This window comes from Idiomarina sp. UBA4520, assembly GCF_002388365.1.
In the GTDB taxonomy this organism is placed as follows: domain Bacteria; phylum Pseudomonadota; class Gammaproteobacteria; order Enterobacterales; family Alteromonadaceae; genus Idiomarina; species Idiomarina zobellii.
In genome coordinates, this window is record NZ_DGMK01000020.1 from 287887 (window position 1) to 341640 (window position 53754).

The window sequence follows — 53754 nt, forward strand, 5'->3', positions numbered from 1 at the left end:
ATTTTGAAGTATATGCCGGAAGTGAAGGAAGAACAGCTGAAGCATATGGACAGTGCGGTGGAAATTGCTGAGCAAGTCGGTGTGAATGTTCAATCTTCATGGGGCTTAGGTAAGGTTCAAATCGAAATTTTCGAAACTGTTGCCGAACACCGTTTGATTCAGCCTACTTTTATTACTGCATATCCGGCGGAAGTATCGCCGCTGGCGCGTCGTAACGATGATGACCCGTTTGTGACTGATCGCTTTGAATTTTTTGCTGGCGGTCGCGAACTGGCGAATGGGTTCTCCGAGCTTAACGACGCAGAAGATCAGGCTCAGCGTTTTCGTGAGCAGGTCGAGCAGAAGGAAGCAGGTGACGACGAAGCCATGTTCTATGACGAAGACTATGTTACCGCACTAGAGCACGGCATGCCGCCAACGGCGGGTGAGGGCATTGGTATTGACCGCTTAGTTATGTTGTTAACCGACTCTGCATCGATTCGAGACGTCTTACTGTTCCCGCATATGCGTCCAAAAGCAGATTAAGCAATAGCTTAAAAATTGCTCGAAAAGCGCATTGGCTGCTATAGTCATTTTCTATAGTCAGTTAATGCGTTTTTTTATGGGCGGCTTGTATGTACTACTCTGAGTTTTCAACCCCGTTGGGCACTATGTACGCAGTGGCCGACAGCCAGCATATTCTTGGTCTTTACTATCAAGGGCAAAAACACTGCCCAGACATGCAACAGTACCAGTATGCGCCGGAGCAATGGTTATTAGAAGCTGCTACGCGGCAAATTCATCATTACTTTTCGCAGCCGGATTACGAGTTTGATCTTCCACTTAACCCCAAAGTCACATCATTTCAAAAGAGTGTCCTGGATGTACTTCAACAAATTCCTTCAGGGGAGACGCTGAGCTATCAGCAGGTGGCCTCGAAGCTTGGCAAACCAACCGCAACCAGAGCGGTAGCCAGCGCTATTGCAAAGAACCCGGTTATTATCGCTATTCCTTGTCATCGGGTTATTGGGCAGGATGGTTCATTAAGAGGTTTTGCGGCAGGGTTAGAGCGTAAGCAAGCATTACTGGATAGAGAAAAGGCGAGTCGGAAAATAGCGGCCTAAAACGAAAAAACCCGGCAAAAGCCGGGTTTTTTACAATGCTGTCAGCGACTTAGTGATCTTCGCCGTCAGTGTGCACGTGACCGTGCTCAAGCTCTTGTTCAGTCGCTTCACGAACTTCAACAACTTCTACGTCAAAGTTAAGGTTAACACCCGCTAATGGGTGGTTACCGTCTACAGTGACTTCGTCGTCTTTTACGTCAACGATAACAACAGACTGTTCGCCTTGGTCAGTGCTTGCGCGGAACTGCATACCAGGCTGTACTTCGTTTTCGCCGAATAAGTTACGTGGAACGGTCTGGATTAAACCGTCGTGACGTTCGCCGTACGCTTCTTCTGGCTTAACTTCAGCAGTGAAGCTATCGCCAGTTGCTTTGCCTTCCAGTGCATTTTCAAGACCAGGAATTAGCATTCCGCGGCCGTGAATAAAGCTAAGCGGATTGCCTTCTTTAGACTGGTCCAGGGTCTGGCCATCTTCTGTTTTCACAGTGTAATGGATAGCCACGACTTTGTTCTGTGCAATGGTTTCGCTCATAAAATTTAACCTAATTGATAAGGCAGTGAGTGTATTTCCAGTAGACTTGCGTCGTCACCCTGAACTCGAATAGCGGTGTCAGCGTCAATGTCGCTGGGTAAAACCGCTAATAAGTCCGTTTGTGTGTCGGTGCGGTTCACTGCCATAATGACCGTACCTGCACGACGCCAGTTTTCACCAATGGCTTTCTCTAGTTGCTGCCCCGGCTCCACAGCTTGCGCTACGTTACCTGACAATCGAAAGAGTGCCCGTTTCTGTTTGCCCAAATACTTCATCCGGGCAATAGTCTCCTGGCCGATATAACATCCTTTGTCGAAACTGACTCCGTCCCACGCTTGTATATTCAGCATTTGTGGTACAAACGCTTGACTGTTTTCTACCGTCAATTGTGGACGAACTCGTTCAATTTCCAGCGCATCCCAAAAGGGCTGCGGATAGTCCGTAGAAACTGCTTGCCGACTCAGCACAATAAATTGATCAGGTTGTTGACCAACGTGCAATGTCATACTGTCAGTAGGCAACGCCTGTTTTGCTTTGTTGCCAATAAAACCAGCGATATGCCAGTCTTCGCTAACATCCTGAATGTCGACTTTACTAAAAACACCGTACTTTTTCAGTTGTGTTAAAGAGCCTTCAAGGGCACTTTTATGCATAACAAATAATGCTGCATTGTCATGACGAAACAACCAAAAATTACTGAATGCCTTCCCCGTAGGGTCACAATGTGCGCCATATAACCAATCTTCTTGGTCGAGTTTGCGCACATCGCATGTCAGCTGTCCTTGTAAAAAGCTGTCAGTGTCTTCGCCAGAAACCGACAGGATACCATAGTCCGCTAGTTGAACGGAAAGGCAATCCTCATTCGAATCCATTAAAGCTTGTTTTAACTCGACCACAATGACTCCTTATTGGATAGCTTACATGCTAATATTAGGGCACTGATTGAAATTACAAGGGCAATTGCTGCGGAGATCTTATGTTCCCGAAACAGTCTGAAGAAGTTTTAAAGGACAAACGTCGTTTAATATGGGCCTGCCGCCGGGGCATGCTGGAGCTTGACGTACTTTTTGAACCTTTTGTGAAAGAGGCTTACGACGAGCTTAGCGACGAACAAAAAGCGGTGTTTCGTCGCTTGGTCACATGTGATGACCCAGATTTATTCGCTTGGTTTATGGGACACAAAGAATGTCCAGATGAAGAACTTCAGGGCATGGTTGATTTTATGCTGTCACGCGTAAAGGTATAAGTGCTGGAATTTTATTTACTCAAGTGGCCTCAACAGCCCTTGTCCGGTTCGCCTTGCGGATATAACTGGTGGTGGCAGGAAGAAGCATGCAAACTGTTTAGCAAACCACTGGTTATTGGCAATATACTAACGTTATTACCGCTGGAGTCATTACCTGACTCCGACGTCCAAATGAAGACCTGGGTTTGGGTTTGGTGGTTTCGGCTGCCACCTGAGCAGCAAGCACAGCTCAGGCGGCAACTTTCGCAAGTCAGTTAGCAACCTTTAATGAGAAGGCGTCAACACGGTTGGTTCGGCTTTTTCCATGGTTTTCGGGTAGTCCAACGTATAATGAAGCCCACGACTTTCCTTGCGCTCCAGAGCGCTTCTGACAATAAGCTCGGCCACTTGCACTAAGTTACGCAATTCCAGAAGATTATTACTGACCCGGAAGTTTGCATAATAGTCATGAATTTCCCGTTGTAGTAGTTCAATTCGATGCAGGGCGCGCTCTAAACGCTTTGTGGTGCGCACGATGCCAACATAGTCCCACATAAACAAACGCAGTTCGTGCCAGTTATGCTGAATGACGACTTCTTCGTCTGAGTTACTTACCTGGCTTTCATCCCAACTTGGTAAGTGTGTTTGTGGTGCTTTCGAAGACTGCTTAGCTAAAATATCCTTCGCCGCAGCCCGGGCAAAAACCAGACATTCCAACAGCGAATTGCTGGCCATTCGGTTAGCGCCGTGTAAACCAGTACATGCGACTTCACCAACAGCGTATAAATTGGGTACGTCTGTCTGGGCATGTAAGTCAGTGCGCACGCCACCACAGGTATAGTGTGCAGCCGGTACGACCGGAATAGTTTCGCTACTCATATCGATACCGAGCGATAAACACTTATCCATAATGGTAGGGAAGTGCTGTTCGATAAACTCTTTCGGCTTGTGAGAAATGTCCAGGAACATGCAATCGGCGCCCAAGCGCTTCATTTCATAGTCAATGGCGCGGGCAACAACGTCACGGGGGGCTAATTCAGCGAGCTCATGGAAGTCTGGCATAAAACGGGAGCCGTCCGGACGTTTTAGAACAGCCCCCTCACCACGCAACGCTTCTGTCAGCAAAAAGCTTTGCGCATTTGGGTGAAATAAACACGTTGGGTGGAACTGATTAAACTCCATATTGGCAATACTACAACCGGCGCGCCATGCCATGGCAATGCCGTCACCACTAGCGATATCCGGGTTACTGGTGTATTGATACACTTTACTGGCGCCACCGGTTGCCAAAACCACGAAGTTTGCGGCAATGGTCTCTACCTGTTCTTCCATGCGGTTCCATATATAGGCACCGTAACAGCCAGGATCTGCGCCAATATGTTGCCCGGTAATTAAGTCGACGGCGTTGTAGCGCTCTAATACGGTAATATTTGGGTGCTTCAGAACTTGTTCTTGTAATGTGGTCTGTACCGCACGACCTGTCGCATCGGCGGCATGCAGAATACGCCGATGGCTATGCCCACCTTCACGGTTTAAGTGATACGTAGGGGACTGTCCGTCGCTCTCAACTTTGTCGAAGCCGACTCCTGCGTCAATCAGCCATTGTAGGCTGTCGCGCGCATTTTCTGTGGTAAACTTAACAGCTGCTGGGTCACAAAGGCCTGCACCAGCGACTAGGGTGTCCTCAATATGGCTTTCAATGCTGTCGTTTTTATCAAACACAGCGGCAATGCCGCCTTGAGCATAAAATGTCGAGCCTTCAGTTAAGGCGCTTTTACTTAATACCGTGACTTTTAATGTGTCGGCAAGTTGCAGGGCGGTGGTTAAGCCAGCAGCTCCTGAGCCAACAACCAGCACATCGCATTGATAATTTGCTGCAGGTTCCATAAAGTACTCATTAAGAATTTTGGATGATTTTACGCATTTGCTGAAATATTTGCGAACTTTTTACAAGCGGCTTGGTCACAGTCTGTACAAACAGGACGGGCCGCCAGTTCCAGCAGTTCCTGGGTAAAGGGAGAACAGGCTCGGATGAGCGAACAGGTGAACGACCAGCAACTGGTCAAAAAAGTACAACAAGGTGACAACCGGGCTTTTGATCTGCTGGTAAAGAAGTATCAGCACAAAGTCATGAGCTTGATATCTAGGTATGTAAAGCAACCGGGAGATGTTGCAGATGTCGCACAAGAGGCGTTTATCAAAGCGTATCGTGCATTACCCAACTTCCGCGGAGATAGCGCTTTTTATACTTGGTTGTACCGAATAGCGGTTAATACGGCGAAAAACCATTTGGTTTCTCAGGGCAGAAAACCACCCGCGTCAGATATCGACGCTGAAGAAGCTGAATATTACGAAGGTGCCGCTGCTTTAAAAGATGGTGCATCACCGGAAAGCCATATGCTGACGGACGAAATCAGAAATGTGGTGATAAAAACAATTGAGGGGCTGCCGGATGACTTAAGGCAGGCTATCACGTTAAGAGAAATTGAGGGGCTTGGCTACGAGGAAATAGCGCTCGAAATGGACTGTCCAATAGGTACTGTTCGTTCACGTATTTTTCGCGCCCGAGAAGCCATAGATAACCAACTGAGACCGTTGCTGGAACGGTAAATCGAAGAGGGGCTTATGTCTCGAAAATTATCAGAAGTTACATCAGCTTTGTTTGACAGTCAGGATGTCGACGCAAAAGAGCTTGATGAAGTATTAAATGATGAGCAGTCAGCTCAAACCTGGCATCGCTACAGTGTGGCGCGGGCTGCTTTGAAAAATGAATTAGGCGCAAGTGTCGACCTGGATATTAGCCAGCGCGTTAGTGCTGCTATTGAAAGTGAAGGCTCTAACGTTATTAAACCTGGGTTCGGACAGTCGAAAAGCCAGAATAAAGCAGCGTCGAAATGGTTCCAGCCTTTGGCGAAGGTAGCAGTAGCAGCGAGTGTTGCTGTAGTGGCTGTTATGACGGTTCAGGTTTACCAACAGCCAGCCGGAGCGGACGGAGCCAGTGCCGAGCCCGCATTATTAACGAATCCAATTGGTGGGCGTGAGCCAGTAAGCCTGAATCATGTCGAGCCAATGTCTCAAGTGAGCGACCAGCAGCGTCGTCGCCAGGTGCAGTCGTATTTAATCGACCATCAGCAGCAGTTAATGCTGCAGCAAAAAGAAAGCGATGATAAAGAAGAGCAGGAGCTCAACAAAGGTAATTAATTCGATGATAACTCGGTTGTACCAGTCACTGATAGCCGCTGCCGCTGTGTTATTTCTGTCGGCAGCAAGTGCTCAGGAAACGCAAAAGGAAATTGACGGTGAGGGCTGGTTTGACCGTATGTCAAAGGCACTGACATCCCTCAATTTTGAAGCCTCTCTAGTTCATGTTCATGGTGACCAAATAGAACCCTATCAGTGGTTCCAGGCGGTCGGTGAACCACAAAGTCAGGAACTGCTCATTCGCATGAATGGTCCTGACTTTCGTATTTTGAGAGTAGGCAACCGTGTTGCTCACTTTCATACCTCAGCCAGTAACTTTTCATTAATTGCAGATTCAGTGTCGACCATTTTGCCTGTCGCTTTTACTGAGCCTTTCGCAAATATAAAGGATACTTATCAAGTCACTATTGGTGGCGGCGCGCGTGTACTTGGCCGTAATGCTCAACACTTGCGTATTATCAGCCGTGATAACCAGCGTTACAGCTATTCGCTTTGGGTCGACAGATCGTCCGGTATGTTGCTCAAAATGATGATGCATGATCAACGCGGTGACATTGTTGAACAAATGCAGTTGACCAGTCTCTCTATTCGTGAGGACTCTCCCGGCGTTTTAAAAGAAGTGTCAGATTTGGAAATGCCACCATTACTAAGTGACCTTCGCATATTGAACAAACCGGGGTTTCCCGTAAAACCCGGCTGGCAGCCTCAGGGCTTTGAACTTATTACCAAACAAAGCCATAACCTGGTTGCTGAATCGACACTGGTTGACCATTATTTATTTTCAGATGGTTTGACGGAGTATTCGATTTACATTGCAAGGCTTACCGATGATATGGAAACCGATGTGGCGCTGTCTTCCTCACAAACCTTATTCACAATGCGTTATAATGACTACTTAATTACTGTTGTCGGGCAGGTGCCACTCAGCATCGCCCAGCGAATAGCGCAAGAAGTGAGATAATGAAAGAATTGGCAGAAGTGGTTGCCGTTGACGGTAACCGAGTCACAGTAACCACGCAATTAAAAACCGCTTGCTCAGGCTGTGCCCAGGTTTCTACTTGCGGTGCGGGTATTCTTAGTAAAGTGTTTGCCGACAGAAACGCCCAGTTTCATGTGGTGACAGACGAGTCTGTTACCGTTGGTGACCGAGTAGAACTCGATGTGCCAGAGCAAGCCGTTACTCAATTCGCTCTCATGCTTTATGGCTTGCCAATTTTAGCCTTGTTGATTATTGCTATTGCGCTACAAAGTTCCGAGGCTGTTCATGAAGGTATTACCATTTTATTGTCTTTTGCAGGCTTTGCGCTGACGTTTTTAGGCTTGCGGGCGTGGTTTCGGCGCCGAGACATTAAAATAAACCAATTGGTACGAATAAAAACCGTATAACGTGGCTTTTTCAATTCTCGCCAAATAAACCATAAAAACCTTTGTTCTTGCGCCTAACATGAGTATGATCGGGGCTAATTTTTGAAAGTCAGAATTTAAGTTTTACAGAGGTATCATCAATGCCGGATAAGGCGTTCAAGCAAAGTAATATTCGCAACTTTTCTATTATCGCTCATATCGACCACGGGAAGTCCACGCTGTCTGACCGGCTCATACAGCATTGCGGGGGGTTAACCGACCGCGAAATGGCCGAGCAAGTCCTTGATTCCATGGATCTTGAGCGCGAGCGCGGTATTACCATTAAGGCGCAAAGCGTCACGCTTTATTATACGGCACAGGACGGTGAGACCTATCAGCTTAACTTCATCGATACCCCGGGACACGTCGACTTCTCATACGAAGTCTCGCGTTCTCTGGCAGGTTGTGAAGGTGCGCTACTGGTTGTCGACGCGGCGCAAGGCGTTGAAGCACAGACACTGGCGAACTGTTATACCGCTATTGAGATGGACTTGGAAGTGGTGCCGGTTCTGAACAAAATTGACTTGCCTCAGGCTGATCCAATGGCTGTAGCGCAGGAAATTGAAGAAATTGTAGGTATTGAAGCTGTTGACGCTGTTCAGTGTTCCGCAAAAACAGGAATTGGCATTGACGACGTTCTAGAGCGCATTGTTCGTCAAATACCGCCACCAAAAGGTAGCGAAGAAGAGCCTTTGCAAGCCCTTATTATTGACTCATGGTTTGATAACTATCAGGGCGTTGTGTCTTTGGTTCGTGTGCGTAATGGCACATTGCGAGCGGGCGAAAAAATGACGGTGATGTCGACCGGTCAGTCGTTCCAAATCGATAAAGTGGGTTACTTTGATCCCAAACCGCATGAAACCGGCATATTGCACACTGGCGAAGTGGGCTATGTTATTGCGGGAATTAAAGATATTTTGGGTGCGCCAGTGGGCGATACGCTAACAAATACCCGAGCTCCGGCCAAAGAGCCCGTCCCCGGTTTCCAAAAAGTGAAACCACAGGTTTATGCGGGTATGTTCCCAATTAGTTCAGACGATTACGAAGCTTTTCGTGACGCTCTGGGTAAATTGGCATTGAATGACGCTTCGTTATTCTATGAGCCTGAAAACTCAGCAGCACTGGGTTTTGGTTTCCGTTGTGGTTTCCTTGGCATGCTGCACATGGAAATCATTCAGGAGCGACTCGAACGCGAGTACAACATTGACCTTATTACTACCGCACCAACAGTAGTCTATGAAGTTGAAAAAACAGACGGCGAAATCGTCAAAGTCGACAATCCGGTAAATCTACCGCCAGTCAACGATATTGAAACAATTTACGAGCCTATCGTGGAAGCCAGCATCCTGGTTCCACAGGAGTTTTTAGGTAATGTCATCACGCTCTGCGTTGATAAACGTGGTGTGCAGACAGGCATGACCTACCATGGCAAGCAAGTCTCCGTAACTTATGAAATCCCGATGGCTGAAGTGGTGATGGACTTCTTTGACCGCCTGAAATCGTGCAGTCGTGGTTATGCGTCGCTCGACTATCAGTTCAAAAAGTTTGAACCTGCGGACATGGTTAGGGTCGATATACTGATTAATGGTGACCGAGTGGATGCGTTGGCAATGATCACGCACCGCGATCATGCGGAAGGGCGTGGTCGCATGTTGGTGGATAAAATGAGAGAACTGATTCCACGACAAATGTTTGATATTGCTATTCAGGCCACTATCGGAAACCACGTTATTGCGCGTTCTACGGTAAAACAGCTACGTAAAAACGTAACCGCTAAGTGTTACGGTGGCGACATAAGCCGTAAGAAGAAACTCTTACAAAAACAAAAAGAAGGTAAAAAACGCATGAAGAACCTGGGTAACGTTGAAGTACCTCAGGAAGCTTTCCTTGCGGTTTTAAAAGTAGGCAAATAGGAAATGGCCAATTATTTTTCATTAATTTTAACGGTAGTTACTATCGTATCGGGGCTGCTTTGGCTATACGATGCGAAGTTTTTAAAACCTAAACGTCAGGCAATAGTTGCTGAGGTTGAAAAAAAGACCACCAGCCCGCTGACAGAAGAGCAAGTAGAACAGTTAGCACCGCAACCCAAGCTAATGGAGCTGGGGCAGTCGATATTCCCGGTTATCGCTTTGGTGTTGATCGTTAGAACAATATTGTATGAGCCATTTCAAATTCCGTCGGGCTCAATGATGCCAACGCTGCTACGCGGTGACTTTATACTGGTGCAGAAATTTGACTACGGTATTAAAGAGCCGTTATTTCAAAACACCATTATTGAAACAACCGAGCCCAAACGTGGTGATATCGCAGTTTTCAAATATCCAGTAGAACCAAATATTGATTACATCAAACGTATTATTGGTTTGCCAGGTGATCGTATTGTTTATCGCAATAAAACCCTATACGTGCAGCCAGCGTGCGAAGAAGGGCGCAGAGACTGCCCTGAAATGGAAGTTATTAAAACGCAACTGAAGGACGATGGCGCATACTTCTCTGGCTCTTCACCACTTAAAACCTATGAAGAAACCTTGGGCGATGTAAAGCATGACATTTTAGTTGACCCTAGAGTTGCGTCGCGCCGTGATTTTTTCTACGACCAGCCCGGTACCCAAAGAGACGAGTGGGTCGTACCTGAAGGCCAATATTTTGCCATGGGTGATAATCGCGATAACTCACGAGACAGTCGCTACTGGGGCTTCGTCGATGAAGAACTGTTGGTCGGCAAAGCTGTATTCATTTGGATGAGCTTTGAAATGGACCGCGGACAAGACAGTTGGTTACCGTCGTGGGTACCAACAGGGATTCGATTTGAAAGGCTGGGGAGTATCGAGTGAGTTTACCCAAACCACCGTTAACTGAACTAGAAAAAATTGTCGGACATCATTTTCAAAAACAAGATGTGCTGCGGCAAGCTCTCACGCACCGTAGTGCCTCATCGACCCATAACGAACGCCTGGAATTTCTGGGCGATTCTATTTTAGGGCTGGTAATTGCTGAAGCTTTATTCAAGCAGTTTCCAAAAGTCGCTGAGGGCGATTTAAGCCGCATGCGGGCCGCTATTGTTTGCGGCCGTTCGTTGGCGAAGCTGGGAAAAAAAATGGGGCTGGGTGACTTCCTGTCGTTAGGTCAGGGCGAGCTAAAAAGTGGCGGCTACCGTCGGGAATCGATATTGGCGGATGCAGTAGAAGCCATTATCGGTGCCATTTACCTCGACAGTGACATGGACACAGTTAGAGAAGTCATTTTGAAGTGGTTTGAACCACAGCTCGATGACATTAAGCCGGGTGCCAGCCAGAAAGACCCGAAAACACGCCTGCAGGAATGGTTACAGGCAAGACAGCAACCGCTGCCAGAATACGATGTGATTGCTACACAAGGGCAGGCGCATAATCAACAATTTACAGTTCACTGTGTTATTGAAGGGCAACAAGAGCCATTCATAGGCAGTGGCACAAGCCGTCGCAAAGCAGAACAAGCTGCAGCGACCTCGGCATTAGAACATTTGCAGGAGCGTAAATGACGCTTGATATAGAACTCGACGACAACAAACACAGCGGCTTCGTCGCTATTGTTGGACGCCCAAACGTGGGTAAGTCGACGCTGATTAACCGTATACTCGGTCAGAAAATCAGCATTACCTCGAATAAACCACAAACAACACGCCACCGCATTCTGGGCGTAGACACCGACGGTGACTGCCAGGCGGTTTATGTTGACACGCCGGGTATGCATATTGAAGAGCCGCGGGCAATTAATCGAGTAATGAATCAGACGGCATCTTCCGCGTTAAAAGACGTCGATTTGGTCCTGTTTGTTGTCGATAGTTTGAAATGGCTGGAAGACGACAAAATGGTGCTTGAGAAAGTGCAGCGCAGCAAGGTACCGGTGGTCTTACTGGTCAATAAAGTCGATCAGGTTAAAAACAAAGAGAAGTTACTGCCGCATTTGCAGTGGTTGAGTACACAGCACGACTTTGCAGAAATATTGCCGATATCAGCCACCCATGGTGACAACCTCGACGAGCTGCGCAAAATTGTGCGTGGTCACTTACAGCCTGGTTTTCATTACTTTCCGGAAGACTATGTCACTGATCGTTCAGTGCGCTTTATGACCGCTGAAATTATACGTGAAAAGTTGATGCGCTTTACCGGTGATGAGCTGCCGTATGAAACCACAGTGGAAATTGAGCAGTTCGGTCACTCAGAAAAAGGTACGACGCATATACACGCACTTATTTTGGTTGAGCGCGAAGCACAGAAGCGAATGATCATCGGAAAGGGTGGTGAACGCTTGAAAACGATAGGCACAGAAGCTCGTCGCGACTTAGAGCGTTTGCTCGACAACAAAGTACTCCTTAAACTATGGGTGAAAGTGAAGTCGGGTTGGTCTAATGACGAACGAGCCTTAAAAAGTTTAGGGTACCGCGAGGACTAAATCGTGATTCAGCGAGCCTTAGTGTTGCATCGCTGGGATTTTCAGGAAACCAGTCTGCTGCTGGATGTGTTCACAGAGCAAAACGGGCGCGTCCGGCTTATTGCTAAAGGCGCTAAACGGTCCAAAAGCCCGTGGCGTGGATTAGCTCAGCCTTTTGTACCAGTGAAAATAGAGTACAAAGGGCGCAGCGACTTAAAAACGCTGACACTACTTGAACAAGACACCCAATCAGCCCAAATAAGACTTACCGGCAACGCACTTTATAGCGGCTTCTACCTCAATGAACTGTTGCAACGCCTGCTGCCGGCAGAAGCTGAAGCACAGGAGCTGTTCCAGCATTACTGGTCGGCGATAGCTGCGTTGTCCGAAGCGAAACATGTAGAACCAGCACTCAGACGCTTCGAGTGGCAGCTACTTGAACATTTGGGGGCAGCCTTTGACTGGTATCATGATGCTGACACTGGACAGCCGCTAAAAGATCTTGAGTACTGTTACTTTGTGCCTGATCATGGGTTAGTGTCGACGCCCCGGCATAAAGACGACAAAGCTTACCCAGTCAATGATATTGAACGAATAGCAGACTGGGATATAAGTGATGAACACCGCTTAAAACAGTTAAAGTGGATAATGCGCGAGGCGCTTCACGTGTATTTGGGTGATAAACCGCTGCGCAGCCGTGAACTGTTTCAGCAAAGAAGGAAGTAACCATGAGAGAATTACGCTTAGGGGTAAACATTGACCACGTCGCAACACTTCGAAATGCGCGTGGCGTGCGTTACCCAGACCCGGTAGCTGCGGCCAGCATTGCTGAACGTGCAGGAGCTGACGGTATCACCATTCATTTGCGTGAAGACCGCCGGCACATTACCGATCGCGACGTGGCAATGCTGAAGCAAACTCTGAACGTGCCAATGAATTTAGAAATGGCCGTGACCGATGAAATGATCGACATTGCAGTAAAAACACAGCCAACGTTCAGTTGCCTGGTACCGGAAAAGCGTGAAGAGCTGACCACTGAAGGCGGTCTAGATGTTGCCGGACAAGTCGAAAATATTGCCAATGCGACCAAACGTTTAACGGATGCAGGCATCCAGGTGTCGCTATTTATTGATGCTGATCGCAAGCAAATTGATGCAGCAAAAGAAGCCGGAGCGCCTATAATTGAATTGCATACAGGCCAATACGCTGAAGCTGACACTGAAGAAGAACAGAAAAAAGAATTGGCCCGCTTAATGGAAGCGGCAGAATATGCGCACTCTATTGGTTTGCAGGTTAATGCGGGTCATGGCCTTCACTACCACAACACCTTGGACGTCGCGCAAATTCCGCAAATGGTCGAACTGAATATTGGTCACTCTATTATTGCCCGGGCAGTTTTAGATGGTTTGGATAAAGCTGTCCGCGATATGCGGGAAATACTCGATAAGGCAAGATAATGGCAATAGTAGGACTGGGTACGGACATTATTGAAGTGTCCCGTATCGAGAAGTCGTTAGCGCGTGGCGACAGCTTAACTAAGCGTGTGCTGACTCCCAAAGAGCAGGAAGAAATGAGCGCATCGGTTGACGAGGCTGCGTATTTGGCGAAGCGATTTGCCGCTAAAGAAGCTTGTGCTAAAGCCTTTGGACGCGGTATTTCTGCGGGACTATCTTTTCAGCATATGCAGGTTGTCCATGACGACTACGGAAAACCCAGCTGGCACTTTACCGATACCGCTGCCGAGTGGATTAAAGAAATGGGGGTTGTTGCCAGCCATTTATCCATCAGTGACGAAAAGCATTACGCCGTGGCAACGGTTATTTTAGAGTCTGAATAAAATAGGTTAAACACAACCCAAATGGCGCAATTTTTTAAGCCGCAAAAGCGTGGCAAAGCCGTTAGTAAAACTCTCAAAGCTCAAGTCTCTGGGCTTGATCATCAGGCGCGAGCGGTTGTTCGTGGCTCTGATAAACAAGCGGGTCGAAAGCCTCAAACACGTTTCATTATTGGCGCATTACCCGGTGAGGTCATTCAGTACAAAACCACCGGCAAACACAGTGGTACGCTTGAACGCATTCTGGAGCCAAGCGCAGACCGTCGCGATGCTCCCTGCAAATATTATGAGCAATGCGGTGGTTGCGACTTTCAGCATGTCGATGAAAGCTACCAGCTGCGCCACAAACAACAAGTGGTAGAAGAGCTGTTTCAGAAGTTCGGTGTGTTTGACGCTGCGACTGAAAGCTTGCCCTGGCAGGCACCATTAGTCAGTGAGCCGACTCGATATCGTCGGCGTGTCCGCCTGGCCACCCGCTGGCTCGGTAAAGAACAAAAATTACTTATTGGTTTTCGGGAAGCGCAAAGCCATCAGATTGTGCCGGTTGAAGACTGCTTAGTGGCTGAAGAAAGCTTATTGCAAGCGGTGAATAGGCTGTATCCAGTGCTAAACACCTCAAGTATTGCGACTAAGCTGGGGCATTTAGAAGCCATTCACACTAATAGGCCAGTTATTTTACTGCGTATAACGGACAGCTTGCCAAAGGACGCTATACAGTCACTTGAGAAGTGGCAGGCAGAGCAGAATATCGATATTTGGCTGCAAAGCGACAATGAATTAACGCCTCTGAACAACGCAAGTTTACCTTTTGATACTTCCATAGACGGTGACAAGCTTTACTTTCAGCCCGGAGACTTTTTGCAGGTTAACGGCGGTATTAATGAACGTATGGTTCAGCAGGCTATAGACTGGCTTGCGCCAGAAAAAACGCAACGCGTGTACGACTTTTTCGCAGGTATTGGTAACTTCAGCATCCCGTTAGCGCGTCGAGCCAAGTCGGCACTGGCAGTGGAAGGTGTATATCGCATGGCGGAACAAACGCGCAATAACGCTGAAACCAATAGTCTTACTAACTTGAGTTCCTTAGCGGCTGAACTAAATGATATTACCGCGTCTGAATTAGGTGAACCGGCTGACTTATGGTGTTTAGACCCGGCTCGGCCCGGAGCAGAAGGGGTGATGACGTTACTTAAAAAGCTCAAACCCGAGCAACGACCTAAGCGAATTGTGTACGTTTCCTGCGCGCCGGACACACTCGCGCGAGACGTTGCTGCTATTGTTGGTCTAAAAAGCAATAAAAAGACCTCCGACTACCGTATTAGTAAGCTCTGCACAGTTGACATGTTCCCGCAAACGCATCACATTGAAACCATGGTTTGTCTGGAGCGAGCGTCGTAAGTCATGGTCCATGTACGCAGTACCCACGTGGATGATCCCAAGTATAAAGACAGCGAACAGCATTGGCTGAACGCTGTGAGTGATCCTGAGCCACTGGAAACTACCTTAGAGCAGCTAAAACAACAATTTCCAAAAGAAGAAGCCGCACTGCTAAAAGGCCAGGAAATGGTAGAGATTCTGGCGCCACTGAAGCTTGACGCGGAATCGCTACTGGCGGCTTTGTACGTACCACTGCTGGAAGCTGGCAAGCTCGACCTCGAAAAGCTCACCGGCAAGCAGTCAAAAACGCTCATTGTACTGTTGCGTAACGTACAGCAAATGCAGAGCATTAGTGACTTACAACATTTTCAGCACGGCCAGCCTGACGGTACTCAAATAGACAATGTACGACGTATGTTGCTGTCTATGGTGGAAGACGTGCGTGCGGTGCTCATTAAGCTTGCAGAACGTATTTGTTACCTGCGTGAAGTGAAAAACGCCGACGAAGAGACACGGGTCTTAGCAGCCAAAGAGTGTTCGGAAATATACGCGCCTTTAGCCAACCGTTTGGGCATAGGTCAGCTTAAATGGGAACTGGAAGACATAGCTTTTCGGTATTTGCACCCGAATACCTACAAAACCATTGCCAAGCGCTTGCATGAGCGTCGTACAGACCGAGAGCAATACATAGAGAACTTTGTTGCCGACTTGCAAAACGCGTTGGACGAGCAGCAAATACAAGCCGACGTTTATGGCCGCCCCAAACATATTTACTCTATTTGGCGCAAAATGCAGAAAAAGCATCTGCAGTTTGAGCAACTGTTCGACATACGGGCAGTTCGTATACTCACGCACAACCTAAAAGATTGTTATGCTGCGCTGGGCGTTGTGCATTCGCGGTGGCGACATATTGCTTCAGAATTTGACGACTACATAGCTACGCCCAAACCTAATGGTTATCAGTCTATTCATACGGTGGTGGTCGGGCCCGAAGACAAAAGTGTCGAAATTCAAATTCGCTCGCATGATATGCACGATGACGCTGAACTGGGTGTCGCCGCGCACTGGATGTACAAAGAAGGCCCGGCAACCGGCAAACGTCACGGTTTTGAGGATAAAATTGCCTGGCTGCGTAAGCTGTTGGCCTGGCATGAAGACATGGCCGGTAGCGAAGGCTTGGTCGATGAAATTCGCTCGCAAGTCTTTGAGGACCGTGTCTACGTGTTTACGCCGAAAGGTGAGGTTATGGACTTACCTATGGGCTCAACGCCGCTCGACTTTGCGTATTACATTCATAGCCAGGTTGGACATAAGTGCATTGGCGCCAAAATTGATGGCCGCATTGTGCCCTTTACCTATCAATTGCAAAACGGCGATCGCGTTGAAATTCTGACTCAGAAAAACGCACAACCGCGTCGCGACTGGCTAAACCCGCAGCTGGGGTATTTACACTCCTCGCGGGCAAGAGCGAAGGTTCATACCTACTTTAAAAAAGAGGACCGGGATAAAAACCTACACGCGGGCAAAGAGCTGCTAGAAAACGAGCTACAGAAGTACGGTATTCCGCTGCATAAAGCCACAGACGTTTTAGCCCGCTTTAATGTCAGTAATCTAGACGACCTATTAGCTGCCATTGGCGCCGGTGATGTGCGCTTGCATCAGGTTGTTAACCAACTCAAGCCGGAAACAACCGAAGCTGAAAAAGTTGAGCAAATTAAGAAGCGCACTAAAGTCACCAAGCGCAAAGTCGGTAGCACGTCGGAAGTGGTTATTGAAGGTATTGGTAACCTCATGATGCAATTTGCGAAGTGTTGCGAGCCATTACCGGGCGAGCCGATACGGGGTTTTATTACGCAAGGGCGTGGAGTGTCGGTGCACAGACGTGACTGTGAGCAGTTAGCGCATTTGCTGAACCAGCATCCGGAGCGGGGCATTGAAGTCAGCTGGCCGCGTCAGACGCATCAGGACTATCGAGCGGAGCTACGCATTTCAGCGTTAGACCGCAGTGGATTGCTGCACGACATTACCAGCGTGTTGGCGAATGAGAAAGCAGCCGTCATGCAAATGGACAGTGATGCTGACAGCCAGTCTCAAACCGCCACAGTAGTATTGGCTTTGGCTGTAAAAGATAACGAGAGCCTACAGCGAATTAGTCAGCGCTTGCGGCAAATTAACGGAGTTGAACAAGTACAACGGGTGTAAGCCCTAAAGGTTTTTATAAATGACGAGTAAATTTAACGGTGTCGCCGAATTAACAGATGTCATGCGTCGGTTGCGCGACCCCGAGGGCGGTTGCCCCTGGGACTTAAAGCAAAGCTTTGAGTCACTTCTGCCGTACACCATAGAAGAAACCTACGAAGTAGTTGACGCGATTCAATCGGGTGACATGGCCGCGATAAAGGACGAGCTCGGTGACTTGCTGTTCCAGGTGGTGTTTTATGCACAGCTGGCGAAAGAGCAGGGCGACTTTGTGTTTGACGACATTGCAGCGCATACTGCCAATAAGTTGATTAGTCGCCACCCTCATGTATTTGGCAGTGATGCTGAACGCAACTTGTCCGATGCCGAAATTAAAGCCCAGTGGGAACAAATAAAACAGCAAGAGCGTACTGAGAAAAATGCCCGTGGCTCTGTATTTGACGACATACCCAGTCAGTTGCCGAGCATTTTAAAAGCCGCCAAACTACAAAAGCGTGCGGCCTCCGTCGGTTTCGACTGGCCAGAAGCTGAACCGGTATACGAGAAAATTGAAGAAGAAATACAAGAAGTAAAAGAAGCAACAGACCAAGAGCACATTGAAGAAGAAATTGGTGACCTGCTGTTCGCTGTTGTTAACCTCGCACGCCACAAACAAGTGAACCCTGAAGCTGCGCTGCAACGCGCTAACGAAAAATTCAAAAGCCGCTTCCAAAACATAGAGCAACGCCTAAGCGAGCGGGACAAACATCCCACTGACTGCAATTTGGATGAGCTCGAAGCTTTGTGGCAACAAGCTAAGAAGGTGTAAACTTTAATCAAAACCTGCCGATAATACAGTTACGGACTATACTGAAAGTCAGTGATAGCCGATTTTGCAGGAATACCATCATGCCTATTAATCCAACCAATTTCGCAACAGGCTCTGGCAAGCCTAATTCTAATAGCGTAAGAGCTGAATCTAACGCCGATAACCGTGATGTTAAAGACGCAAAAACAGAGTCGAAGAAGGCATATAATGCCGCTATTCTCGCCGCGCATGAAAAGGTCTCATTAAATAGTAACAATGAGTCATTAAGCTTGCTGTACAAGACCGCACTCGAAGGCATTAATGCCGAGCTTGAGCCTGTCATGGGAAAGAACGCAGCGAAGAAAATTTACGAGTCCGGCGTCGACACTTCCCCTAAAGCCACGGCTGATCGCATTGTCTCCTTTGCCACTAATTTTTACAGCCGTTATAAAGAGTTAAACCCTGGTGATTCAGAAGAAGAGACGCTAAATAACTTTCTGGAGCTTATAAAAGGCGGCATCGACAAAGGTTTTAAAGACGCGGTTACTATTTTGCAAGGGTTACAGGTCTACGAAGGCAAAGTAGAAAGCGATGCGGATGAAACCTACAAGCTAATAGAGCAAGGTCTTGAAAGCTTCCGTGAGCGAGTACTTGAAGAATCCAAGCAGCAAAGTGATTCTGACAGTGAAACTGAGCGCGCCCCTGAAAGCGACTAAAGACGGCAAGCTCGGTTAACTGGAACATAAAGAGTTGCGCACTGTAGAAGTAGTGTTATAGTTATCGACAGTCTTTAAAAAGTCTTTTTGAGGCCTTTTGTGAAAACTGAAACGGTTACTTATCTAAAAGAAAACGCTAACTCTCTCGAGCTCAATGAAGAGTTGCTTGTTACCAAAAAGGGCAAACCCGCGTACGTGGTTCAGTCTTTTTCCGATTATGAGTTTCAACAAGAAACTCTGGCACTTCTGAAGCTTCTCAAGCTATCCGAAAAGTCGTTGGGTGACGAAAGGTTGAGCTTTGATGAAGCATTCGAGTGAGTTTTATAGAGTAGAAGCCTCTCGTGTCTTTAAGTTGTCTACCAGACGCTTCCGTAGTTTCATAGAACACAATTATTCAGAGTCGATTGCTGATAATGTGATCACCAACATAAAAAACAGGATTAAAGAACAACTGCCAATTAACCCTAAAATAGGCCCCATTAGCGAGCGGCTTCTTAGTCTTGGAGTCGCTGATTATAGGCAGTGGTTGGTTGATGACTATAACCTTGTATTTTATAAAGTTGATGAAGCTAATCAAAAAGTCGAACTCTTGTTATTAATGTCGACTAAGCAAAATATCCGGAAGCTGCTCTTCGAAGTAAACCTGTTGATTTAGATAGTTATAAACAATTAGCTAGCCACGCTCCTACCGCCACTGATTTGCTTTTCTCGGTTAAAGAAATTATCGTAGCTTTATGCAATTGCTACTGGCTATTGGGTTTGGAGGCTTTTAATCCAGCCTTATCGAAAACGTAAAGCACTTGAAGCGGAGAGTTCTTAGTGGAGATTATGAATACGTCAGGTTTATATCTGTTGGCGCATGTGCAAATTTAGTGAAGAACGTGCTAACGGATATTCGGGAGCATAGTCATGAGTGAGTCAACTGCTCGACAACCATTTGGGTCTACTGTTGTACCTATTATTGTCGCTGTGATTCTGACTGAAGCACTTATGTATAGCTTAGGTTCAAAGTACAACCCACTAAGTGATGACTTTGATATCGCGAACTTCCTAATTGATTTAGGCGTGTTTGTAACAATCGCAGTGGCCGCTTCATGGTTATATCAGCGAGTATTTAAGTTGCTGCGAAGAAAAACTACGAACAAGGAATAGTTAGAATATGACTATCCAGCTCAAACGCATCTATGACGATGCATCATCTGACGACGGTTACCGAGTTTTGGTGGATAAACTCTGGCCTCGTGGCATTTCAAAAGATGCAGCCAACCTTGATGAATGGATAAAAGACATAGCGCCTTCCGATGAGCTTCGTAAATGGTTTCACAGTAATCGCTCTGAGTGGGGTGAGTTTCGCAATCGCTACCTATCTGAATTAAAAAAACATAAAGAAGCCTTACGCGACTTAGCAAGCAAGGTTAGTAGTGAAAAAGTTACACTGCTGTATTCCTCTAAAGATACTGAGCACAACAATGCCGTGGTGTTGAAAGAGTATTTAGAAAAATTAACGTTATAACGTCATGGTGCTCTTATGTAGGTTAGTATCATGAGCGAGACAACAAAACGGTCAACGATTTACTTTGCCCTCAATTGCACAGCGCGTTGAGGTTGAAAGTGGCTCATAGAAAGCATGTTTATAAAATTAAATAGAAAATCGTCATAAGTGCTACTATAGTATCACTATGAGATAGATGACTAGGCGGTATGCTATGAAAGTAGAGTTTGTTACAAGTCTAAAGCGTCAGGCGACAAAAATTTTGGCTGATTTACATTCATCGAAAGAGCCGGTCTTGATAACAGAACACGGACAACCATCGGCTTATTTGGTGGACATTAAAGATTATGAATTAATGCAAAAGCGTTTAGCGCTTTTAGAGGGGCTCTCAAGAGGAGAGCGGGACTTACTTCACGGAAGAACGTATAGTCAGAATGAGGCCAAGGAGAAAATGAGTAAATGGCTGAAGTAATATGGACACATTCAGCATTACAAGATCTCAATGATATTGCAGAGTATATTGCGTTAGATAATGAGGCCGCTGCTGAAAAATTAGTGAAGTCTGTATTTAATAAAACAGATAGGCTAAGTGAATTTCCTCTTTCAGGTAGGGTTCCCCCTGAACTTCAAAGCTCGGTTTACAGAGAAGTCATCGCTTCTCCCTGTCGCATTATTTATCGCGAACAAGATGACACAGTTAATATTTTATTTGTGTTCAGAGAAGAACGAGAGTTTAGAGCCTACCTTTTAAATGAAAATTAAAAAAACGTGCTAACAATAAAAACAAAGGAAAGGAACAATGGAACAACACGCACAATATGCCGGCTTTTGGATTCGCCTGCTGGCAGTCATCATTGACTCAATCATTATGCTCATTGTTTTCGCTTTACCAGCGTCGTTTATATACGGCCAGGTTTATTGGGAAGGCAATGAAATGATTTACGGCTTCTGGGACTTACTATTAAATTATATTTTGCCGGTAGTCCTCACTATTTTCTTCTGGGTGAAATATCTAGGTACGCCGGGGAAAATGTTACTGAAGCTGCGCGTTGTTGACGAAAAAACGGGTGACAAGCTGAGCGTAGGTAAGGCAATTGGCCGTTACTTTGCGTATATTCCAGCGGCTATTCCGCTATTTCTTGGCTTTTTCTGGATAGGTTGGGCAAAGCGCAAGCAAGGGTGGCATGATCTTTTAGCGGGCAGTGTCGTTGTGAGAAGTGAAACAAAAGGGCCGTTTAAGTTCGAAGATATGGAACAACCAAACGACCAATCCAGTTAGTGCGCAATCGGGTGTTGCGGTTTTAACCACAACACCCCGATATATCTGCTTTCTCTCCCGCCTTAACGGCTCGTGCATCGCGAATAATGCGTATTGCAGAACGCAACACAACCAAGGCAATTACTGTTGCTATCACTAAGTCTGGCCACGCCATATTGAGCTGAGCGACCAGAAGCGCAGAAATAATGACACCGGTGTTCATGAGCATGTCGTTGCGAGAACATATCCAGCTGGCGCGAATATTAATATCGCCGTTTCTGGAACTGTAAAGAAGGGCAAAGCAAGCTACGTTAACCACCAATGCCAAACCTGCAACCCATAGCATCATGTTTGCATTGGGTGCGCTGCCGAAGACTAATCGCTGCACTACGTCAGCTAATACTAATAACGCCAATAAGGTTTGCAGTGTTCCGTTAAAAATAGCTGCGTTGGCTTTGTATTTAATAGCTTTACCAACAGCGTATAAACTAACGGCATAAACGAGTGTATCGGCCAGCATATCTAGCGAGTCCGCAATAAGTCCACTGGACTGTGCAAACCAACCAGCAATGAACTCTACGAAAAACATAACCCCGTTAAGAACTAATACTGTCCAAAGCAGTTTTCGCTGTGATTTATCGATATGATCTTGCGTGGTACTGCATGAACTGCCACAGCAGGATGACATAAACTAACTCCCAAATAGACTTTTGCTGGCGCTATACTAGCAAATTGGCGTACTTAAAGACTAGGTTGCGTGCTTTTTCATTTGTCGTCCTGCCCGTCTTTCGGTATACTACTTTCCCGTCTTAAAGCAATCCCAAATTCGACCTGACCAACTGGGTATCACATGGCGACAAACTATATTTTCGTAACCGGCGGAGTTGTATCCTCGCTGGGTAAAGGCATTGCTGCAGCCTCCTTGGCGGCAATTCTTGAAGCACGGGGCTTAAACGTAACTATCATGAAACTGGACCCCTACATTAACGTAGATCCAGGCACTATGAGCCCGACTCAGCACGGTGAAGTATTCGTCACCGTAGACGGGGCTGAGACCGACCTTGACCTTGGTCATTACGAGCGTTTCATTCGTACTCGCATGACCAGCAATAACAACTTTACCACCGGCCGTGTCTATGAAGACATTATTCGCCGCGAGCGTAAAGGTGAGTTTTTAGGGGCGACCATTCAGGTCATTCCTCACATTACCAACGAAATTAAACGCCGTGTCATTGAAGGCAGTGAAGGCTTCGATATTGCCATTATTGAAATTGGTGGCACTGTAGGTGACATAGAGTCGCAACCTTTCCTGGAAGCTATTCGCCAGTTAGGCACGGAAATTGGCCGCGACCACACTTTATTTATGCACCTGACCTTAGTGCCGTTCTTAGGCGCAGCAGGTGAGGTGAAAACCAAGCCAACTCAGCACTCTGTAAAAGAACTGCGTTCTATTGGTATCCAGCCAGACGTTCTGGTGTGTCGTTCTGACCGTTCATTGCCGGCGTCTGAACGCTCGAAAATCGCCTTGTTTACTAATGTAGAAGAGCGTGCGGTTATCGGCTTACGCGACGTTGACAGCATTTACAAAATCCCGTCTATGTTAAAAGCGCAGGGGCTGGATGAAATTGTTACTCATCGCTTCCGTTTAGACTGTCCTGAAGCCGACTTGCACGAGTGGGAAGAGGTTCTGTATCAAGAGTCGAACCCGAATGGTGAAGTAACTGTCGGCTTTGTCGGTAAGTACGTCGAGCTGCCGGATGCCTACAAATCGGTAAATGAAGCGCTGGCGCATGCTGGGCTTAAAAACCGCTTAACCGTTAATATTCGTTACATCGACTCACAAGATTTAGAAACCAAAGGTACGTCCAAGCTAGAAGATGTGGATGCGATTCTGGTTCCTGGTGGTTTTGGTGATCGTGGTATTGAAGGCAAGCTTATTGCGGCGAAATACGCACGTGAGAACAACATTCCATACTTAGGCATTTGTTTAGGTATGCAAGTGGCCATGATTGAGTTTGCTCGCAACGTTGCGGGCTTAACGGGCGCGAACAGTACTGAGTTTGACGAGAATTGCAGCGATCCTGTTGTGGGTCTTATCACAGAGTGGATGGATGCTAACGGTCAGAAAGAGCTGCGAGACAAGCATTCCGATTTGGGTGGCACCATGCGCCTTGGGTCACAGGAGTGCCACTTGGAAAAAGGCTCAAAAGCGCTTGATATGTACGGTAAAGAGGTGATTGAAGAGCGCCACCGTCATCGCTACGAAGTGAATAACCATTACATTGAGCCGCTGGAAAAAGCGGGCTTAAAAATTACCGGTTACTCGCACGACAAGCAGTTAGTTGAAATTCTGGAAAACCCGAAACACCCATGGTTTGTGGCGGTGCAGTTCCATCCGGAATTCACATCAACGCCGCGCGATGGGCATCCGTTATTTAAAGGCTTTATCGAAGCCGCGGGTAAATTCCGTAAAGAGCGCATGGCTTAATTGAGTCACTTAACGAAACGTTACGCATTAAACAGGATTGAAGCATGAGCAAGATTGTTAAAGTTGTTGGTCGTGAAATTATGGATTCTCGCGGTAACCCAACCGTAGAAGCCGATGTTTATTTAGAGTCTGGTCACATGGGACGCGCTGCAGCACCAAGTGGTGCGTCAACCGGTTCACGTGAGGCGTTAGAGCTGCGCGACGGTGACAAGTCGCGTTACCTCGGTAAAGGCGTGCAAACCGCTGTCGCTAATATTAATGGCGCTATTGCTGAAGCTTTAATGGGTAAAGACGCTGACAGCCAGGACGCTATCGACAACATCATGTTGAAGTTAGACGGTACTGACAATAAAGAAAAGCTGGGCGCAAACGCTATTTTAGCCGTGTCTCTGGCAGTCGCTAAAGCAGCTGCTCTTAGCCAGGGTGTTGAACTTTATGAACACATTGCAAACCTGAACAACACCAGTGGTAAATACAGCATGCCATTGCCAATGATGAATATTCTTAATGGTGGTGAGCACGCAGACAATAACGTCGACATTCAGGAGTTTATGATTCAACCGGTTGGCGCTGACAGCTTTAAAGAAGGCCTGCGTATGGGCGCTGAAGTATTCCATGCTCTGAAAAAGGTTCTGCAGCAGCGTGGTTTAAGCACGGCGGTGGGTGACGAAGGCGGCTTCGCACCAAACCTGGCATCTAATGAAGAAGCCTTGCAGGTTATTGTTGAAGCGGTTGAGAACGCGGGCTACAAAATGGGCAGCGACATTACGCTGGCGCTAGACTGTGCAGCCTCTGAATTCTATCGTGACGGTAAATACGAGCTATCCGGTGAAGGCAAGTCGTTTACTGCGGAAGAGTTTGCCGACTATTTGGCAGAGCTTTGTGACCGTTACCCAATTATTTCTATTGAAGACGGTCTGGACGAAGGCGACTGGGATGGCTGGAAAGTTTTAACCGAAAAACTGGGCAGCAAAGTTCAGTTGGTGGGTGATGACCTGTTTGTCACGAATACGCGTATTCTGAAAGAAGGCATCGACAAGTCGATTGCTAATTCAATTTTGATTAAATTTAATCAGATTGGTAGCCTGACAGAAACCTTAGCAGCTATTGCAATGGCGCGCGAAGCTGGTTATTCGGCGGTTATTTCTCACCGTTCAGGTGAAACCGAAGACGCCACTATTGCAGACTTAGCAGTGGGTACAGCCGCCGGGCAAATTAAAACTGGTTCACTGTGCCGCTCTGACCGGGTTGCTAAGTACAACCAACTATTGCGTATAGAGGGCGATTTGAATGGCCAAGCGCCTTACCGCGGACGACAGGAAGTCAACGCTGGCTAATCAACAAGCTGACATATTTCAGCCGCTGGCACAGCAAGGCGATTTTGCCGAGCTGTGCTCTGCGCTGTATGAACGCGAATTGCAGCAACTGTCGCAAGTCGATGACATGCCGGTTGCTGCACTACAACGCCGTTTAGCCAGCTTACCTCACTATATACGTCATGCCGCTCACGGCTGTTTGAATGCCGCTAAGCAGTCTCCGCTAAAGCTGGACGTTCAAAATGCCAGTTGGCAGGCGCCGCAGCCGACGAAAGTACCTTCATCGGGTACTTCAGCAGAAAAACAAATTCCCTGGTTCTCAAAGCATGCCGCGTTAGGTCTGGTTGTTCCGGTACTTTATAGAACCCCGGAATTTACCACCATTATGCTCGATAGCATTGATCGGGTGGATACCGACAAACAGCGTTTGCGTCTGAACTACCGAGGTTGGTTAGATTTCGCCGGGCAGGGCGAGCATGAAGAAGATACGTTACTCAAGCCCAATAAGCGAGTTATGACAGCTGCCTGTTGTGGGCATCAGTGGAATCACAAAGGTCGAATTAACCCGCGCACTCTCACTCTGCGCGAGCTATTATTAGTTGCTACTCTGGACTGGAAAAAGTTTCAGGTGGCTTTGCGGATAGCTCATTAAGCCAGTCGGTCCAGACAGGCTGTAACCCTTTTGCTTTTATGGCCTCGGCCACCTCATTGACTGAACGGTCATCATCTATCGAAAACTGCTCCAGCTCTTCTTTCTCGTTGGCATACCCGCCAGGCTGCGTTTTGGACTCAGCACTGACCGAGGTAACACCTAAGCTGAATAGCCCATCTCGTAAACCTTCTTGCTCACGCGTTGACAAGCTGAGCTCTACGTCTGGAAACCTCAGGCGGTATGCGCAAATAAGTTGTACGAGTTGCTTGTTCGTCATGTCCTTGCTGCCAGCAACGCCGCCGGTACAGGGGCGTAAACGTGGAAATGACAACGAGTATCGACTGCGCCAGTAGCGTTTTCGCATATAGTCGAGGTGTATTGCCGTGAAGGTACTGTCGATACGCCAGTCTTCCAGTCCAATCAACGACCCAAGACCTATTTTATCCATGCCGCATGCACCGAGCCTATCCGGTGTCTCAAGGCGCCAACGGAAGTCGCGCTTTTTGCCTTTTATATGGTGTTGAGCGTAGGTTAGCGAGTTATAGGTTTCCTGGTACACCATTACCGCGTCTAACCCGTGTTGTCGAAGCTGGGCGTATTCATCAGAAGCCAGCGGCTGAACTTCAAACATCACGTAACTAAAATAGCGTTTTATAATTGGCATAGCTTGCTGAAAGTAATGAATACCGACTTTCGTTTCGTGCTCTCCGGTAACAATGAGAACCGTGTCAAAACCCTTCGCTTTTATCGCGCGGCACTCCTGCTCAATTTCATCCAGTGACAAGGTCTTTCTTTTTAAGCGGTTGCTCATTGAAAAACCGCAGTAGCTGCAATCGTTGGCGCACAAATTCGACAGATACAACGGAATAAAGAGCTGTAACGTATTTCCGAAGCGTTGTCGCGTTAGCATGCGTGAGCGTTCAGCTAAAGCAGGAAGGTAGCTCTCTGCTGCCGGTGATAACAAAGACATAAAGTCGTCGCTGGTCAGCGTGCTTTTACTCAACGCACGTTCGACATCGGTGGCACTTGTGCTGTAAAGCTTAAGCCTAATGTCATCCCAGCTAAGCTGTTTCCAGACATCGTAAAAACTGTTGCTCATAACGTCTCTATAAACTCGGTCAGTGGGCTGGAGGCTTGGGCATGCATTGAGCTGTTGCGATTGTTCGGGGCTATTCCCGAAAGTATGCCCGAAAGGCCGGCTTCGAAGGCCGTTCTACCGGCACCAACGGTCTGACGAAACGCGTTGGACATCGCTATCGGATCATGTGCCGTTGCGATGGCTGTGTTTACCAAAACAGCGTCAGCACCTATCTCCATGGCTTCAGCTGCATGGCTGGGAGCACCAATGCCCGCATCGACCACAACAGGTACTGACGCTTGTTCGATAATAATGTTTAAGAAGTCCCGGGTGACCAACCCTTTGTTAGAGCCGATAGGGGAACCAAGTGGCATTATCGCCTCACAGCCTACTTCCTCCAACCGTTTGCATAACACGGGATCGGCACCACAGTACGGCATAACAACAAAGCCTTCTTTAACCAGCTGTTCGGCTGCTTTCAGTGTCTCGATAGGGTCGGGCAGTAGGTAATTAGGATCAGGGTGTATCTCCAACTTCAACCAATGGGTTTGCAGTGCCTCGCGTGCCAATCTTGCAGCGTAAATGGCTTCGTCAGCGGTTTTTGCACCGGAGGTGTTTGGTAATAAGCTGAGGCCTAACTCTTTAATCGGCGTGACAATATCATCTGTTGGTTGGTTCAAGTCGACGCGCTTTAAGGCCAGTGTAATCAGCTCACTGCCTGAAGCGTGAATAGAGGCTTTCATTATATCTGCGCTGCTGTATTTGCCGCTGCCAATGAACAGCCTGGAGCTAAAGTTTTTTTCCGCAATAGTAAGCATTTTAACCTCCTGCAACCGCTTGAATAATGGTCAGTGAGTCATCGTTATTCAGCCTATGTTCATGCCAATTCTCACGATGGATAACAACGCCGTTGACGGCAACAGCAATAGCCGCAGTGTTAATTTGTTGATGCTCAAAAAATTCCGATAAACGCAGCGAGTTGTTGACTGTTTCAGGTTTGCCATTAACGGTTATTTGCATGTTCACCTCCGCAAATTGGGCATGTTGTAGACTTTGGCAACTCGGCTTGCTGCCAGCGGTGAATAAGGCCGTCAAACGACTGCAGCCGACCCCAGGGCATCTCGTGTAGCGTTAGGTATTGAATAGCGAGTAGTGCCTGCATGGCTCCTATAATGCCAACGATAGGAGCAGCAATGCCGGCATTAGTGCAGTTAAGCGGCTCTTTAACCGAGGCCGGGTACAGACACTGATAACAACCATGGTCGGCGCTTGGCTTTAATGCCAATACTTGCCCGTTGAACCCCCGTGCCGCGCCTGAAACAAGTGGTTTTTTCAACCAGTAGCAGTAACGGTTAATGAGGTATCGAGTGTCGCGATTATCGGTGCAGTCGAGCACGATATCAGATGTGCCAATGTGGTCTCTGAGAGTGTCCTCAGAAGCAGCCTGCGATAACGTCGTAATGTCGACGTCTGGGTTAATCTCGTTTAAGCGTTGTTCGGCTTGCGTAACTTTGAGCGAGCCAATATCGGCACTACCGTATAAGGTTTGCCGTTGTAAGTTACTCAGTGACACATGGTCATGATCCATTAACGTGAGCTGACCAACGCCGGATGAAGCCAGATATTGGCTGGCAGGAGTTCCTAAACCTCCTAACCCAATAATCAGTACCTGGCTGTCGAGTAAACGCTGCTGCCCACGCTCACCAATGGAATCGATAAGTAGGTTGCTGCTGTAGCGTAGAGCTTGTTGGTCAGTCAGCATAGGCAGCCTCCAACTCCTGATGCAGCTCGTTAACGGCGGCTTCGGTGTTCGCAGCTTTTGTAATGGCGCTAACTAAAGCTATGCCGTTAACACCGGTTTGTTTGACGTGCGCAATGCGCTCTTTAGAGATGCCGCCAATAGCCACAGTGGGTATGCCAGTGGGTTTTAGTAAAGAAACATAACTCGTCAAACGCTCCAGCCCTTGCGGTTTTGATGGCATCTTTTTGGTTTGCGTTGCAAAAATATGCCCCAGCGCTACGTAAGAGGGGGTATACCGCAAAGCGATGAGTATTTCGGTGTAACTGTGAGTGGAAATACCCAGCCGAAGGCCGTTTGAATGAAGCGCTTGTAAGTCAGCCGTTTGTAAATCTTCCTGACCCAGGTGAACGCCGTAGGCACCGTGTTTTATGGCAAGCTGCCAATGGTCATTAATAAAGAGTTGTGCCTGATACGACCGAGCCAGTTCAATACTGCGCTTTATCTCCAGCTCTATAGAGTCTGAGGGTTTGCCTTTTATTCTTAACTGCAGTGTTCTAACGCCAAGCTGCAATAAGTGCTGCACCCATTTGAAAGAGTCGACAACGGGATATAGACCCGGTGACTTATTAAGTCTGGGAAATTCTGAACCTGGCACAGGCAGGTTAGTAGCCTCTATATTCGGAAAGTGTTTTAGGTTGTTTGGCCAAAGGGTATGAGCAACCGGCCCGGGGCCTTTACCAATTCTGGTTGCCCTCAATAAACCGTGATGAACATAGGTATTGGCCAGTGTGATAGCGTCTTCTGTCGGGTATCCCTGCGCTGCTGCGGCAGCAACGGCGGACGAAAGCGTGCAGCCGGTACCGTGGTTATTATTGGTAAAGACTTTCTCTTGCGAGTAAACAAGATAGGGCTCACCGAGAAGAGGGCGTTTAGACAGGTAAATATCGACTATCTTATTTTTACCGTATTGCTCAGTTTCAAGGCCGGTTACCAGAACACTGTTCGCCCCTTTTTCAATAACTGCCGCCGCCGCATTCAACGCACTTCTTTTATCGGTTACCTCAGTGTCGGCCAACCACGACAGTTCGTCAGTATTTGGCGTGAGTAAATCGACTAGAGTTAATAGTCTGTGACTTTGCGCGAGTGTCAGCGTTGATAACGTATCATTGTGGCTGGTGATCATAACGGGATCCCACACCACAAAAGGACGTTCTATTGTGTCGGGCCAGCGGCTTAGAAAATCGACAACCGCATCCAATTGTTCACGGTTACTGAGTAAGCCAATTTTTATGGCCGCGGGTGGCAAGTCGTTAAGTAGGCAGTTGAGTTGCTCGTCAATCGCATTGCCACTTAACTCATACAAACCCGTTACTGTTAGAGAGTTTTGTGCCGTTACGGTGGTAATAATGCTGCAACCATGACATTTAAAGCTTCTAAACGTATTTAAGTCGGCCTGAATGCCGGCGCCACCGCCGCTGTCAGAGCCTGCGATAGTCCAAACCACAGGTTTTTCAGAAGGTGCGTCAGTCATGACTCCGCTCCAACTTCGTCAGCCGTGGCATCTTTAAAGGTGACATCGATGCGTTCATTCCCTAAGTGCCCAGAGTACTGTCTAACCTCGTGAGAAATTTTCATGGAGCAGAATTTAGGGCCACACATTGAGCAGAATTGCGCTGTTTTATTGGACTCTTGCGGCAAGGTTTCATCGTGATAATTGCGCGCGGTGACTGGGTCCAAAGCTAAGTTAAATTGGTCCTCCCAGCGAAACTCAAAGCGGGCTTTAGACATAGCATCGTCCCTTGCCTGAGCGCCTGGATGTCCTTTCGCCAGATCAGCCGCATGCGCTGCAATTTTGTAAGCAATGAGTCCTTGTTTAACGTCCTCTTTGTTGGGGAGTCCCAAGTGTTCTTTAGGCGTGACGTAGCACAACATGGCGCAGCCAAAGGCTCCAATCATGGCGGCACCGATGCCGGAGGTAATATGATCATAACCGGGGGCAATGTCAGTAGTTAATGGTCCCAGTGTATAGAAAGGCGCTTCATGGCAATGCTTAAGCTGCTCGTCCATGTTTTCCTGAATTTTGTGCATGGGCACATGGCCAGGACCTTCAATCATGACTTGCACGTCATATTCCCAGGCTATTTGAGTCAGTTCGCCTAAAACACGCAGTTCAGCGAATTGGGCATCGTCATTGGCATCGGCAATGGAACCTGGGCGTAAGCCGTCACCCAGTGACAGCGATACGTCATATTTTGCGCATATTTCACAAATATCGCGGAAATGTTCATACAGGAAGCTTTCCTGACGGTGCGCCATGCACCATTTGGCCATAATTGAACCACCGCGTGAGACAATCCCAGTCACCCGGTTAGCCGTCAGCTCAATAAAGTCATGCAGTACGCCGGCATGAATGGTGAAGTAGTCAACGCCTTGTTCGGCTTGCTCCAAAAGGACGTCCTTAAATACCGGCCAGGTTAAATCTTCAGCAATGCCGTTAACCCGTTCCAAAGCTTGATAGATAGGAACAGTTCCAATGGGAACAGGGCTGTTTCGGAGGATCCACTCACGAGTTTGGTGAATGTTGCGGCCAGTGGATAAGTCCATGACTGTGTCGGCTCCCCAGCGTGTTGCCCAAATGAGCTTTTCCACTTCTTCTTCAATGGAAGAACTAACCGACGAGTTGCCGATATTGGCGTTCACTTTCACCAAAAAGTTACGACCTATGATCATAGGCTCAGATTCCGGGTGGTTCACATTGGCCGGAATAATGGCGCGACCTTTGGCAACCTCATCACGAACAAATTCCGGGGTTACCGGGTTGTCTAAATGCTCCCGACCCATGTTTTCCCGCAACGCAATAAATTCCATTTCGGGAGTCACAATGCCACGGCGCGCATAGGCTAGCTGTGTCACGCCGCTTTTGTCGGCATTTTTAGCCCTCGCGCTTATCCAGCCTGATCGCAGTGGTTTGAGTCCGGTTTTTACATCGACGACTGAGTTAGGGTCACCGTAGACACTGGATGTATCATAAACGTCGACGGGTAAATTGGGTGGTGGTGTTACGCCTGGTGTTGGCTGATGCAAAGTTTCGCTTAAATGAATACGGCGAAATGGCACATGAATGTCAGGCTGGCTGCCTTGAATAAATTCGCGCGTAGAGTTAGGAAAGTAACGGCCTGAAACAGACGATAAAAAGGACTCTGCCTGTTGGCGGTTTTGACGGTTTGTTGATGACATAGCATTCTCTCCAGCTAAAAAAATAACAGGGTTTAGAGATGCTTGTCAGGAGTGTTGAAAGGAACAACAGCGCTGAAAAAGGGAGAATCCCTGGCTGTTGCTCTCTTGTTCCCTTCGCAGGTATTAGCCTGAACAGGTTCAACGGATCCCGCTTTTTGCGGTCTCAGCCTGTTACTTTTTGAGTAACGAGGCACTCCGACAAGATTCCTTTTTAGTGGAACAAAATACTCAGCTTAATGCAACAGCGAAAGCGTGAACTGTTACTGCTGTATCAATGTATCAACGACTTTTGCGGCTTTATCCATTGGCTGACCTAAGCCTTCAACGCGGTGTTCAATAACACCGTTTTTGTCCAAAACGGTAATTAAATTACTATGGTCGAAGTCGCCGTCAGGACGCTTTCTGTAGCGAACTCCAAGGACAGTCGCTAAGGTCCGAATGTCCTGGTCTTCACCATGTAAAAAGACCCAACTATCGCTGTTCAAGTTGTACTGTTTAACATAGTCAGCCAAAGCTTTAGGTGTGTCGCGAGAGTTGTCGAAGCTGACCATAACCAACTTAACCTGCTCTTTGGCTTTGTCACTTAAACTGGTGTAAAGACGTTTAGCGTCATTGACAAGAACGGGGCAGGCGGTGGTGCAGCTGCCGTATATCATTGAGACAATAACCGGTTGGCCTTGCAAGTCGGCCAGTGTCATATGCTCACCTTTGTGTGTTATCCAGTGCGCATCAACCTGATACACCGATGAAGAATGCGATACTTTTGCGGCTTTCATCGAGGTGTGGTTTTTATGATTCTCATGCCCGGGCTTATGCTGAGAATGGTCTTGTGCTACAGCCGGAGCCAATGCAAGCAGGGCGCTTGATAGAACCAATGCGGCATAAGCGGCTGGTTTAAATAGGTTATTCATAATTGGTCTCCGTTACTGGCAATAGTGTCAGAAGAAATGTCGTAAGCGCAGCGAAAACCCATAGTGCTGGTTGAGCTCTGAGGTGCGTAGTCGCTACGAGACTGATACCGAAAGAAAGTGGCGTAATTGGCTTTGGTAAAGCTCGATAAGAAGCGAGCCCCGTCGCCACAAGAGCCTGACAATAAATCAACGTCATCGCCGTTAGTTAACAGCAACTGGTAGTCTTCGACCCATTCGTTGACCCGGTCATACATGTGGCTGAGTTCAGTGGCATTAACGTTCACCCTTTGTTCATCGCTTTGAGGCTGGCTGTACCAGGCGAATAAATCGCGCGCATAGTCATCGTCGCTTATATTTTGTTGCTGACGATACTGAACGGAAGCGTATTCCCATTCATTGAGGCTGGGCAAACGACCGCCTTGTGCGGCGCAATACTCGCGTGCAGCAAACCAGGACACATAAGTCACCGGATGCTCAGCTTGACCGTCAGGGTAGACGTTGTTTTGCGGCCAGTGCTTTAAGTAATTTCCGTCGTGAAACAGGGCAGCGATGTTATCTCGCTGCCACTTAGGATGATTTTTAACAAAATCGAGAAAAAGTTGGTTAGTGACCGGAGTTGCGTCAAGCATGAAACTATTAATTTCGATGCTAAGACGTTCCTTGTCCAACAGAACTGGAGGTTCAAACTCGCCACCGTTAATACGGACTGGGTCTGAGAGTACTAGCGGTGACGCTGTTAGCGTCGAGAACATAAGTCCCGCAACTCCAAGCCACTTAACCATAACCGTCTCCTTATTTGTCTTTACGTGGGCCGGCAATAAGTGCGCCGGCCGCTCCAAGCTCTGCGTCAGCAAATTCGTGATCAACCAGCTTGTAAATGCCTTCTTCCGGCACAATGAAGTCGATAGTTGCGCTGTTGCTTGCGCCCAGCAGAACAGTCTGCATGCCATACCATTCGTTACGTGGGTCGCCCTCGTACCAAACTCGGTCAAAGATAGCGCCAATAACGTGGAAGCTTGAAGTGCCTGAAGGTCCTGCGTTTAATACGTGTAAGCGCACACGGTCGCCTTCATCAGCACGTAATGGTGAGTCACTCAGTGCACCGACGTGACCATTAAAAGTAACGTGGCTAGGCTGGCGATTCAGTGCTGCATCGTGGTTGTATATGAACTGACCTTCAGCGACTTCCTCTAAGTAATGTTCGGACTGGACTAACACGTACTCTTTGTCCGGCTCTGTCGGGTAGCCGTCTTTGGGTGATACAACGACTGCCCCGTACTGACCCATTGCAGTGTGCATTAACACGCTGGAAGTACCACAGTGGTACATGTAAGTACCGGCATAGTTGGCAATCCATTCAAACTCAATAGTTTCGCCTGGTGAAATAGTGCGCCATTTGTCTTCAGCCGCGACAGTGCCACTGTGGAAGTCCATTGAGTGAGGCATTGGGTTAACCACAGGCTGGTTGTTCTGATAAGTATTTGCCTGAACCTGCTGCAAGAATGGCGAGCCATTTTTGACTGGCTTAGTAATAGTTACTTCTTCGTCAGAGCGGTTCTTCATTTTGAAAATAACGCGGTCACCCTCACGAACATGCAAAACCGGACCGGGTACTGAGCCGCCAAATGTCCATGCTGAGTAGCTCACGCCTGGTGCAACTTCCACTTTTTGTGAAAATACGTCCATGCGAACGTTGTGCGTTTTGTTGCCTTCATAGTCGAGTTTTGCCAAATTAGGCACTTGAGTCAGATAGTCACCAACAACTGCGGGGCCACTGTAGTCTTCGCGGTAGACTTTAGCTTCAGGTAAACCATAAACTTTGCCGTCAATGACATATTCACTGTCGTGCTTAAGTTCAGTGTCAGCGAAAGCAACAGGGGCTGAAACAGAGGCTGCGGCTGCTAGAATAGACGCGCTAATAACTGAGAGACTGAGAGATTTCATAACTGCTCTTCCTTGTTTATATGATATTTAAAATTAACGAGAGCCTGCGACAGCGTCTGCTTGAATTGTGCTGCTGCCGTTAGCCAGTTCGGTATTGACGTAATTCACAATGGCGGCAATGTCTGTGTCTTTCAGGTACGCCATGGGAGGCATTGAGCCGTTGTAAGTAGTGCCGTTGACAGTGACCGCACCCGATTTACCTTTTACAATGGTTTGGGCGATGTAATCGGGTTTGTCTTTAATATTTGGGTTATCTGCAAGTGGCGGGAATACGCCTGCCAACCCTTTACCTGCTGGTTGGTGGCATGCTTGACAGTATTTTTTGTAGGCATTTTTTCCGTCTGCAGCTTCAGCAGGTTGTGCGAAGAAGAATGCGAAAGCAGAGGCTGCGACTACAGCTATTTTTAAAGTGGATTGAATGTTCATAATGACACCTCAGTGACTGACTTAAGATGCCTCTAGAATACTGTTTTAATGGGTTTTTACGAGTGAAACGAAGAGGTAAAAGTCGCTTACTCCCTGGGGTATAGAGTGGGTATATGAGGGAGTATACCCCGGGGTAAGCGAGGGGATAGAAAGTTGTTTAAATACTGCGAGCTTCGAGTTCAATTCGTGACGCCGCACCATAGATCTTGCTGGCATCACCTTGCAGTTCACCTTCTGGTGTAATGGTCGGCCAAAGGTCTGTTAATGATTTCAGAACACTGCGGGTTTCTTCAATCGCTTCAGAGGCCTTTTCTGCTTCTTCGCTATTAATTCTCTCTAAGCGATTGAGCGCAATTTCTTTAAAGCCGAGTGCGTCTTGATACTCATGTACTTGCGCAACTTTACCTTCCTGAATACCCACAGCGTACTCATCGGCGGTTGCCATTAGCATAGTAGCGACGCTTAACAGCACACCTTTTGCTGTCATATCGGCGATAGGCTCGTGCGCGCTGATAGCATCAAGCAGTACCTTGTAATTGTTCATGACAACGTCTTTACTGTTGTCGTTGATAACGCTATCAGCTAATGCTTCAAGCTCATCGGCAAAGCCAGGCTGACCACGGTCGTTAAAGGCTTCAGTTAGCCCCGCGTAGAGCTCATCCCCTGGGTGCTTCATGTGAGTTTTCGCCATTTCAATATGGCCCTCTTCATAAAGCTTCATGCCAACCCAAAGGTGACCACGAATAAATCCCAGTTGCGCTAAAAACGCAGTGTCATTGGTGCTTAAGTCGATTTCAGGCGCAGCCATTTCGCCTTCAGCCATTGGCGCTGCCATAAAAGACGCAGGTGCAGCGTTTGGCTGAGTTAAAGGCGCTGCATTAGCGGTTGATGCTGCCATGGTTGTCGCTAAAACGCTGCCAACACCAACCCAAACTTTTTTCTTCTCAAACATAGAAAAACCTTATGTGCTTTTTTGAGTGACGGAACTCGTGTATATTTGCAGAAATGATAACTATTCGCAAGTTAAAACTATGATACTTCATATTCAAAAAGCGGTGGATGAAGCTGTTATTGACAGCCTGGTGGCAGGTTTATCGGCAGAGCAATTCGGTGACGGCAAAGCGACGGCAGGCTGGGCTGCAAAAGAGGTTAAGAACAACCAGCAATTGACTGGAAAAAAAGCAAAAGCAGCAACCGATCTATTATTAGAGAAGCTTCACACAAACCCTCTGGTTCAGTCGGCTATGCGACCAAAGCATGTGGCTCGTTGTAGTATTAATCGTTATGAAGTGGGTCAGTACTATGGTACTCACATGGACGACTCCCTGATGAACGGTGTACGCACCGACATTTCGTTTACGCTGGGTTTATCAGAGCTTGATACGTTCGAGGGCGGTGAACTGGTTATTGAAGATACCAGCAGTGAGAGAAGCTGGCGTCTGGGAAAAGGGGATATATTGATATACCCAAGCCATTACCTCCATAGGGTTAATGAGGTGACCCAGGGAGCTCGTCTGGCAATGATAGGCTGGATTCAAAGCGTGATAAAACACCCTAGCCACCGGGAGCTTTTGTTTGACGTTGAGCAATCGTTGAAAGTGGAATTTGATGCTAATGGTAAGTCTGAGAACTTTGATCGGTTAACAAAAGTGTTTCATAACCTAATGAGAGAGTGGGCGGATATTTAAATACCGCCCACGTTGAATGCTTAGCTGGCTAGTGTTACACCGCAAACGACCAGTAAGGCAATATTAGCGAATAGACCAATCATAAAGAAATAGCTACGTGGGCTAGGGTTCTTTTCGGTGGCAATAGCGTAATAAAGCACCATGTGAATAAGGCGTGCTCCCACAAATACCCAAATCAGCAGCGCCGTCCAGAATGCACTTGCCCCCACAAAAAACGCCAGAAAGGTAGTGCCCAGCATAAGAGGGTAGTTTTCAAGTGAGTTCATAAATGTCCGGTGCGCACGAAAAACGAATGAGTCGTGACTGAGTGACTCATTAATTTTTCCCGGAACGGCGCCTGGTTGTTTGGCTTTGCGACCACTAGCGACCAGCCACTGAACCAATAAAATAACCAGAGCTGCAAAAGCGCCCCAGTAAGCTAATAAATAGGTTTCAGATCCGTTCATTGTTATCTCCTTCGTTATTATTTTTAAGGTGCGCTCGGCTAGCTCGCAGCTGCGCCACAATTCCAACAAACTTCAAAAGCTGACCCGTTGAGCTCCTGACATTGGTTACAGCGCCAGTCGTCACCACGTGCCTGTTCTTCCAGTTGCTGAATAAGTTTCTGAGCAGTATGGAGTTGCGTGTCATCAACCAACCAAAGCTCTGGCCAGGTGTCCAATGGTGCTAAGTCTCCGGCCGCACCGCTGGAAAACTCATTTTTCATAACGGTTTCTATGCCGTTCATGCGCAATACATTACGCGCATTTTCCACTAAAAGTTTGTTTTCACGGGTATAAATTAACGTCATAGCTACCTTCAAGTCATTTTACGAGCTAATACTTTGAGCCAATACACTAACACCGGACAGCACCATTAATACTAGCGTTAATTGACGAAAGCGATATTCCGAAACATGATGCTGGAGCCTGTGACCGACTGTTGCGCCAATGAGCGCGCCCGGCAATAGGCTCAAAATAAGGTAAAAGTGTGCTTCTGCGTAGATGGCCTGCCGCGAAAAATTAAACACGTTAGCAATAGCGATACAACAAAAAAACAGACTTAAAGTGGCTCTGAACTGCTGCTTAGGAATACGAGCGTTTGCCAAAAACAGAACTATGGGTGGACCGCCGAGTGTCATTAAGCCATTTAAAATACCGGAGCTACTGCCTACCGCAATGTGTCCCGGCGCGTGCTCAGCTGTTGGAAACTGTTTACCGCTGGCAAGTGCAAGTGCCACCGCCAAAATCACACAGCCAAGCACCAGTTTAATTAGTTGGTCATCAATAGCGAGTAATAAGGAGCCCGCAATAATTGATGTGATAACGCCGGATATAATTAGCCACTTCCATTGCGACGGACGTGCGGCTTCACGGTTTTTCCAGTATATCCAGGCACCAACAATGATGTTAATAACGGATAATGCAGGCGTAAGAACGCTAATAGGGAACCATAAAGCCAGAATAGGAACGGCGAGCAAGCCGGAGCCAAAACCACTAATGCCTTGCAGCATAGCGGCAAAAAAGAATACTAATGCGGCGGCAAAATACTCCAATTTAACCTCTTTTATTGCTAATGTTTGAAAACGGCTTTTCAGTCGCTGCAATAGTCTTCATAATGATAACAATAATAACAACGGAGCTGAGCATGCGGGTGACTCTGGTCGTGTTGTTGACCTTATTCCTGGCACTACAATACCGTCTCTGGTTTGGGAAAAACAGTTTGCCAGATTATTGGCGTTTGCAACAGGAAGTCAGCAACCAAAAAGTAACCAATGAAAATCTCGAACGGCGCAATCAACTGATTTACGCAGACATTGAAGACCTGCGTGACGGTGAAGATGCGCTTGAAGAGCGTGCTCGCAATGAACTGGGAATGATTAAAAAGGACGAAGTATTCTTCCGTCTGGTTCCGGACAGAGCACAATAATGATATGAAAAGTACAGAGCCCACCGAACACTGCAACATTAAAGCGGTTATACCGGCAGCCGGCCATGGCAGCCGAATGCAAAGCAATATTCCTAAACAGTTTTTAACCGTTGGCGGTAAAACCTTATTACAGTACAGCATCGAAGCGGTATGCGCTGACCCTCGCGTGACGGAAGTGATCGTGGCCGTGTCAGATCCTGACTCAAGCGACTTGCCGAATGCCTCTGAATTTCACGTGGCACAACCCGTTACTTATATCAGTGGTGGTGATACTCGTGCTGAGTCAGTTTGTAGAGGTGTTGAGTACGCTGTGGCACAGGGAGCAACTCATGCACTGGTTCACGATGCTGCACGTCCTTGCTTGCACAAAGAAGCGTTAGTGCGAGTCATTGATAGCGGAACAGCCAGTCAGCATGGTGCTATTTTAGCGATTCCGGTTCGTGACTCTTTAAAACGTGCAATGACATCGAGTGGCATGGCAGCCCACATTGAAGAAAGTGTTGATCGTGAACACTTATGGCAGGCACAGACGCCGCAATTGTTCCAGGCACAGGCACTGTTAAATGGTATTAAACACATGGGGGCTCATAATCCGCAACTGACGGATGAAGCATCAGCGATGCAATGGCTGGGTTACCAACCGGTGCTAGTGGAAGGGGCTTTTAAAAACGTAAAAGTTACGCATCCCGAAGATTTTGAATGTGTTGCCAGCTGGCTGCTGGCATCTACAACGACGGAGTAAGGAAATAACTCAATGAAGATTCGAGTGGGTCATGGTTACGACGTGCATCGGTGGGGGGCTGATAAGCCGCTGATTTTAGGCGGTATTGAGGTTCCTCACTCGCAGGGGCTGGAAGCACATTCAGATGGCGATGTTATTCTTCATGCAGTGACTGACGCACTGCTGGGGGCTCTGGCATTAGGCGATATTGGTCAGCATTTCCCGGATACCGATGAACAATACAAAGGTGCTGACAGCGCACAACTTCTTGAGCATGCCGTGAACTTGTGTCAGCAGAAAGAGTTTCAGGTGGGCAATATTGACGTAACCATTGTTGCTCAAGCGCCAAAAATGGCTCCGCACATAGATGATATGCGCGCACGCATTGCAGGCTGCTTAAAAACCTGCGTTGATAACGTCAATGTAAAAGCAACCACAACCGAAAAGCTGGGCTTTGTGGGGCGTGAAGAAGGTATTGCCTGTCACGCAGTGGTACTGATGGAGTCGTTTTAATGCTTGCTCCCGAAACGGTTAACTGTCAGGAACTAGCCACTCTTAATGCCGGTGAGAAGCCGAGCGCAACTTTCAAAGCGAGCCCTGAAGACTTTCAGGTTATAGAGCAACTGACTGTCGAAGACGAACACGACGGAGAGCATCAGTGGCTTTGGGTTAGAAAGCGAGGGGCCAATACTGTCTTTTGTGCTGAAAAAATTGCCCGTTTTGCCGGCGTGTCGCCAAAACAGGTCAGTTACTCCGGTCTGAAAGACCGACAAGCGGTCACCTGGCAATGGTTTTCGATACAGCTACCCGGTAAAGACACGTTGGACTGGCAGTCGCTGAACGATGACGAAATGACGATTGAGAAGGTCATAAGACGCACGAAAAAGCTGCGTAGCGGTTTGCATAGTGGCAATAGGTTTATCATTCGCTTGCACAGTGTTAGCGACATGGCGCTGTTAAAAGAGCGCTGGAAGCAGGTCACGCAAAACGGCGCCATTAATTACTTTGGCGAACAGCGCTTTGGACGCAACGGTGACAATGTGGCTGCGGCTGAGCGTTGGATTATGGCCAGTCGTCCAAAACGTTTATCAAAAGCCAAGCGCGGACTTTATTTGTCGGCCTTACGGAGTTTCTTATTTAATTTAATGGCTTCAGAGCGTGCAAAACAGCTGGGCGCAGATTCCTTATTGGAGGGCGATTGCGCAATGTTAGCTGGCTCTAACTCGATGTTTACTGTTGAGCAGTGGGACCATGAGCTTAAACAAAGACTTGCCAGTAAGGATATTGAAATAGCGCTGCCGCTGCCGGGGTCTGCCAATAAGTCGATGAGCGCGGGTGAGTCGGCTGACTTTGAGGACAAGCAGCTCGAGCCTTACCAGAGCTGGATAGAGGCACTTGCTAAGCTTCGGGTTGATGAGGGGCGACGCGCGTGGAAAGTCATCCCGGGTGAGCCAGAGCTAAAAGAACTTGACGGTAGCACCGTTGAGCTTAGCTTTACCCTACCATCTGGCGCCTATGCGACAACGATTTTGAATGAAATTGCGACGATAAGTGGTGAACACAAATGATGAAAATTCTATTGAGTAATGATGATGGTGTACATGCTCCGGGAATTCGCGCGCTTTATTTAGCGCTCAAAGAGGTTGCAGAAGTACGGGTAATAGCACCTGACAGAAACTGTTCCGGCGCTAGTAACTCGTTAACGCTGCATAACCCGCTGCGCATTCGCAAACTCGACAATGGCTTTTACTCGGTCAATGGTACGCCAACAGATTGTGTTCACTTAGGCACTAACTCGCCAATAGCGGAAGATGTCGATATTGTCGTTTCTGGCATTAATGACAGCCCAAATATGGGCGACGATGTTCTTTATTCCGGCACCGTCGCTGCCGCTATGGAAGGGCGCTTTATGGGACTGCCATCCATTGCTGTGTCGATGGGGGGACGAGGGCACGACTACTATGAAACTGCGGCAAAAGTTGTTGCTGATATTGTCGCTGATATGGAAAAAGCGCCGCTGCGTTTAGATACCGTGCTGAACATTAATGTACCCTATACCACTTACGACAAGTTGAAAGGTACAAAAGTGACCAAGTTAGGTCGTCGTCACCGCGCCGATACCATGGTTCATGACCGTGACCCGTTCGGTAATGAGATTTTCTGGTACGGGCCTATTGGGCACCACACCAGCGACGAACCGCAAACGGATTTTGCTGCCATTAACGAGGGGTATGTTTCCATTACGCCTTTGAGTCTGGATATGACAGCTCAACGCCATACTGACACGCTAACGGAGTGGTTAGATCAGAAAAAATGATGACTACAATGAGTGGCCAGGCAAGAGCCAAAAAACTGATACAGCAGTTGACTGATTTAGGTATAACCAATCAGGAGGTGTTGCGGGTTATAGCCGAGACACCACGTCATGTGTTTATGCCGGAGTCGTTGGCGCATAAAGCCTATGAAAATACAGCGTTACCCATTGGTAATGGACAAACGATATCGCAACCATTGATGGTAGCGACCATGACCCAGTTACTGATGCAACACAATTGCCATAATGTACTGGAAATAGGCACGGGTTCTGGTTATCAAACGGCGATACTGGCGCAGTTGGTGGATAAGGTGTTTAGTGTGGAGCGCATTGCTCAGTTGCAGTATCAGGCAAAGCGCCGTTTACGCCAACTAGACCTGCACAATGTGTCAATGCGTCATGGCGACGGTTGGAAAGGCTGGAGCAGTAAAGCGCCTTTTGACGGTATTATTGTCACTGCAGCCGCCAGTGAAATACCTTCTGACTTAGTGGCACAGTTAGCCGACGGTGGTGTCATGATTATCCCTGTTGGCGATAAGGACGAAGCACAAAGTCTGACGGTAATTCGCCGTTTCGGTGACAGCGTTGAACAACAGCAAATTGGTGATGTTCGGTTTGTACCTTTGGTGAAAGGAGAGCTCAGTTGAAGCTGTTTTCTGCGCTTTATGACAAAGTATTAAGTTGGTCTGAACACCCCCGGGCTAAAACAATTTTGGCCTTACTCAGTTTTTCCGAGTCGGTGATTTTCCCCATTCCTCCGGATGTGATGCTGGCACCAATGGCAATGACGCAACCGGACAAAGCCTGGCGCTTGGCATTTTTAACCACGGTGAGCTCAGCTGCTGGTGGGGTGCTGGGTTACTTCCTTGGATTCTGGGCGTTTGAAACTGTTGTTTTACCCGCTGTAGAGACTATGGGGTATGAAAGCAAGCTGGACACTGTCAAAAGTTGGTTTGCAACCTGGGGCTTTTGGATAGTTTTTATTGCCGGCTTTTCGCCTATTCCCTATAAATTATTTACGGTGACAGCGGGTGTTATGCAAATTGCATTTTTCCCGTTTTTATTAGCCTCGGTTATTAGTCGCGGTTTGCGCTTTTATCTGGTGGCATGGTTGCTCAAAACGGGTGGCCCTAAAATGGCTGTAAAACTTCGTGAATATGTTGATCGAATAGGCTGGTCACTGGTAATACTATTGTTAGTAGCTTACATAGTGGTGCAATTGGTTTAGGGATGCGATTGAAAAACGGGATGTTACAGAGTCTTATAGTGCTTGCCTTGCTGCCAATTGTGCTGCAAGGCTGCAGCAGTCGCTCTCAACCAGCTCCCGTTGACACCTTATATACAGGCAAAACCTATCGTGACTTTCAGCCCAACTCTTTGAATGCGAAAAAGTACGAGGTACAAAAAGGTGAAACACTTTACTCAATTGCTTTTCGCGCCAATATGGATGTCGATGACATAGCCCGCCTGAATAACTTAAGCCGGCCTTATACGATTTACCCGGGGCAGACACTGGACTTAGTGGGCAGTGCAAAAAATACCGGCACCAGTGAACCGACTCAAAGACCTCAAAGTAATAAAGAAAGAGCAAAGAACGCACAAAATAATATAAAAACGCCCGTTGCCAAGACTCAGAAGAAAGAGTATGGTCAAAAAGTAGACACGAAAAAAACAGTGAAAAAACAAGCCGATACTCGCAAACAGAACCGTCAAAAACCGGTGCGGGTAAGGTCTGAAGCGGCAATGCCAAGTAACGCTGAGTTAGCCTGGCAATGGCCGTCGACAGGTAAGGTTATTGAACGTTTTTCACTGAAAGATCGAGGTAATAAAGGTCTCGATTTCGCCGGTGACAGGGGCGATCCTGTAAAAGCTGCGGCGGCCGGTAAAGTAGTTTATGTCGGAAATGCGCTTAGAGGTTTTGGTAATTTAATCATTTTGAAACATAACGATGATTACATTACAGCCTATGCCCACAATGAGGACATTCTGGTGAAAGAGCAAGAATGGGTGGACATGGGTGAAACGATAGCTCGCATGGGCGACTCAGGTGCTAAACAAGTGAAGTTGCATTTTGAGGTTCGTTTCAGAGGTAAGTCGGTGAATCCTGAGCATTATTTACCGAGCTCTCGCTAGTGACGTGGAAATAATAATAACAAGATATGGAGGTCGACGTGTGCAGTAACACGGTTTTCAGATTAACAGGAGCTTGTTATGAGCCAGATAAAGGAAGAAGCAGTCGACACTATCGAAATCAGCGAGGAAGAAGCGCTACTTGAAAACACAGACGAGGCGCAGCAGTCCGCAACGAGCTCTGACGAGGCGTTAGAAGAGGCGCTGTCATCGTCCTCAAGTCAGTACCAAAAGAAAATGGATGCCACTCAGCTTTATTTAGGTGAGATAGGCTTCTCCCCATTATTGACCGCCCAAGAAGAGGTCTTTTATTCACGTCGTGCGTTAAAAGGTGATAAAGCCGCCCGCCGACGCATGATTGAAAGCAACCTTCGCTTGGTGGTTAAAATTGCCCGCCGGTACTCAAACAGAGGTTTAGCGCTATTAGATCTGGTTGAAGAAGGTAACCTGGGTCTTATCCGCGCCGTTGAAAAGTTTGATCCAGAGCGCGGCTTCCGTTTTTCAACCTACGCGACTTGGTGGATACGCCAGACAATAGAACGGGCAATTATGAATCAAACGCGAACTATTCGTTTGCCAATTCATGTGGTTAAAGAGCTCAATATTTACTTACGCGCAGCGCGCGAGCTGGCGCACAAGCTCGACCATGAGCCGACAGCTGAAGATATTGCAAAAAGTCTGAATAAGCCTGTGGGTGACATTACTAAGATGCTGCGTTTGAACGAGCGTATTGCATCTGTCGACACTCCGGTTGGCGGTGAAAACGATAAAGCTCTGCTGGATATTCTCGCTGACGAGGATGACCACGGCCCAGAGGGTGTACTGCAAGACGAGAACTTGAAAGCTAACATTACCGATTGGTTGGATTCGTTGAACTCTAAGCAGAAAGAAGTTTTGGCGCGTCGTTTTGGTTTATTAGGATACGAAGCCTCAACGCTTGAAGACGTTGGTCGTGAAATAGGTTTAACTCGGGAACGGGTTCGCCAAATTCAGGTGGAAGCGCTAAGAAAGCTAAGAGATTCTCTGAAGCAGCAGGGACTGACGCTGGATGCCCTTTTTTCCGGGCAATAATTTGGCATAACTGTTTTAAAGAGAGGGCTCGGATAAAACCGAGCCCTTTTTGTTTCTAGAGTTTGTTTTGCCAACTAAAGAGTAAATCGAGTGCTTGTCTCGGGCTTAAGTTATTTAAGTCGGTTGTTTTCAGCTGCTCTAAAATGGGGTTTGGCTGTGTGGGTTCAAGCGGCAAACTGGGCTGCTTTTCGTTGGTCTCAGCCGGAACTGAATTGTGGCTCCCATGATGCGCCGTCTCCAGCTCTTTTAGTTTAAGTTTAGCTTGTTGAATAACGTTCTCCGGAACCCCCGCTAATTTCGCAACCTGTAAACCAAAACTTTGGTTTGCAGCACCTTCAGTAACCGTGTGCAGGAAGGCGATGGTATCGCCGTGCTCTTTGGCATTGACGTGCACATTACTGGTCGCGGGGAGTTCATCTGCCAGTTCTGTTAACTCAAAATAGTGTGTGGCAAACAGAGTTAGGCATTGCAGCTTTTGAGCCAGATAGTCAGCACAGGACCACGCAAGCGACAAGCCATCGTAGGTTGACGTTCCTCGACCAATTTCATCCATAAGCACCAGACTATTTGGCGTCGCATTGTGCAGAATGTTTGCCGTTTCTGTCATTTCGACCATAAAGGTCGAGCGACCAGAAGCGAGGTCATCAGATGCACCAATACGCGTAAAAATTCGATCGATGCGGCCAATGCGAGCGGCGCTTGCAGGAACGTAACAACCCATGTGCGCCAGAATAACAATCAGCGCTGCCTGACGCATAAAGGTAGACTTACCCCCCATGTTGGGTCCGGTAATCATTAACATGCGCTGTGTATCGTTTAAGGCAACGTCGTTGGCTATAAAAGGAGTCTCGCTGAGCTGCTCAATAACCGGGTGGCGGGCTTGCTCAAGTTCTATCAGGCTCGACTCATCCGTCAGCTCTGGGCGGCAATAGTTCCAGTTGTTCGCTAGTTGCGCGAAGCAGCTGAGCGTATCTAGCTGAGCTAACGCCGAGGCGGTTCTTTGTAAGTCAGCGACGTGCGGCATAAGCTGCTCAAAGAGCTGATCGTATAACCACTTTTCTCGAGCCAACGAGCGCGCCTGCGCATTGAGTACTTTGTCTTCGTGCTCTTTCAGCTCAGGAACAATATAGCGTTCTGTGTTTTTTAATGTTTGGCGACGCTGGTAGTGATCAGGGACTGAGTCTGCATTTTGTCGGCTAACTTCAATAAAGTAACCATGCACCTTGTTATAGCCAACTTTCAAGGTCGCAATACCGGTTTGTTGGCGTTCCCGCTGCTCCAGCTGATGCAGGTAGTCGGTGGCACCGGTGGCTAGATCCCGCAGGTCATCCAGCTCACTGTCGTAGCCTTCGGCAATAACGCCGCCGTCTCTTATCAGTAAAGGCGGGTTATCGATAATAGCGCGCTCTAAGCGGTCAACTACTTCAGGGAAAAGCAAAATAGCCTCGTTCAATTGGTTGAGACTTTGGTGCTGTAATTGGCTTTTAATATCAGGGAGCTGTTTCAGACTGTCTCTTAAACGGGCAAAGTCTTTAGGTCTGGCGGTTCTTAAACCAACCCGCGCAACGATACGCTCAATGTCTGACAGCGACTTCAGGCTGGTTTGCAAAGGCTCGTAAGCGTTATTTTCCAATAGAGCTGAAACCGCATCGTAGCGTTTATTTAAGGCTTGCTGATTTCGAATTGGACGTTGTAACCAACGTTGAAACTGGCGGCTGCCCATGGCCGAGGCTGTTTTATCCAATACTGCCGATAAATGCGTGTTAGCGTCGCCCAGGCTTTGTTGTAACTCGAGGTTACGGCGAGTAGCAGCATCCAGAATAAGGGCATCATTAGGGTGCTCTGTAACAATCGACTGAATATGCGGCAACGCCGAGCGCTGAGTTTCTTTAACATAGTGAAGAATAGCCCCGGCCGCTCCTAATGTAGGTTCGTCGGCTTTAAGCCCAAAGCCTTCCAAATGCTGCGTAGCAAACTGTCGGGTTAGTAATTCAAAGGCGGTTTTTTGTTCGAACTCCCAGGCTGGACGGCGTTTACAGTTTGCTTTGGCCAGCGGCAAGCCAGTTAACGACAAAGTGTCTGGGTAGAGAAGCTCTGCCGGCTCCAGACGTTGCATTTCTGCGGCCAGTTGCTCGTGGGAATTAGCTTGAGTTAACCAAAAACGTCCGCTGCTAAGCTCCAGGCTGGAAATTGCATAAAGGTCGTCTTTTAAGGCCGATATAGCGACTAACAGTTTTTGTTGTCGTTCGGCCAGTAGCGACTCGTCGGTTACTGTACCCGGCGTAACAATGCGAACGACCTTGCGATCAACAGGCCCTTTGCTCGTGGCAGGGTCGCCAACTTGTTCACAAATAGCGACAGATTCGCCTAAATTGACGAGTCGCGCTAAATAGTTTTCGACCGCGTGATAGGGAACACCAGCCATTGGAATGGGTTCACCGTTACTTTGCCCGCGAGCGGTCAAAGAAATATCGAGAAGTTCTGCCGAACGTTTGGCATCGTCATAAAATAGCTCATAAAAATCCCCCATGCGATAGAATAAAAGCATGTCCGCATGTTGCGCTTTTATACGTAAGTATTGCTGCATCATTGGGGTATGTGATTGGATATGTTTTTCAGAAAAATCAGGCATAGTTGAGTTATTTTTATCTGGAGCCAATGTTATGGTAACAACCACAGTTATTACGCCGCAAACCTTAGAACTCGCGGAACAGCTCGGTCAGTGCTTGTTAGAAAAAGAGCAAACAATTGCTACTGCAGAGTCCTGTACCGGAGGAGGAATAGGATACGCTATTACGGAAGTGGCGGGAAGTTCTGCTTGGTTTAATGGCGGATTAATCACCTATACTAACGACCTTAAGCGACAGCTACTGAATGTGAGTCAGAAAACGCTTGAACAAGATGGGGCTGTATCGGCTGAGTGTGTGAAACAAATGGCGCTTGGCGCCCAGGCTCAATGCAATACGTCGTGGGCTATTGCGGTTAGTGGTGTGGCAGGGCCCGGCGGTGGTACCGCCGAAAAGCCGGTGGGACTGGTTTGGATGGCTTTAGTTGGACCCGATTGCGAGGAAGTTTGGTCGCAAACTTTCACGGGGAATAGACAGAAGGTGAGAAGCCAAACCATCGACGAAGTCTTGGGGAAAGCAATAAATCAGTTTTTATTACAGTAACTTAGCTGTCATTTCATAAAACTTTTTAATGAATACTTGATACTGTAAAAACGTACAGTATACTGTGTATAAAACCAGTAATTAATGCGGAGCTTAAAATGAGCAATGATCGTCAAAAAGCGTTGGATGCAGCGCTCGGGCAAATCGAACGTCAATTTGGTAAAGGATCTATCATGCGGTTGGGTGACAACCAGACGTTGGATATTGCCTCTGTTTCAACAGGTTCGTTAGGGCTAGATATTGCTCTTGGCATTGGTGGTTTACCCTTTGGACGAGTGATAGAAATTTATGGACCGGAGTCCAGTGGTAAAACGACAATGACTTTAGAAGTTATTGCTGAAGCCCAAAAAATGGGGAAAACCTGCGCCTTTGTTGACGCTGAGCACGCTCTCGATCCTATCTACGCTGAAGCTCTAGGCGTTAACGTAGATGACTTACTTGTGTCTCAGCCTGATACGGGAGAGCAAGCACTGGAAATTTGCGATATGTTGGTTCGTTCCGGTGCTGTTGACGTTGTAATTGTTGACTCTGTAGCTGCCTTAACACCTAAGGCCGAGATAGAAGGCGAAATGGGCGATAGCCATGTTGGCTTGCAGGCGCGTTTAATGTCACAAGCGCTTCGTAAATTAACGTCAAACATTAAAAAATCGAACACTATGTGTATTTTCATCAACCAGATTCGTATGAAAATTGGTGTGATGTTCGGTAACCCTGAAACCACAACGGGTGGTAACGCACTGAAGTTCTATTCCTCTGTTCGTTTGGATATTCGCCGTACGGGTGCCTTGAAAGAAGGCGATGAAGTTGTCGGTAACGAAACTCGTGTGAAAGTGGTTAAGAACAAGGTTGCGCCTCCGTTTAAAGAAGCAAACTTCCAAATTTTGTATGGTAAGGGCATTTCTAAAGAAGGCGAGCTGATTGACCTGGGTGTTAAGCACAAGATGGTTGATAAAGCGGGCGCTTGGTATAGCTATAAAGGCGATAAAATTGGCCAGGGCAAAGCAAACTCAATGAAATTCTTGCAAGAAAACCCCAAAATAGCGGACGAATTGGAAAGCAGAATACGTGAACTCTTGCTGTCAAAGCCTGAAAAGAGAACCAAAGAAGATCGTGAAGCGGAGAGAGCAGCTGCAAAAGAAGCTGAAAACTCTACAGAGTCAAGCGATGACAACGTGTTGTAAGTTGCGTCGTTAATAATGAAAGTACAAAGGCCCTGGATTTATCCGGGGCCTTTTAAATTGAGGGAGTTATTGCAAAGAGTTGTTGGTAGAGCTTTGCCGCATAAGCGTCGGTCATGCCAGATAAGTAATCTGAAATAACCCGAGGGGCATTGTTTCCATGCTCTTGTTCGTGCAGGTAGCGTAAGCGAGTATTTTCTGGAAGCAGTCTTTCTGGCTCTACAGAAAGCACATCAAACAGCTCCATAACTATTTGCTGCCCTTTAAACTCTTGCGCTTGCATTTCAGGCTTTCGAATAACCCACTTAAAAATGAACTCTTTTAGTGCATTAAGCAGGTGCTTCTCGGCATCTCCAAGTGCAACTTGGTACTGTAACAACGGACATTCAAAGTCGTTGTCTGTTTTTATTAAGGTTGCAGAAGTAACCAGGCGGTTGACCAAGCTACCAATGGCTCCTTTGCGCTCATAATGATCATCAGAAAACAGAGCATGAGTCAGCGATTCAGCGTTAAAGTCAGGCAGTGAGCTTTCCAAAGACCGCAACCTGTCGAACATATGCTTCATCCAGTGATCGCGCTGAATAAGCCCAACAACTATGGCGTCTTCGAGGTCATGTACGCCATAAGCAATATCGTCAGCCGCTTCCATAATAGAGGCATCAACGCTTTTTAACGCGCTGCGGCCGTGTTTAGTGGTTTGTGGCTCTGCTGAAAGTGCCTGAAAGGCTTGTTTGTCACTAGTCGATAATGGGGCAAGCACCCAGTCTAATTGGGCGACGTCATCGTTATATAAGGCTTTAGGGGGCAACCATTGCCGCGTCGGTAAATGCTTAAAGTTACTGACATCTTCAGGTAATTGTTCGCGGCGAACCTGGCTGGCTAGAACAGGGTATTTCAGTAACCCGAGTAAAGTGCGACGGGTTAAATTCATGCCATGCTCTGGCGTGTAGGCTTCGAGCTTGGTAACTATACGAAAGGTTTGGCCGTTACCTTCAAAACCACCGTTATTGCGCATCATGTAGTTCAGCGCAATTTCTCCGCCATGACCAAAGGGCGGATGACCAATGTCATGTGCCAAACATAATGACTCCAGCAGAGGCTCCGAAAACTCAAGTGACTTTGAAAGCTCAGGGTGCCGGTGACTTAAATGAACAATAAGGCTTGCGCCAATTTGGCTAGCCTCCAATGAGTGGGTTAAACGAGTTCTTGGAAAGTCGTGCATACCCACGTACATAACTTGAGTCTTTGCCTGCAGCCGTCTAAATGCGGCGCTATGCAATATTCTGGCTTTATCTCGCTGGAATGGGGTACGGGTGTCATTGGGTCGATTGCTTAATGTGTTAACTTGACGATCAGTCCAGGGCATAGATAGCTCAGGTAGGTTGTTGAAAACTCAGTAATCATAGTACGATACTTAAACAAATTAAAAAAGTGGGAAAAATCACATGTCGGAAGTGAAAGTTGCATTAGCTCTAGGCTCTGGAGCGGCTCGTGGTTGGTCACATATTGGTGTTATTAAAGCCCTCGAAGAAATGGGTGTGCGCATTAATATGGTGGCAGGCACTTCCATTGGCTCACTAGTTGGAGCGGGTTATGCGTCTGGTCGCCTAGCTGAAATAGAGCAATGGGTGCAGGGAATGAGTCGCTGGGAAGTGTTCAACCTACTGGACTTTGGGTTTAACCAAGGCGGCATTATCGGCGGCGAAAAAGTATTTAACCATGCTCGGGAAGAGTTCGGGCAAAGAAATATTGAAGACCTACCTATTACTTATGGCGCTGTGGCAACAGACCTCTACAGTGGCCGTGAGATTTGGTTACGGAAAGGGGATTTATACGACGCATCGAGAGCTTCCTGCGCCATGCCTGGGGTTCTCTCACCTAAAGCATTTGACGGACGCTGGTTAATTGATGGTGGACTGGTTAACCCTGTTCCCGTGTCGCTGTGTCGGGCCCTGGGTGCTGACTTTGTTATAGCCGTGCATTTGAATTCTCAGTTGAACTCCCGGGCGGTAGAGAGAAGAGGTCGCAGTATTCCGCCGCAAACAGAGGCTGAACAACTCGAGAAGGAAAAAGCAGAAATAGAAAAACATGCGGAAGACGATAATGGCTTTTTCGATAACCTGTGGTCGGGCAGTAAAGAGTACTTAGACAGCTTTAAAGAGCGTTTTAAAAGCAATGGTCATAAAGCGCCGGGTATGTTCAGTGTCATGGCAAGTTCTATTGATATCATGCAGGAGCGTATTACTAAGGCACGTATGGCGGGCGATCCGCCGGATATTTTAGTGCAGCCCAAACTTGGCCATATCGGCATTATGGAGTTTTATCGTGGGCAGGAAGCTATTGATATTGGTTATGACACTACCACACGGATGCGTGATTTGATTATGGATGAAATTGAGTTATACAGAGAGCGCCGCGGTTAAGCGGCGCCCAAACTTTCAAACGTATCCTTTAGTAGCCGGCTGCGTGTCCGTCTTTGCGGCTTTCAGAAGCGCCAATGTAAACATCCTGTTCGTGGTCTTTCCAAATAGCCTGATAGCCGCCATAAGGACCGACAGCTTCCTGCAGCGTATGTCCCATTTTTATCAGTTCGCGGCGAGTGTTCTTAGAGAAGCCGTTTTCCAGACTGACAACACCGCCGTCGGACATGAAAGAACCAGTTGGCTGGCTTGAACCTGTATGCAGAATACGAGGGGCATCGCCGGCTTCTTGTAGGTTCATACTAAAATCAATCATGTTAATGAGAATTTGTGCATGCATTTGAGGTTGTGTGGCGCCGCCCATAACGCCGTAACTCATTAATGGTTTACCGTCTTTGGTCACAAATGCGGGAATTATAGTGTGGAAAGGGCGTTTACCTGGTTCAAACACATTGCGATGATTCGCATCCAGCGCAAACAGTTCACCACGGTTCTGCAAAACAAACCCTAAACCTGTCGGTGTTACTCCTGAGCCCATGCCGCGGTAGTTACTTTGAATAAGCGATACCATGTTGCCGTCTTTGTCAGCGGTTGTTAAGTAAATGGTGTCGCCCTCTGTCGGCGGCTTACCTGGCTCGTATGAACGACCGGCTTTCTCCGGATTAATGAGTTTTGCGCGCTCCTTAGCGTAACCTTTGTCCAGTAGCCCTTCGACAGGCACATCATTAAATGCCGGGTCAGAGTAGTATTTCGCACGATCTTCGAATGCTAGCTTTTTAGCCTCGACGAAGTGATGAATGTACTCAGGGCTGTCAAAGCCCATACTGCTAATGTCGTACTGCTCAAGTATATTGAGTATTTGCTGAGCCGCTATTCCCTGGGTGTTCGGTGGCAGCTCCCAGAGGTCATAACCACGATAGTTGGTCGAAACCGGGTTAACCCAAGTCGACTCATGCTCCGCTAAGTCCTCGTAAGATAAAAAGCCACCGTGTTTTTCGACAAAGGCATCTATTGTGCGTGCAATTTTGCCTTTATAGAAAGCATCGCGGCCTTCATTAGCTAAGAGCTTATAGGTATTGGCCAAGTCGGGGTTTTTAAAACGCTCACCTTTTTCAGGAACGTCGCCGTCTTTCATAAAAACATCAGCGAACCCGGGTTGGTCGGCCAGCACTGCGGCGTTTCGACCCATGTAGTAGGCAATAACTTCAGTCACTGGAAAGCCTGACTCTGCATAGTTAATAGCCGGTTGAAGCACGTTTTCCATGTCTAACTGACCGAAACGGTCATGAAGTTCAAACCAGCCATCGACCGCACCGGGAACAGACAGCGGTAATACGCCACGAGGGGGAATTGACTCATAGCCGTTTTCTTTAAAATATTCCAGCGACAAACTTTTCGGCGAACGGCCTGAGGCATTAAGTCCATAGAGCTTTTCTGACTCGGCGTCCCATACAATGGCAAATAAATCGCCACCAATACCGTTGCCGGTCGGTTCAACTAAGCCTAACACTGCGTTTGCAGCAATGGCTGCATCAATCGCATTGCCGCCTTCCTGCATAACGTCCAGTGCGACTTGTGTGGCAAGCGGTTGGCTTGTCGCTGCCATGGCGTTTGGAGCCATAGCTTCCGAGCGAGTGGCAAAGTGATGACCTGTTATACGGTCACTGGCCGCAGCGGGTAGGGTAGACGCCGCACATGTAAAAGCGAGAGCGGCTGAAGCGATAATATTCAATCGTGCCATAGTGTTTACCTTGTTAACTGTGTTGTATTCACTATAGACCGACAGTTAGAAACATCGAGTAGGGTGAGGCGTCACC

At 47.6% G+C, this 53754-nt stretch carries 62 protein-coding genes and 1 riboswitch (1 of these 63 only partly in view); of the genes, 41 read left to right on the forward strand and 21 right to left on the reverse strand.

Going from position 1 to position 53754, the window contains the following annotated elements:
- Positions 1-525, forward strand: partial view of a lysine--tRNA ligase gene (gene lysS, locus B3850_RS09750; RefSeq protein WP_286911695.1) — the final stretch only. 987 nt of this gene lie to the left of the window's left edge; only the last 525 of its 1512 coding nucleotides appear in the window; the start codon falls outside the window, past its left edge; it ends in the stop codon at positions 523-525.
- An 89-nt stretch (positions 526-614) separates the two neighbouring features.
- Positions 615-1103, forward strand: a complete 489-nt coding sequence (locus B3850_RS09755; protein ID WP_053952671.1) for a methylated-DNA--[protein]-cysteine S-methyltransferase — start codon at positions 615-617, stop codon at positions 1101-1103.
- A gap of 49 nt (positions 1104-1152) precedes the next feature.
- Here the strand turns inward: B3850_RS09755 and B3850_RS09760 are convergent, their stop codons facing one another.
- The gene (locus B3850_RS09760) at positions 1153-1635 is read right to left on the reverse strand and encodes an FKBP-type peptidyl-prolyl cis-trans isomerase (RefSeq protein WP_053952670.1); all 483 of its coding nucleotides are present in this window, start codon (positions 1633-1635) and stop codon (positions 1153-1155) included.
- Positions 1636-1640: 5 nt separating this feature from the next.
- Positions 1641-2531, reverse strand: coding sequence for a YgfZ/GcvT domain-containing protein (locus tag B3850_RS09765; protein WP_053952669.1), 891 nt, complete (start codon positions 2529-2531; stop codon positions 1641-1643).
- Positions 2532-2611: 80 nt separating this feature from the next.
- On the opposite strand from B3850_RS09765, the gene B3850_RS09770 reads away from it, so the two are divergent.
- On the forward strand, positions 2612-2881 hold the full coding sequence (locus tag B3850_RS09770; RefSeq protein WP_053952668.1) for a succinate dehydrogenase assembly factor 2: 270 nt from the start codon (positions 2612-2614) through the stop codon (positions 2879-2881).
- Positions 2882-3139 (forward strand): hypothetical protein, encoded by a 258-nt coding sequence (locus B3850_RS09775; protein WP_286911696.1) that lies wholly within the window; start codon positions 2882-2884, stop codon positions 3137-3139.
- A 6-nt stretch (positions 3140-3145) separates the two neighbouring features.
- Here B3850_RS09775 and nadB read toward each other — a convergent pair whose 3' ends face one another.
- A complete protein-coding gene (gene nadB / locus B3850_RS09780; protein WP_286911697.1) occupies positions 3146-4747 on the reverse strand; it encodes an L-aspartate oxidase in 1602 nt (533 codons plus the stop codon).
- Positions 4748-4891: 144 nt separating this feature from the next.
- Between nadB and rpoE the strand changes: the two genes are divergently transcribed.
- The 21 genes from rpoE (at position 4892) to B3850_RS09885 (ending at position 21565) form a co-directional block, all read left to right on the forward strand.
- Complete coding sequence (rpoE, locus tag B3850_RS09785; protein ID WP_058579308.1) at positions 4892-5470, forward strand: RNA polymerase sigma factor RpoE; 579 nt, start codon at positions 4892-4894, stop codon at positions 5468-5470.
- A gap of 15 nt (positions 5471-5485) precedes the next feature.
- Positions 5486-6061: a sigma-E factor negative regulatory protein gene (locus B3850_RS09790; protein ID WP_053952664.1), complete on the forward strand. Its 576-nt coding sequence runs from the start codon at positions 5486-5488 to the stop codon at positions 6059-6061.
- 4 nt (positions 6062-6065) lie between these two features.
- Positions 6066-7022 carry a MucB/RseB C-terminal domain-containing protein gene (locus tag B3850_RS09795; protein WP_286872134.1) on the forward strand — a complete coding sequence of 319 codons (957 nt, stop codon included), beginning with the start codon at positions 6066-6068 and terminating at the stop codon, positions 7020-7022.
- A complete protein-coding gene (locus B3850_RS09800) occupies positions 7022-7447 on the forward strand; it encodes a SoxR reducing system RseC family protein (RefSeq protein ID WP_053952662.1) in 426 nt (141 codons plus the stop codon). The genes B3850_RS09795 and B3850_RS09800 overlap by 1 nt, the downstream gene beginning before the upstream one ends.
- Positions 7448-7566: 119 nt before the next feature.
- Positions 7567-9378, forward strand: coding sequence for a translation elongation factor 4 (gene lepA, locus B3850_RS09805; protein WP_286911698.1), 1812 nt, complete (start codon positions 7567-7569; stop codon positions 9376-9378).
- A gap of 3 nt (positions 9379-9381) precedes the next feature.
- Positions 9382-10302 (forward strand): signal peptidase I, encoded by a 921-nt coding sequence (lepB, locus tag B3850_RS09810; protein WP_286872127.1) that lies wholly within the window; start codon positions 9382-9384, stop codon positions 10300-10302.
- Positions 10299-10988 (forward strand): ribonuclease III, encoded by a 690-nt coding sequence (gene rnc / locus B3850_RS09815; RefSeq protein ID WP_058579304.1) that lies wholly within the window; start codon positions 10299-10301, stop codon positions 10986-10988. Before lepB ends, rnc begins: the two co-directional genes overlap by 4 nt.
- Positions 10985-11902 carry a GTPase Era gene (gene era / locus B3850_RS09820; RefSeq protein WP_053952658.1) on the forward strand — a complete coding sequence of 306 codons (918 nt, stop codon included), beginning with the start codon at positions 10985-10987 and terminating at the stop codon, positions 11900-11902. Before rnc ends, era begins: the two co-directional genes overlap by 4 nt.
- Positions 11903-11905: 3 nt before the next feature.
- Entirely contained in the window at positions 11906-12607 is a 702-nt protein-coding gene (gene recO / locus B3850_RS09825) for a DNA repair protein RecO (protein WP_053952657.1), read from the forward strand.
- A 2-nt stretch (positions 12608-12609) separates the two neighbouring features.
- The gene (gene pdxJ, locus B3850_RS09830) at positions 12610-13338 is read left to right on the forward strand and encodes a pyridoxine 5'-phosphate synthase (RefSeq protein WP_058579303.1); all 729 of its coding nucleotides are present in this window, start codon (positions 12610-12612) and stop codon (positions 13336-13338) included.
- Positions 13338-13718 (forward strand): holo-ACP synthase, encoded by a 381-nt coding sequence (gene acpS / locus B3850_RS09835; RefSeq protein ID WP_058579302.1) that lies wholly within the window; start codon positions 13338-13340, stop codon positions 13716-13718. The genes pdxJ and acpS overlap by 1 nt, the downstream gene beginning before the upstream one ends.
- Positions 13719-13739: 21 nt before the next feature.
- Positions 13740-15113, forward strand: a complete 1374-nt coding sequence (gene rlmD, locus B3850_RS09840; RefSeq protein ID WP_058579301.1) for a 23S rRNA (uracil(1939)-C(5))-methyltransferase RlmD — start codon at positions 13740-13742, stop codon at positions 15111-15113.
- A 3-nt stretch (positions 15114-15116) separates the two neighbouring features.
- Entirely contained in the window at positions 15117-17294 is a 2178-nt protein-coding gene (gene relA / locus B3850_RS09845) for a GTP diphosphokinase (protein ID WP_286911699.1), read from the forward strand.
- Positions 17295-17313: 19 nt separating this feature from the next.
- Positions 17314-18099, forward strand: a complete 786-nt coding sequence (mazG, locus tag B3850_RS09850; RefSeq protein WP_286872111.1) for a nucleoside triphosphate pyrophosphohydrolase — start codon at positions 17314-17316, stop codon at positions 18097-18099.
- An 80-nt stretch (positions 18100-18179) separates the two neighbouring features.
- Positions 18180-18794, forward strand: a complete 615-nt coding sequence (locus B3850_RS09855; protein WP_058579292.1) for a DUF5610 domain-containing protein — start codon at positions 18180-18182, stop codon at positions 18792-18794.
- Between the two features lie 99 nt (positions 18795-18893).
- A complete protein-coding gene (locus tag B3850_RS09860; RefSeq protein WP_058579291.1) occupies positions 18894-19112 on the forward strand; it encodes a type II toxin-antitoxin system prevent-host-death family antitoxin in 219 nt (72 codons plus the stop codon).
- 591 nt (positions 19113-19703) lie between these two features.
- Positions 19704-19946, forward strand: a complete 243-nt coding sequence (locus B3850_RS09865) for a hypothetical protein (RefSeq protein WP_058579289.1) — start codon at positions 19704-19706, stop codon at positions 19944-19946.
- A gap of 7 nt (positions 19947-19953) precedes the next feature.
- Positions 19954-20307: a DUF488 domain-containing protein gene (locus B3850_RS09870; protein ID WP_058579288.1), complete on the forward strand. Its 354-nt coding sequence runs from the start codon at positions 19954-19956 to the stop codon at positions 20305-20307.
- A gap of 193 nt (positions 20308-20500) precedes the next feature.
- Entirely contained in the window at positions 20501-20758 is a 258-nt protein-coding gene (locus tag B3850_RS09875; protein ID WP_286872101.1) for a type II toxin-antitoxin system Phd/YefM family antitoxin, read from the forward strand.
- Entirely contained in the window at positions 20746-21048 is a 303-nt protein-coding gene (locus B3850_RS09880; RefSeq protein ID WP_286872100.1) for a type II toxin-antitoxin system RelE/ParE family toxin, read from the forward strand. The genes B3850_RS09875 and B3850_RS09880 overlap by 13 nt, the downstream gene beginning before the upstream one ends.
- A 37-nt stretch (positions 21049-21085) precedes the next feature.
- Positions 21086-21565: an RDD family protein gene (locus tag B3850_RS09885; protein WP_286872098.1), complete on the forward strand. Its 480-nt coding sequence runs from the start codon at positions 21086-21088 to the stop codon at positions 21563-21565.
- Positions 21566-21587: 22 nt separating this feature from the next.
- Here the strand turns inward: B3850_RS09885 and B3850_RS09890 are convergent, their stop codons facing one another.
- Entirely contained in the window at positions 21588-22232 is a 645-nt protein-coding gene (locus B3850_RS09890; protein ID WP_286872095.1) for a cation diffusion facilitator family transporter, read from the reverse strand.
- Positions 22233-22394: 162 nt separating this feature from the next.
- On the opposite strand from B3850_RS09890, the gene B3850_RS09895 reads away from it, so the two are divergent.
- The 3 genes from B3850_RS09895 to B3850_RS09905 are packed head-to-tail and all read left to right on the forward strand — an operon-like array spanning position 22395 to position 26000.
- On the forward strand, positions 22395-24032 hold the full coding sequence (locus B3850_RS09895) for a CTP synthase (protein ID WP_058579283.1): 1638 nt from the start codon (positions 22395-22397) through the stop codon (positions 24030-24032).
- Between the two features lie 44 nt (positions 24033-24076).
- Positions 24077-25369, forward strand: a complete 1293-nt coding sequence (gene eno, locus B3850_RS09900) for a phosphopyruvate hydratase (protein WP_286872091.1) — start codon at positions 24077-24079, stop codon at positions 25367-25369.
- A complete protein-coding gene (locus B3850_RS09905) occupies positions 25323-26000 on the forward strand; it encodes a hypothetical protein (RefSeq protein WP_053953502.1) in 678 nt (225 codons plus the stop codon). The genes eno and B3850_RS09905 overlap by 47 nt, the downstream gene beginning before the upstream one ends.
- On the opposite strand, the gene thiH is transcribed toward B3850_RS09905, so the two are convergent.
- The 11 genes from thiH to B3850_RS09960 form a co-directional block, all read right to left on the reverse strand.
- Complete coding sequence (gene thiH, locus B3850_RS09910) at positions 25951-27099, reverse strand: 2-iminoacetate synthase ThiH (protein WP_286911700.1); 1149 nt, start codon at positions 27097-27099, stop codon at positions 25951-25953. The two genes, B3850_RS09905 and thiH, sit on opposite strands and share 50 nt — an antisense overlap.
- Positions 27096-27896 (reverse strand): thiazole synthase, encoded by an 801-nt coding sequence (locus tag B3850_RS09915; RefSeq protein ID WP_286911701.1) that lies wholly within the window; start codon positions 27894-27896, stop codon positions 27096-27098. Before B3850_RS09915 ends, thiH begins: the two co-directional genes overlap by 4 nt.
- Before the next feature lies 1 nt (position 27897).
- Positions 27898-28098, reverse strand: coding sequence for a sulfur carrier protein ThiS (gene thiS / locus B3850_RS09920; RefSeq protein ID WP_053953505.1), 201 nt, complete (start codon positions 28096-28098; stop codon positions 27898-27900).
- The gene (locus tag B3850_RS09925; protein ID WP_286911702.1) at positions 28082-28840 is read right to left on the reverse strand and encodes a HesA/MoeB/ThiF family protein; all 759 of its coding nucleotides are present in this window, start codon (positions 28838-28840) and stop codon (positions 28082-28084) included. The genes thiS and B3850_RS09925 overlap by 17 nt, the downstream gene beginning before the upstream one ends.
- Positions 28830-30350 (reverse strand): thiamine phosphate synthase, encoded by a 1521-nt coding sequence (thiE, locus tag B3850_RS09930; protein WP_286911703.1) that lies wholly within the window; start codon positions 30348-30350, stop codon positions 28830-28832. The genes B3850_RS09925 and thiE overlap by 11 nt, the downstream gene beginning before the upstream one ends.
- On the reverse strand, positions 30347-32056 hold the full coding sequence (gene thiC, locus B3850_RS09935; protein WP_286873137.1) for a phosphomethylpyrimidine synthase ThiC: 1710 nt from the start codon (positions 32054-32056) through the stop codon (positions 30347-30349). Before thiC ends, thiE begins: the two co-directional genes overlap by 4 nt.
- Before the next feature lie 92 nt (positions 32057-32148).
- Positions 32149-32264: riboswitch (TPP riboswitch) on the reverse strand.
- Between the two features lie 52 nt (positions 32265-32316).
- Positions 32317-32967: an SCO family protein gene (locus B3850_RS09940; RefSeq protein WP_058579274.1), complete on the reverse strand. Its 651-nt coding sequence runs from the start codon at positions 32965-32967 to the stop codon at positions 32317-32319.
- Entirely contained in the window at positions 32964-33749 is a 786-nt protein-coding gene (locus B3850_RS09945; protein ID WP_058579273.1) for a formylglycine-generating enzyme family protein, read from the reverse strand. Before B3850_RS09945 ends, B3850_RS09940 begins: the two co-directional genes overlap by 4 nt.
- 10 nt (positions 33750-33759) lie before the next feature.
- On the reverse strand, positions 33760-34911 hold the full coding sequence (locus B3850_RS09950) for a multicopper oxidase domain-containing protein (RefSeq protein WP_053953510.1): 1152 nt from the start codon (positions 34909-34911) through the stop codon (positions 33760-33762).
- A gap of 33 nt (positions 34912-34944) precedes the next feature.
- Positions 34945-35337 (reverse strand): c-type cytochrome, encoded by a 393-nt coding sequence (locus B3850_RS09955; RefSeq protein ID WP_053953511.1) that lies wholly within the window; start codon positions 35335-35337, stop codon positions 34945-34947.
- 157 nt (positions 35338-35494) lie between these two features.
- Positions 35495-36289 (reverse strand): hypothetical protein, encoded by a 795-nt coding sequence (locus B3850_RS09960; protein WP_273270028.1) that lies wholly within the window; start codon positions 36287-36289, stop codon positions 35495-35497.
- Between the two features lie 79 nt (positions 36290-36368).
- On the opposite strand from B3850_RS09960, the gene B3850_RS09965 reads away from it, so the two are divergent.
- Complete coding sequence (locus B3850_RS09965) at positions 36369-37025, forward strand: Fe2+-dependent dioxygenase (RefSeq protein ID WP_053953513.1); 657 nt, start codon at positions 36369-36371, stop codon at positions 37023-37025.
- A gap of 20 nt (positions 37026-37045) precedes the next feature.
- On the opposite strand, the gene B3850_RS09970 is transcribed toward B3850_RS09965, so the two are convergent.
- From B3850_RS09970 to B3850_RS09980, 3 genes are read right to left on the reverse strand one after another with little or no spacing between them, the layout of a single operon-like run.
- Positions 37046-37471 (reverse strand): MAPEG family protein, encoded by a 426-nt coding sequence (locus B3850_RS09970; RefSeq protein ID WP_273270026.1) that lies wholly within the window; start codon positions 37469-37471, stop codon positions 37046-37048.
- 38 nt (positions 37472-37509) lie between these two features.
- On the reverse strand, positions 37510-37815 hold the full coding sequence (locus tag B3850_RS09975) for a DUF2007 domain-containing protein (RefSeq protein WP_058579268.1): 306 nt from the start codon (positions 37813-37815) through the stop codon (positions 37510-37512).
- Positions 37816-37833: 18 nt separating this feature from the next.
- Complete coding sequence (locus tag B3850_RS09980) at positions 37834-38559, reverse strand: sulfite exporter TauE/SafE family protein (protein ID WP_058579267.1); 726 nt, start codon at positions 38557-38559, stop codon at positions 37834-37836.
- Positions 38560-38651: 92 nt separating this feature from the next.
- Between B3850_RS09980 and ftsB the strand changes: the two genes are divergently transcribed.
- The 9 genes from ftsB to rpoS all read left to right on the forward strand — a co-directional run bounded on the left by ftsB (position 38652) and on the right by rpoS (position 45169).
- Complete coding sequence (gene ftsB / locus B3850_RS09985; protein WP_053953517.1) at positions 38652-38933, forward strand: cell division protein FtsB; 282 nt, start codon at positions 38652-38654, stop codon at positions 38931-38933.
- A 4-nt stretch (positions 38934-38937) separates the two neighbouring features.
- A complete protein-coding gene (ispD, locus tag B3850_RS09990) occupies positions 38938-39675 on the forward strand; it encodes a 2-C-methyl-D-erythritol 4-phosphate cytidylyltransferase (RefSeq protein WP_286873159.1) in 738 nt (245 codons plus the stop codon).
- A 12-nt stretch (positions 39676-39687) separates the two neighbouring features.
- Positions 39688-40167, forward strand: a complete 480-nt coding sequence (gene ispF, locus B3850_RS09995; RefSeq protein ID WP_058579265.1) for a 2-C-methyl-D-erythritol 2,4-cyclodiphosphate synthase — start codon at positions 39688-39690, stop codon at positions 40165-40167.
- Entirely contained in the window at positions 40167-41222 is a 1056-nt protein-coding gene (gene truD, locus B3850_RS10000; RefSeq protein WP_286873161.1) for a tRNA pseudouridine(13) synthase TruD, read from the forward strand. Before ispF ends, truD begins: the two co-directional genes overlap by 1 nt.
- On the forward strand, positions 41219-41971 hold the full coding sequence (gene surE, locus B3850_RS10005; RefSeq protein WP_053953521.1) for a 5'/3'-nucleotidase SurE: 753 nt from the start codon (positions 41219-41221) through the stop codon (positions 41969-41971). Before truD ends, surE begins: the two co-directional genes overlap by 4 nt.
- 8 nt (positions 41972-41979) lie before the next feature.
- On the forward strand, positions 41980-42615 hold the full coding sequence (locus B3850_RS10010) for a protein-L-isoaspartate(D-aspartate) O-methyltransferase (protein WP_414654257.1): 636 nt from the start codon (positions 41980-41982) through the stop codon (positions 42613-42615).
- Positions 42612-43196 carry a YqaA family protein gene (locus B3850_RS10015; protein ID WP_286873167.1) on the forward strand — a complete coding sequence of 195 codons (585 nt, stop codon included), beginning with the start codon at positions 42612-42614 and terminating at the stop codon, positions 43194-43196. Before B3850_RS10010 ends, B3850_RS10015 begins: the two co-directional genes overlap by 4 nt.
- Before the next feature lie 20 nt (positions 43197-43216).
- Entirely contained in the window at positions 43217-44101 is an 885-nt protein-coding gene (locus B3850_RS10020) for a peptidoglycan DD-metalloendopeptidase family protein (RefSeq protein WP_339612178.1), read from the forward strand.
- A 78-nt stretch (positions 44102-44179) separates the two neighbouring features.
- Positions 44180-45169 (forward strand): RNA polymerase sigma factor RpoS, encoded by a 990-nt coding sequence (rpoS, locus tag B3850_RS10025; RefSeq protein WP_286873171.1) that lies wholly within the window; start codon positions 44180-44182, stop codon positions 45167-45169.
- A gap of 55 nt (positions 45170-45224) precedes the next feature.
- Here rpoS and mutS read toward each other — a convergent pair whose 3' ends face one another.
- Positions 45225-47801 (reverse strand): DNA mismatch repair protein MutS, encoded by a 2577-nt coding sequence (gene mutS / locus B3850_RS10030; protein WP_286873172.1) that lies wholly within the window; start codon positions 47799-47801, stop codon positions 45225-45227.
- Positions 47802-47832: 31 nt separating this feature from the next.
- On the opposite strand from mutS, the gene B3850_RS10035 reads away from it, so the two are divergent.
- Together B3850_RS10035 and recA are read left to right on the forward strand one after the other, a co-directional pair.
- Positions 47833-48339, forward strand: a complete 507-nt coding sequence (locus B3850_RS10035) for a CinA family protein (protein WP_286873176.1) — start codon at positions 47833-47835, stop codon at positions 48337-48339.
- 98 nt (positions 48340-48437) lie between these two features.
- Complete coding sequence (recA, locus tag B3850_RS10040; protein ID WP_053953527.1) at positions 48438-49520, forward strand: recombinase RecA; 1083 nt, start codon at positions 48438-48440, stop codon at positions 49518-49520.
- Positions 49521-49572: 52 nt separating this feature from the next.
- On the opposite strand, the gene B3850_RS10045 is transcribed toward recA, so the two are convergent.
- Positions 49573-50883 carry an anti-phage deoxyguanosine triphosphatase gene (locus tag B3850_RS10045; RefSeq protein WP_286911705.1) on the reverse strand — a complete coding sequence of 437 codons (1311 nt, stop codon included), beginning with the start codon at positions 50881-50883 and terminating at the stop codon, positions 49573-49575.
- A gap of 79 nt (positions 50884-50962) precedes the next feature.
- On the opposite strand from B3850_RS10045, the gene rssA reads away from it, so the two are divergent.
- The gene (gene rssA, locus B3850_RS10050) at positions 50963-51940 is read left to right on the forward strand and encodes a patatin-like phospholipase RssA (RefSeq protein WP_286873772.1); all 978 of its coding nucleotides are present in this window, start codon (positions 50963-50965) and stop codon (positions 51938-51940) included.
- 28 nt (positions 51941-51968) lie between these two features.
- Here the strand turns inward: rssA and ggt are convergent, their stop codons facing one another.
- Positions 51969-53678: a gamma-glutamyltransferase gene (gene ggt / locus B3850_RS10055; RefSeq protein WP_286911706.1), complete on the reverse strand. Its 1710-nt coding sequence runs from the start codon at positions 53676-53678 to the stop codon at positions 51969-51971.
- Positions 53679-53754 lie beyond the last annotated feature (76 nt).

Bases quoted from the DNA above. Each gene is read 5' to 3' on its own strand.
- B3850_RS09755 (WP_053952671.1), top strand. From the start codon at position 615: ATGTACTACTCTGAGTTTTCAACCCCGTTGGGCACTATGTACGCAGTG.
- B3850_RS09760 (WP_053952670.1), bottom strand. From the start codon at position 1,635: ATGAGCGAAACCATTGCACAGAACAAAGTCGTGGCTATCCATTACACT.
- B3850_RS09770 (WP_053952668.1), top strand. From the start codon at position 2,612: ATGTTCCCGAAACAGTCTGAAGAAGTTTTAAAGGACAAACGTCGTTTA.
- nadB (WP_286911697.1), bottom strand. From the start codon at position 4,747: ATGGAACCTGCAGCAAATTATCAATGCGATGTGCTGGTTGTTGGCTCA.
- rpoE (WP_058579308.1), top strand. From the start codon at position 4,892: ATGAGCGAACAGGTGAACGACCAGCAACTGGTCAAAAAAGTACAACAA.
- B3850_RS09790 (WP_053952664.1), top strand. From the start codon at position 5,486: ATGTCTCGAAAATTATCAGAAGTTACATCAGCTTTGTTTGACAGTCAG.
- B3850_RS09795 (WP_286872134.1), top strand. From the start codon at position 6,066: ATGATAACTCGGTTGTACCAGTCACTGATAGCCGCTGCCGCTGTGTTA.
- B3850_RS09800 (WP_053952662.1), top strand. From the start codon at position 7,022: ATGAAAGAATTGGCAGAAGTGGTTGCCGTTGACGGTAACCGAGTCACA.
- lepA (WP_286911698.1), top strand. From the start codon at position 7,567: ATGCCGGATAAGGCGTTCAAGCAAAGTAATATTCGCAACTTTTCTATT.
- lepB (WP_286872127.1), top strand. From the start codon at position 9,382: ATGGCCAATTATTTTTCATTAATTTTAACGGTAGTTACTATCGTATCG.
- era (WP_053952658.1), top strand. From the start codon at position 10,985: ATGACGCTTGATATAGAACTCGACGACAACAAACACAGCGGCTTCGTC.
- pdxJ (WP_058579303.1), top strand. From the start codon at position 12,610: ATGAGAGAATTACGCTTAGGGGTAAACATTGACCACGTCGCAACACTT.
- acpS (WP_058579302.1), top strand. From the start codon at position 13,338: ATGGCAATAGTAGGACTGGGTACGGACATTATTGAAGTGTCCCGTATC.
- rlmD (WP_058579301.1), top strand. From the start codon at position 13,740: ATGGCGCAATTTTTTAAGCCGCAAAAGCGTGGCAAAGCCGTTAGTAAA.
- relA (WP_286911699.1), top strand. From the start codon at position 15,117: ATGGTCCATGTACGCAGTACCCACGTGGATGATCCCAAGTATAAAGAC.
- mazG (WP_286872111.1), top strand. From the start codon at position 17,314: ATGACGAGTAAATTTAACGGTGTCGCCGAATTAACAGATGTCATGCGT.
- B3850_RS09855 (WP_058579292.1), top strand. From the start codon at position 18,180: ATGCCTATTAATCCAACCAATTTCGCAACAGGCTCTGGCAAGCCTAAT.
- B3850_RS09865 (WP_058579289.1), top strand. From the start codon at position 19,704: ATGAGTGAGTCAACTGCTCGACAACCATTTGGGTCTACTGTTGTACCT.
- B3850_RS09870 (WP_058579288.1), top strand. From the start codon at position 19,954: ATGACTATCCAGCTCAAACGCATCTATGACGATGCATCATCTGACGAC.
- B3850_RS09875 (WP_286872101.1), top strand. From the start codon at position 20,501: ATGAAAGTAGAGTTTGTTACAAGTCTAAAGCGTCAGGCGACAAAAATT.
- B3850_RS09880 (WP_286872100.1), top strand. From the start codon at position 20,746: ATGGCTGAAGTAATATGGACACATTCAGCATTACAAGATCTCAATGAT.
- B3850_RS09885 (WP_286872098.1), top strand. From the start codon at position 21,086: ATGGAACAACACGCACAATATGCCGGCTTTTGGATTCGCCTGCTGGCA.
- B3850_RS09890 (WP_286872095.1), bottom strand. From the start codon at position 22,232: ATGTCATCCTGCTGTGGCAGTTCATGCAGTACCACGCAAGATCATATC.
- B3850_RS09895 (WP_058579283.1), top strand. From the start codon at position 22,395: ATGGCGACAAACTATATTTTCGTAACCGGCGGAGTTGTATCCTCGCTG.
- eno (WP_286872091.1), top strand. From the start codon at position 24,077: ATGAGCAAGATTGTTAAAGTTGTTGGTCGTGAAATTATGGATTCTCGC.
- B3850_RS09905 (WP_053953502.1), top strand. From the start codon at position 25,323: ATGGCCAAGCGCCTTACCGCGGACGACAGGAAGTCAACGCTGGCTAAT.
- thiH (WP_286911700.1), bottom strand. From the start codon at position 27,099: ATGAGCAACAGTTTTTACGATGTCTGGAAACAGCTTAGCTGGGATGAC.
- B3850_RS09915 (WP_286911701.1), bottom strand. From the start codon at position 27,896: ATGCTTACTATTGCGGAAAAAAACTTTAGCTCCAGGCTGTTCATTGGC.
- thiS (WP_053953505.1), bottom strand. From the start codon at position 28,098: ATGCAAATAACCGTTAATGGCAAACCTGAAACAGTCAACAACTCGCTG.
- B3850_RS09925 (WP_286911702.1), bottom strand. From the start codon at position 28,840: ATGCTGACTGACCAACAAGCTCTACGCTACAGCAGCAACCTACTTATC.
- thiE (WP_286911703.1), bottom strand. From the start codon at position 30,350: ATGACTGACGCACCTTCTGAAAAACCTGTGGTTTGGACTATCGCAGGC.
- thiC (WP_286873137.1), bottom strand. From the start codon at position 32,056: ATGTCATCAACAAACCGTCAAAACCGCCAACAGGCAGAGTCCTTTTTA.
- B3850_RS09940 (WP_058579274.1), bottom strand. From the start codon at position 32,967: ATGAATAACCTATTTAAACCAGCCGCTTATGCCGCATTGGTTCTATCA.
- B3850_RS09945 (WP_058579273.1), bottom strand. From the start codon at position 33,749: ATGGTTAAGTGGCTTGGAGTTGCGGGACTTATGTTCTCGACGCTAACA.
- B3850_RS09950 (WP_053953510.1), bottom strand. From the start codon at position 34,911: ATGAAATCTCTCAGTCTCTCAGTTATTAGCGCGTCTATTCTAGCAGCC.
- B3850_RS09955 (WP_053953511.1), bottom strand. From the start codon at position 35,337: ATGAACATTCAATCCACTTTAAAAATAGCTGTAGTCGCAGCCTCTGCT.
- B3850_RS09960 (WP_273270028.1), bottom strand. From the start codon at position 36,289: ATGTTTGAGAAGAAAAAAGTTTGGGTTGGTGTTGGCAGCGTTTTAGCG.
- B3850_RS09965 (WP_053953513.1), top strand. From the start codon at position 36,369: ATGATACTTCATATTCAAAAAGCGGTGGATGAAGCTGTTATTGACAGC.
- B3850_RS09970 (WP_273270026.1), bottom strand. From the start codon at position 37,471: ATGAACGGATCTGAAACCTATTTATTAGCTTACTGGGGCGCTTTTGCA.
- B3850_RS09975 (WP_058579268.1), bottom strand. From the start codon at position 37,815: ATGACGTTAATTTATACCCGTGAAAACAAACTTTTAGTGGAAAATGCG.
- ftsB (WP_053953517.1), top strand. From the start codon at position 38,652: ATGCGGGTGACTCTGGTCGTGTTGTTGACCTTATTCCTGGCACTACAA.
- ispD (WP_286873159.1), top strand. From the start codon at position 38,938: ATGAAAAGTACAGAGCCCACCGAACACTGCAACATTAAAGCGGTTATA.
- ispF (WP_058579265.1), top strand. From the start codon at position 39,688: ATGAAGATTCGAGTGGGTCATGGTTACGACGTGCATCGGTGGGGGGCT.
- truD (WP_286873161.1), top strand. From the start codon at position 40,167: ATGCTTGCTCCCGAAACGGTTAACTGTCAGGAACTAGCCACTCTTAAT.
- surE (WP_053953521.1), top strand. From the start codon at position 41,219: ATGATGAAAATTCTATTGAGTAATGATGATGGTGTACATGCTCCGGGA.
- B3850_RS10010 (WP_414654257.1), top strand. From the start codon at position 41,980: ATGAGTGGCCAGGCAAGAGCCAAAAAACTGATACAGCAGTTGACTGAT.
- B3850_RS10020 (WP_339612178.1), top strand. From the start codon at position 43,217: ATGTTACAGAGTCTTATAGTGCTTGCCTTGCTGCCAATTGTGCTGCAA.
- rpoS (WP_286873171.1), top strand. From the start codon at position 44,180: ATGAGCCAGATAAAGGAAGAAGCAGTCGACACTATCGAAATCAGCGAG.
- mutS (WP_286873172.1), bottom strand. From the start codon at position 47,801: ATGCCTGATTTTTCTGAAAAACATATCCAATCACATACCCCAATGATG.
- B3850_RS10035 (WP_286873176.1), top strand. From the start codon at position 47,833: ATGGTAACAACCACAGTTATTACGCCGCAAACCTTAGAACTCGCGGAA.
- recA (WP_053953527.1), top strand. From the start codon at position 48,438: ATGAGCAATGATCGTCAAAAAGCGTTGGATGCAGCGCTCGGGCAAATC.
- B3850_RS10045 (WP_286911705.1), bottom strand. From the start codon at position 50,883: ATGCCCTGGACTGATCGTCAAGTTAACACATTAAGCAATCGACCCAAT.
- rssA (WP_286873772.1), top strand. From the start codon at position 50,963: ATGTCGGAAGTGAAAGTTGCATTAGCTCTAGGCTCTGGAGCGGCTCGT.
- ggt (WP_286911706.1), bottom strand. From the start codon at position 53,678: ATGGCACGATTGAATATTATCGCTTCAGCCGCTCTCGCTTTTACATGT.